40 protein-coding genes and 7 pseudogenes (1 of these 47 cut by a window edge) are annotated in these 52,243 nt (G+C 54.4%); 24 read left to right on the plus strand and 23 right to left on the minus strand.

The genetic code is table 11. The features are described 5' to 3' along the window. Positions 1-915, plus strand: a pseudogene (locus tag ACODNH_RS02120) (hypothetical protein) (it extends 77 nt beyond the left edge of the window). Between the two features lie 26 nt (positions 916-941). Here ACODNH_RS02120 and ACODNH_RS02125 read toward each other — a convergent pair. Both ACODNH_RS02125 and ACODNH_RS02130 read right to left on the minus strand, forming a co-directional pair. Continuing rightward, on the minus strand, positions 942-1,088 hold the full coding sequence (locus tag ACODNH_RS02125) for a hypothetical protein (RefSeq protein ID WP_434530076.1): 147 nt from the start codon (positions 1,086-1,088) through the stop codon (positions 942-944). 121 nt (positions 1,089-1,209) lie between these two features. After that, positions 1,210-2,516: pseudogene (locus tag ACODNH_RS02130) on the minus strand (tyrosine-type recombinase/integrase). Positions 2,517-2,832: 316 nt separating this feature from the next. On the opposite strand from ACODNH_RS02130, the gene ACODNH_RS02135 reads away from it, so the two are divergent. From ACODNH_RS02135 to ACODNH_RS02150, 4 genes are all read left to right on the plus strand, one after another. Next, positions 2,833-4,572: a transposase gene (locus tag ACODNH_RS02135; protein WP_434530228.1), complete on the plus strand. Its 1,740-nt coding sequence runs from the start codon at positions 2,833-2,835 to the stop codon at positions 4,570-4,572. 302 nt (positions 4,573-4,874) lie between these two features. Continuing rightward, on the plus strand, positions 4,875-5,255 hold the full coding sequence (locus ACODNH_RS02140) for a hypothetical protein (protein WP_434530077.1): 381 nt from the start codon (positions 4,875-4,877) through the stop codon (positions 5,253-5,255). Between the two features lie 88 nt (positions 5,256-5,343). Beyond that, positions 5,344-6,441, plus strand: a complete 1,098-nt coding sequence (locus ACODNH_RS02145; RefSeq protein ID WP_434530078.1) for a hypothetical protein — start codon at positions 5,344-5,346, stop codon at positions 6,439-6,441. 4 nt (positions 6,442-6,445) lie between these two features. Next, complete coding sequence (locus ACODNH_RS02150) at positions 6,446-7,231, plus strand: transposase (RefSeq protein ID WP_434530079.1); 786 nt, start codon at positions 6,446-6,448, stop codon at positions 7,229-7,231. A gap of 390 nt (positions 7,232-7,621) precedes the next feature. Here ACODNH_RS02150 and ACODNH_RS02155 read toward each other — a convergent pair. Together ACODNH_RS02155 and ACODNH_RS02160 are read right to left on the minus strand one after the other, a co-directional pair. Beyond that, positions 7,622-8,093, minus strand: a pseudogene (locus tag ACODNH_RS02155) (transposase); the annotation flags it as partial. 919 nt (positions 8,094-9,012) lie between these two features. Then, on the minus strand, positions 9,013-9,624 hold the full coding sequence (locus ACODNH_RS02160; RefSeq protein WP_434530080.1) for a hypothetical protein: 612 nt from the start codon (positions 9,622-9,624) through the stop codon (positions 9,013-9,015). A gap of 651 nt (positions 9,625-10,275) precedes the next feature. Between ACODNH_RS02160 and ACODNH_RS02165 the strand changes: the two genes are divergently transcribed. From ACODNH_RS02165 to ACODNH_RS02180, 4 genes and pseudogenes are all read left to right on the plus strand, one after another. Continuing rightward, on the plus strand, positions 10,276-10,761 hold the full coding sequence (locus tag ACODNH_RS02165) for a hypothetical protein (RefSeq protein WP_434530081.1): 486 nt from the start codon (positions 10,276-10,278) through the stop codon (positions 10,759-10,761). Between the two features lie 170 nt (positions 10,762-10,931). Next, positions 10,932-12,318, plus strand: a pseudogene (gene tnpC / locus ACODNH_RS02170) (IS66 family transposase). A gap of 234 nt (positions 12,319-12,552) precedes the next feature. Further along, the gene (locus tag ACODNH_RS02175; protein WP_434530082.1) at positions 12,553-13,266 is read left to right on the plus strand and encodes a hypothetical protein; all 714 of its coding nucleotides are present in this window, start codon (positions 12,553-12,555) and stop codon (positions 13,264-13,266) included. A gap of 36 nt (positions 13,267-13,302) precedes the next feature. After that, complete coding sequence (locus tag ACODNH_RS02180) at positions 13,303-13,767, plus strand: hypothetical protein (protein WP_434530083.1); 465 nt, start codon at positions 13,303-13,305, stop codon at positions 13,765-13,767. A 470-nt stretch (positions 13,768-14,237) separates the two neighbouring features. Here ACODNH_RS02180 and ACODNH_RS02185 read toward each other — a convergent pair whose 3' ends face one another. Beyond that, positions 14,238-15,914, minus strand: coding sequence for a transposase (locus ACODNH_RS02185; protein ID WP_434530084.1), 1,677 nt, complete (start codon positions 15,912-15,914; stop codon positions 14,238-14,240). A gap of 119 nt (positions 15,915-16,033) precedes the next feature. On the opposite strand from ACODNH_RS02185, the gene ACODNH_RS02190 reads away from it, so the two are divergent. Then, the gene (locus ACODNH_RS02190; RefSeq protein WP_050036596.1) at positions 16,034-16,222 is read left to right on the plus strand and encodes a hypothetical protein; all 189 of its coding nucleotides are present in this window, start codon (positions 16,034-16,036) and stop codon (positions 16,220-16,222) included. 229 nt (positions 16,223-16,451) lie between these two features. Beyond that, the gene (locus ACODNH_RS02195; RefSeq protein ID WP_434530085.1) at positions 16,452-17,336 is read left to right on the plus strand and encodes an IS1595 family transposase; all 885 of its coding nucleotides are present in this window, start codon (positions 16,452-16,454) and stop codon (positions 17,334-17,336) included. A gap of 364 nt (positions 17,337-17,700) precedes the next feature. Here ACODNH_RS02195 and ACODNH_RS02200 read toward each other — a convergent pair whose 3' ends face one another. The 7 genes from ACODNH_RS02200 to ACODNH_RS02230 all read right to left on the minus strand — a co-directional run bounded on the left by ACODNH_RS02200 (position 17,701) and on the right by ACODNH_RS02230 (position 23,980). Further along, positions 17,701-18,015, minus strand: coding sequence for a hypothetical protein (locus ACODNH_RS02200; protein WP_434530086.1), 315 nt, complete (start codon positions 18,013-18,015; stop codon positions 17,701-17,703). 453 nt (positions 18,016-18,468) lie between these two features. Continuing rightward, a complete protein-coding gene (locus tag ACODNH_RS02205; protein ID WP_310897095.1) occupies positions 18,469-18,822 on the minus strand; it encodes a type II toxin-antitoxin system PemK/MazF family toxin in 354 nt (117 codons plus the stop codon). Then, positions 18,819-19,190 (minus strand): MarR family transcriptional regulator, encoded by a 372-nt coding sequence (locus ACODNH_RS02210; protein WP_434530087.1) that lies wholly within the window; start codon positions 19,188-19,190, stop codon positions 18,819-18,821. Before ACODNH_RS02210 ends, ACODNH_RS02205 begins: the two co-directional genes overlap by 4 nt. A 208-nt stretch (positions 19,191-19,398) precedes the next feature. Continuing rightward, a complete protein-coding gene (locus ACODNH_RS02215; RefSeq protein WP_434530088.1) occupies positions 19,399-20,079 on the minus strand; it encodes an IS6 family transposase in 681 nt (226 codons plus the stop codon). Positions 20,080-20,267: 188 nt separating this feature from the next. Then, positions 20,268-21,029, minus strand: a complete 762-nt coding sequence (locus tag ACODNH_RS02220; RefSeq protein WP_434530089.1) for an MBL fold metallo-hydrolase — start codon at positions 21,027-21,029, stop codon at positions 20,268-20,270. A gap of 78 nt (positions 21,030-21,107) precedes the next feature. Continuing rightward, a complete protein-coding gene (locus ACODNH_RS02225) occupies positions 21,108-21,875 on the minus strand; it encodes a helix-turn-helix domain-containing protein (RefSeq protein ID WP_434530090.1) in 768 nt (255 codons plus the stop codon). Between the two features lie 89 nt (positions 21,876-21,964). After that, positions 21,965-23,980, minus strand: coding sequence for a copper-translocating P-type ATPase (locus ACODNH_RS02230; RefSeq protein ID WP_434530229.1), 2,016 nt, complete (start codon positions 23,978-23,980; stop codon positions 21,965-21,967). A gap of 458 nt (positions 23,981-24,438) precedes the next feature. On the opposite strand from ACODNH_RS02230, the gene ACODNH_RS02235 reads away from it, so the two are divergent. Further along, the gene (locus ACODNH_RS02235) at positions 24,439-25,038 is read left to right on the plus strand and encodes a winged helix-turn-helix transcriptional regulator (RefSeq protein WP_434530091.1); all 600 of its coding nucleotides are present in this window, start codon (positions 24,439-24,441) and stop codon (positions 25,036-25,038) included. Positions 25,039-25,135: 97 nt separating this feature from the next. Then, on the plus strand, positions 25,136-25,588 hold the full coding sequence (locus ACODNH_RS02240) for a cupin domain-containing protein (RefSeq protein WP_434530092.1): 453 nt from the start codon (positions 25,136-25,138) through the stop codon (positions 25,586-25,588). Between the two features lie 134 nt (positions 25,589-25,722). Here ACODNH_RS02240 and ACODNH_RS02245 read toward each other — a convergent pair whose 3' ends face one another. Beyond that, a complete protein-coding gene (locus ACODNH_RS02245) occupies positions 25,723-26,526 on the minus strand; it encodes an MFS transporter (RefSeq protein ID WP_434530230.1) in 804 nt (267 codons plus the stop codon). Further along, positions 26,415-27,269: an MFS transporter gene (locus ACODNH_RS02250; RefSeq protein ID WP_434530093.1), complete on the minus strand. Its 855-nt coding sequence runs from the start codon at positions 27,267-27,269 to the stop codon at positions 26,415-26,417. The genes ACODNH_RS02245 and ACODNH_RS02250 overlap by 112 nt, the downstream gene beginning before the upstream one ends. A gap of 442 nt (positions 27,270-27,711) precedes the next feature. On the opposite strand from ACODNH_RS02250, the gene ACODNH_RS02255 reads away from it, so the two are divergent. From ACODNH_RS02255 to ACODNH_RS02265, 3 genes are all read left to right on the plus strand, one after another. After that, positions 27,712-30,318, plus strand: a complete 2,607-nt coding sequence (locus ACODNH_RS02255; protein ID WP_434530094.1) for a heavy metal translocating P-type ATPase — start codon at positions 27,712-27,714, stop codon at positions 30,316-30,318. A 258-nt stretch (positions 30,319-30,576) separates the two neighbouring features. After that, positions 30,577-31,962: an IS66 family transposase gene (gene tnpC / locus ACODNH_RS02260; RefSeq protein WP_434530227.1), complete on the plus strand. Its 1,386-nt coding sequence runs from the start codon at positions 30,577-30,579 to the stop codon at positions 31,960-31,962. Positions 31,963-32,136: 174 nt separating this feature from the next. Further along, complete coding sequence (locus ACODNH_RS02265; RefSeq protein ID WP_434530095.1) at positions 32,137-33,141, plus strand: Cdc6/Cdc18 family protein; 1,005 nt, start codon at positions 32,137-32,139, stop codon at positions 33,139-33,141. A 444-nt stretch (positions 33,142-33,585) separates the two neighbouring features. On the opposite strand, the gene ACODNH_RS02270 is transcribed toward ACODNH_RS02265, so the two are convergent. The 3 genes from ACODNH_RS02270 to ACODNH_RS02280 form a co-directional block, all read right to left on the minus strand. Continuing rightward, positions 33,586-35,259, minus strand: a complete 1,674-nt coding sequence (locus ACODNH_RS02270) for a transposase (RefSeq protein WP_434530096.1) — start codon at positions 35,257-35,259, stop codon at positions 33,586-33,588. A 1,034-nt stretch (positions 35,260-36,293) separates the two neighbouring features. Beyond that, complete coding sequence (locus ACODNH_RS02275) at positions 36,294-37,301, minus strand: ABC transporter substrate-binding protein (RefSeq protein ID WP_434530097.1); 1,008 nt, start codon at positions 37,299-37,301, stop codon at positions 36,294-36,296. 384 nt (positions 37,302-37,685) lie between these two features. Next, a complete protein-coding gene (locus ACODNH_RS02280; RefSeq protein WP_434530098.1) occupies positions 37,686-38,198 on the minus strand; it encodes a hypothetical protein in 513 nt (170 codons plus the stop codon). 127 nt (positions 38,199-38,325) lie between these two features. On the opposite strand from ACODNH_RS02280, the gene ACODNH_RS02285 reads away from it, so the two are divergent. Beyond that, on the plus strand, positions 38,326-38,703 hold the full coding sequence (locus ACODNH_RS02285) for a hypothetical protein (protein WP_434530099.1): 378 nt from the start codon (positions 38,326-38,328) through the stop codon (positions 38,701-38,703). Positions 38,704-39,240: 537 nt separating this feature from the next. Beyond that, positions 39,241-40,218: an IS1595 family transposase gene (locus tag ACODNH_RS02290; protein WP_434530100.1), complete on the plus strand. Its 978-nt coding sequence runs from the start codon at positions 39,241-39,243 to the stop codon at positions 40,216-40,218. An 18-nt stretch (positions 40,219-40,236) separates the two neighbouring features. Here ACODNH_RS02290 and ACODNH_RS02295 read toward each other — a convergent pair whose 3' ends face one another. Next, on the minus strand, positions 40,237-40,497 hold the full coding sequence (locus ACODNH_RS02295; protein ID WP_434530101.1) for a hypothetical protein: 261 nt from the start codon (positions 40,495-40,497) through the stop codon (positions 40,237-40,239). A gap of 150 nt (positions 40,498-40,647) precedes the next feature. Between ACODNH_RS02295 and ACODNH_RS02300 the strand changes: the two genes are divergently transcribed. Next, complete coding sequence (locus tag ACODNH_RS02300) at positions 40,648-41,988, plus strand: hypothetical protein (RefSeq protein ID WP_434530102.1); 1,341 nt, start codon at positions 40,648-40,650, stop codon at positions 41,986-41,988. Between the two features lie 2,134 nt (positions 41,989-44,122). Here the strand turns inward: ACODNH_RS02300 and ACODNH_RS02305 are convergent. Continuing rightward, entirely contained in the window at positions 44,123-44,569 is a 447-nt protein-coding gene (locus tag ACODNH_RS02305) for a hypothetical protein (RefSeq protein WP_434530103.1), read from the minus strand. 237 nt (positions 44,570-44,806) lie between these two features. Between ACODNH_RS02305 and ACODNH_RS02310 the strand changes: the two are divergent. Next, positions 44,807-45,374: pseudogene (locus ACODNH_RS02310) on the plus strand (DUF7342 family protein). Beyond that, positions 45,367-45,804: a hypothetical protein gene (locus ACODNH_RS02315; RefSeq protein ID WP_434530104.1), complete on the plus strand. Its 438-nt coding sequence runs from the start codon at positions 45,367-45,369 to the stop codon at positions 45,802-45,804. Before ACODNH_RS02310 ends, ACODNH_RS02315 begins: the two are co-directional and overlap by 8 nt. Positions 45,805-46,203: 399 nt before the next feature. Here the strand turns inward: ACODNH_RS02315 and ACODNH_RS02320 are convergent. Together ACODNH_RS02320 and ACODNH_RS02325 are read right to left on the minus strand one after the other, a co-directional pair. Beyond that, positions 46,204-47,879 (minus strand): annotated as a pseudogene (locus ACODNH_RS02320) (transposase). Positions 47,880-47,896: 17 nt separating this feature from the next. After that, entirely contained in the window at positions 47,897-49,621 is a 1,725-nt protein-coding gene (locus tag ACODNH_RS02325) for an adenine deaminase C-terminal domain-containing protein (protein ID WP_080508378.1), read from the minus strand. A 220-nt stretch (positions 49,622-49,841) separates the two neighbouring features. Here ACODNH_RS02325 and ACODNH_RS02330 point away from each other — a divergent pair, with 220 nt between their 5' ends. From ACODNH_RS02330 to ACODNH_RS02340, 3 genes are read left to right on the plus strand one after another with little or no spacing between them, the layout of a single operon-like run. Continuing rightward, positions 49,842-50,096, plus strand: a complete 255-nt coding sequence (locus ACODNH_RS02330; protein WP_434530105.1) for a hypothetical protein — start codon at positions 49,842-49,844, stop codon at positions 50,094-50,096. After that, entirely contained in the window at positions 50,039-50,533 is a 495-nt protein-coding gene (locus ACODNH_RS02335; protein WP_434530106.1) for a hypothetical protein, read from the plus strand. The genes ACODNH_RS02330 and ACODNH_RS02335 overlap by 58 nt, the downstream gene beginning before the upstream one ends. Next, positions 50,482-50,598, plus strand: coding sequence for a hypothetical protein (locus tag ACODNH_RS02340; protein WP_434530231.1), 117 nt, complete (start codon positions 50,482-50,484; stop codon positions 50,596-50,598). The genes ACODNH_RS02335 and ACODNH_RS02340 overlap by 52 nt, the downstream gene beginning before the upstream one ends. Positions 50,599-50,772: 174 nt before the next feature. On the opposite strand, the gene ACODNH_RS02345 is transcribed toward ACODNH_RS02340, so the two are convergent. Together ACODNH_RS02345 and ACODNH_RS02350 are read right to left on the minus strand one after the other, a co-directional pair. Continuing rightward, on the minus strand, positions 50,773-51,150 hold the full coding sequence (locus ACODNH_RS02345; protein WP_434530107.1) for a hypothetical protein: 378 nt from the start codon (positions 51,148-51,150) through the stop codon (positions 50,773-50,775). Positions 51,151-51,158: 8 nt separating this feature from the next. After that, a pseudogene (locus ACODNH_RS02350) lies at positions 51,159-52,032 on the minus strand (ParA family protein). Between the last annotated feature and the right edge of the window lie 211 nt (positions 52,033-52,243).

A 52,243-nucleotide genomic window follows, 5' to 3' on the forward strand; every position in this document is an offset into this window, starting at 1 on the left:
ACTGTCACGCAAAGCCTTCGGCATCGAGGATGTGCAGGAATACCGAGTGCTGATTCAGTACCGAGACGACAACGAGACGATTCCGCTTCAAAAAGACCAATTTGAGACGCTATACGAACGCGTGAGCGAATCCCGGGAAAGTTCGATATTGACCGCCTGCCGCCGGATGCTGAGCCCTATGCAACTGTATTATCCCTTCATCCACGCTTCGAGGTGGACGATCGGGCAGGGACACTGACCGAAAGCGAACAGTCTACGGGGTCTCCACTGGTGGAAGCTCGAAGTGGTAGTGAGGAACCTGATACGACAGAGCGTGAGGAACCAGATTTAGACGTATATGCAGATGCATTACTGCTGATCGACGGACTTGAGCGCCATGATGTCGGTTCGCTGGAAGCTGTCGAAACGCCCGCGCTGGTGAATATCTACACCCTGCTCTCGGACGTCCAGCGCAATGCAAACGACCTCAGGAAAGACGTTCGCAGTGTCTTGCTTGACCGCCTGCATCACGACCAGCCGGTTTCTGGGCAGTTTGGGTCCGTTCAGCGGACCACGCGTCGGAACCGGTCGCTCAAAGATGCCGAACTGGTGTTGAACGCCTTCAAATCCGCCGGCATCGAACGCGAACGGTTGACGACGGTTGATTCCAGCAAGGTTGATGAAGCACTCGAGGTGACAGAACTGTCCGAGTCCGACGTGTACGACATTGAACCGAGCGAATACGTTCGTAAGGCCGACGTCGACGAACAAGAGAAAGAGACGCGCCTGCAAGGACTGAAAGATCAACTTGAGGCGACCGAGGGCGACGAAGCTGACGAACTCCGCACCGAAATTGAAGAACTGGAAGACCGGATCGCCGAACTGACCGAATTTCGGTCCGGGCGGACATTCCACGAGTCGTCGGCCGGTGGGTAACGTAACTACCGCCTGCAACGGTTATATCAATCGTCGTCTTCGAGTGTCTCCGACGCGTCCTCTAGCGCTTCCAGAGCGTTTTCAAGCTCCTTAGGCACGGTGGAGTCGTCCACTTCCTGCTTGGCAAGTCGGGTCTGTTTAATCGCTTCTTTCACTCTATTTGTCACTTCCATGTATTATTGATCAGCCAACAATCGAAAATATCTGAGGGTCGCCTGCAGTTTGAGCCCACCTTGTGAGACACACCCATAGATGAGAATCAGCCCATGCAGTGCAATCTACGCAAGGATTCCATCAATCGCGCCAATCGCTATCGAACGCCGTACTTAATTTCTCCCGCATGAACTCCCGCCGGAGTTCGCGCTTTCGCTCGTCGGTCAGATAATCCTCAAAGACCACCTTCGCGCTGGCACTCCCCTGTTCGTCGGCGATATCTTGGACGTGGGCCAGCAGATCCTCAGTGGTTCGCGAGTAGGCGTCGTACCAGAACCGCCGACCCATGTGTGGCTTCCGGGCGACCCCGTCGATCTCCTCGGGAATGCCGGCCGTATCTGCGAGGTCGTGGAACCAGCCGGCGATCGTCGTGCCGTCGACGTGACCGGTTTTCGAGCGCTCCGAGGGGAACAGATAGCCATTGACCCGAGAAAGATGCCGCCGGGCGATATCTTCGCCGAACACGATGGCGACGGTGCCCGGCCCGTTCTTTCGCTCGTCGAACTGGATGTAGGGGTCCTCGGCGTCGAGATGGAGCTGGTCCTGGTGCAGCGCCGCTACCTCGCCGGCCCGCAGGCCCCACCCGGCGAGTGCGACGACGAGCATCCGGTCGCGGCTGGTGATTGCCACGTCGAACATCGCCCGGACGTGCTCGGGCTCGAGAGCGACCGGGTCAGTGTCCGAGGAACGAGTCCACGAGAACCAATCCTCTGCGCCGTTGGTGGGATTGACCGTCGCCACACGCCGTTCCACGAGCCAGCCATACCACATGCGGATCGCATCGTGCACACGTGCGATAGTGGACTCAGCGTACTCATTCGACATGTACGCGAACGTCTCCCGGCAGCGGTCGACGGCTTCCGTTTCGGTGATGTCGCTGTCGCCGTGACGGGCGAGAGGAGATCGTCGGTGCCGTGGCGTTCTCGGTAGGACCGAGCGTAGCGAGCAAGTCGATATCGGATGGTGTCGCGGGTGCTGTCCGTCCAGTCGTCCGCGGCAGACTGCTTGGCGTCGAGATACTCCTGAAAGGACTCCCGTGTTTCGTCGTGTTCGATATCCCAGTCGTACCCACTGGACTCGGTGTCGTACTCGAGTGTGTTCTCCCAGAACGTGGCGAACGTCGTGTCGTGGTACTCTTTCAGCGCGTACGTGAGCCCGCGGAAGCCGTTGTTCGAGAGCCACTCGTAGGATGGGCGGTCAGTCTCGGGGTCGAAGTCGTCGCGACGGAGCGCCGGAACGACCACGGCTTCGTAGGCGTCGGCGAGCTGGGCCTCGGTGAGTAGCGTCCAGGGCACGTCGTCGGCGGAGTGCCACGGCTTCGTCCGCTCAATCCCGGGGGAACCCTCGTGCTTTCCGGGTTCTGAATCTGAATCAGCCGATTTCGGCATACTGAGGTAAACACATTGAATCCTGATAATTCTGTTGCCACAGCAGACGCGTGCCAGACTTATGGCTCTACGGTGATTTGGCAAAAATTGTCATAAAGTGTTTATCGCTATATAGAATCCGAATACTGATGTCCCACGTTTTCGGGATCTCAAATTCTACCAACCACTAGACTGCTGACAATTCCTTTGCGTGGCGGTATCGATTGCTGAGACAGCTATGAGTTCAACAGAGATCTGAACCAGTCGATTTGGCGACCAATGTGACGATTTGAAACCTCTCGGTGACGGGCTCAGAACTACAATGACTTCTGAGCAGATGTCGGCAGGTGACGACGACGCCCCCGCGCTCGCGGGGGCGATCGTCTATCACGCTGGGGAAGTCTGTGAAACCGTGGATCATCTCTGGCGTGTCCTCGGAGAGGTTTCGATTCCAGTTGACGGGCTTACCGACCACCGCCAGCAACACAAGGTCGCAAACGGCACTGAACCGATGGCTCGGGTGTATCTCTACCAGGAGATCTACGACCTCGCCCAGAGCGAGGTCGCAGATCGCCTCGAAGATCGCCCATCACTCCTGAAGACGCTTGATTTGGACAAGGCACCGAGCCAGCAATCACTCTCGTACGCGTGGACGCAGTTCAGCCAACAGACCAAACGGACGCTCAACGCGGCAGCTACAGGTATCGCACAAGAAGCCGTCGACCGCGGCGTCATCTTGGAAGCACGAGTACCAATCATCCCAGATGAAGACGATATCGAAGAAGACGGTAATGAACCAACCGTAACACGCGAACACATTCGAAAGCAGGGGAACAAGATCGTCGAGCTCGCCCGAAGGCACGCCTTCGGCGAGTTCGACTCCAACAGGGCCGATAACAGAGTCTACGAGGACGAACAGATCCTCGATCTGTTCGCCTCGGCATGTCTCACCCAAGGAAGTGCCCACTCCGAGGGTGAAGCTGGCTGGTTTCTCGACGAGAACGATGCCTGTGACGACTCGACGTTCCTCCGAGTAATCAAGCAGTTCGCAATGCCGGCTGATCAGGAAGTCTCTGTCCCACTCCAAAAGCAACAGATCGAGGATATCGTCGCGTTCACCGAGGTATTTCGCGAATATCTCATGGACGCGTTCGACACCGCGACCGAGAATATTCTTCAGACGATTCGGTATGAAGATCCATTCGACGACCGCCACGTCGTGGCGGCCGTCGATTTCACGCACGTCCCCTACCACGTCTGGCCGTGGATCGATAAGGACGAACAGATCCCGAAGTCGACGTACCCGCCGATGGTAAGCGGGTACGTCGACGACGGTGAATTGAAGCACGGCTACACGTTCGCGACGATCACAATCGTCGGGAACGATGTTCCGATCATTTTGGGGATTGAAGGCGTCAAGGAACACTCAGACTGGGAGCCAACTGAGACGCCCGCTGACTCGAAAGCAGACGTCGTTACGCGTCTGCTTTCGAGAGCCCAGCAGTACGTCGATCTGGACGAAGTGCTACTGGATCGTGGCTTCTACGCCAGAAACGTCCGTGCAGAGATTAACAGTCGTGGACTGTTGTACACGATGCCAGTGGGGAAATACGAGTCAGATTACAAGGCAATCAAGCGCATCAAGAGCAAAGATGGGGTAGACGCCGCTGTCAACCACGACGTCCCCGTCGGGATAGACGGGGACGTCGACCATACCGCAGAATATCTGTACGTTCCAGCCACCAGTGACGACGCTGACGGTGAGTATGCCGTGTTCGTAACTAACCGCGATCACGTCGATCCCGACGAGATCGCTCACGTGACGAACAGCTACAGCCGTCGCTGGGATATCGAAAACCAGTACAAGTCGGTGCAGTCTTACCTTCCAAAGACCTCCTCAACAGACTACCGAGTGCGGTTGTTCAACTTCACGTTCGCGGCGTTATTGTACAACCTCTGGCGACTCACCGACTTTCTGGTGAAGATCGGCATGGAGCGAGAAATCAGGTCGCCGCCAGTCGTGACCGCCAGGACGTTCGTCCGGGCGGTCGGTCACTCCCTTCGAAAAGCCGGGTGAGAAGGCGTACTGTTTCTGTTGCTTGCCTGCGGCAAGCCGCAGGCTTCGCAGTCTGAGCACGATATCGGCCATTCCCTCGCCCCCCGCTGTCACTCCTCGCCAGCCAGCAACCGATGCATAGCATCTCCGCAAGGACATCTCAAACTCCGTCTGATTCGACCGCTATTCGTTTGTAGACGCTCTATATCCCGAAAACGTGGATGTCAGGCACGTCAAGAATAATCGCTTGGATTATTTGACAGAGAGTGAGTGTCCTGACCTTGTTACGAAGTTCTTATAATTAATGTCAACATATGTAATATATGAACCGACGAGCCCTTCTCTCAACGATTGCGTGCGGAACATCAATTCTTCTCGCTGGATGTGGTTCTCAGGCTCCCGAAAACGAAGTAGAAATCACTGTCCGAAACGATAGCCAGAAAGTCATCTCGATGGACATCTTCTTCACACAGGGTGACTCTGAGACTGTCTTTTCAGCCCACTACTCTCTGGATGCAGAGAAGGCTAATGAGGCAAAGAGTTTCACCGGCTCTGCCGACCGAGCATACGTTATCGTAAATGAATCGCAGGCTAAAGTGATAGACTTCGTTAATAAACCGTGTTCTGGGACGAATACCGTCCCCTTTGGAGTTGCATATAGTGAAACCGAGGGTATTCAGGTAGGAACCGCCTGTTCTGAATAGCATGCCGCATAAAGAGCTATCTGCACACGATTACACGGTTCTTCAAGATACATACAGTTATATACTGTATTTCTCGTGCTAACGGGTAGTGTCAGTTGCTCAACCTACTGAATCACCGTTTGACCACGACAGGTACTTCACGTTCACTGTCAACGAGGAGACCTACAACGGGAGTATCCACTTCCTCACCAAGTACGACAGAAAGCCCGATTTCGTTGAGGTACTACGAAACAGTTTCTTCCGAGACAAGACCTACGGTGACAACCGTGCCGACTGGCATCGGAATACTACGTCGTTTTACGCGTGGGTGAAGGCGCATATGCTCCGACTCGCGTGGGACTGCCGCGAAGAGTTCCTCTGCTACTTTCTCCGCTCGTTTCCCAATATCTGCCGTGATTTCGGATTTCCAGTCACGCACGACCGCGACACGAGCGGAGCGCCCAGTCAGTCCCGGCTCTGGGAGATGTGGAACAAGGAATTCACCGACGTACAGCGCGAATTCGTCCGAACGGCCACCGAAGAAGCCCTCGAATTCGCCCGCGAGCAAGGCATCCCCGCACCCGACCCCGTGTTCCGACCAGAGGAACGTGACATCACCTCGAAACGTAGCGAACAGCGGCTCGTTGCAGAGAAGACCAAAGAGGTCTGGCAACAGGCCAAACCGTTCGTCACGGACACGTTCTACCTGAAGCGGGCCGAGAACACCGTGGTTCACGAGAACGCGTTCTGGGAACAGCACGCCTACATGGGAATGCGAGAGAATATGTACGCCCAGAGCGGCCAGCACTCGTTCTACATCGACTCTCAGCGCGACCGCACACCGAGTGCATCGAACCACCGCTACCAGATAGGAAAACTCACTATCGAGGAGATGCGCTCGATGCTTCACGAGACTACACGGATGCTCATCGCCCGCGCTCGGCACAACTCCGAACTCGTCGGCAAACTCTGGGCCGCTATTGACATTACCAAGGGCAACCCGTGGACGGGCAAAATCGAGCGAGATGAGGATGACAACATCGCAGAGGATTGGATTCTCGGCTACAAGGACGGTGAAGTGTACTATCAGTGGGCGACAATCCAGATTATCGGCTACGACATCCCGCTTGTGCTGGACGCCATCCCGGTCAAACGGGGGATGAAGCGAGCCGACATCGTGGACAGCCTGCTGAGAGAACGCACTTGACCTCGTGGACGACATCGAACTCGTGATGATGGACAGGGAGTTCGATAGCGAGGGCGTGAAAGACTCCTGCGACAAGCATGGTGTCTATTACCTGAACGGCGCACGGAAGTACGAGTCAGAGAAGGCGACGTGTACGCGGCTCCGTCGTTCCGGGGAGATGGCTAACATCGAAGAAGAATCAGTCTCAAGCGGCCCGACTCGCAAGCGGATATATCTCCCGTCCAGTGCTGACGATGATTTCGACGCAGAGAACGAGCATGAGGGGGATGAAACCGAGGAGAGACCAGACATCCGCAAGGAGATGCGTGAAGACCTCTCTGAACTCGGTATTGAACTGAATGAGGAGGATGCCTCGCACGGGTTCAGTGCCCTCACGGAGGAACTGCGAGAAGAGGAGGAGAACGAGCCGACTGTCGGGAGCGAAGAGGATGCACAGGCGTACGCGTTGTTCGAGACGAACCATCCCAACGTGACGCTGAACGAGGGCGATAACAAGATAGAGCGCATCCATATGGTCGAGCGGATGGTTCGCCGCTATCGCCACCGTTGGGGCATCGAGAACGGCTACAAGCAAATCAAGACGTTCCGCGTCCGCACGACGAGCAAACGCCACACGTATCGGTTCTTCAACTTCGTATTCGCGTGCGTGCTGTACAACGTCTGGCGGCTCGTGGACTTGCTGGTGAAACTCGCCATCGAAGGTGAGAATTCGACGTATGCGCCGCGTGTGGATGCGAACCAGTTCTTGACAGTGGCGAAAGAATACTACGGTCTCGACCCGCCGGACTAACGTTATCGGGCGGTTAGGTGTCCACTGACACCTGAGCGGCGGCGCTATCCTGCGTTCATTATTTTCGGCTGATTGGTGTCTGTTTCTGAATCATCGACCTTAGCGCCTTCTCACGATGTTTTCGTACGGTGGGTGTCTGCCGCAAGGAACGTCGGTTCAACCGATTATTTGGTCATATACCTGCCTTCTAGCCGCCCCTGGAAGTTGAGACTACAGCGGGTTTAGCGGGACTGTAATGCATGGTTTCGGCTGTTTCAGTGATCGGGAACTGGCTCAGATTGCTCTCCAAACGGCTATTCCTATGAAATTTCAACGACATGCGCGAATTTCGGCGACTTCCGAGAGCGTTGCCACTTAGACGCCGCGCTAACACGGGTAGAGCCCCCCACACTATCCGATTCCCGTTTCCTTCTTCAGCAGCGTGAGCGTATTGTCGGCCGTCACAATGGGTGAGTGTTCGTACTCACCCGTCAACTCGACTTGGACGAGCAAATCGACCGCTCGCCAAATCGAGTACAAAAGACACGCGAAATGCGAAGTAGAAGAACCGGAGGCCAAAGTCCTTCGAGGTCGTGGCGGCCATGAATCGCTTGATCGATTTATAGCCGCTTTCAATCTCCCAGCGATACCCATACTCGGTAAGATAGGCGCTGCTGGTGTTTGTCATGAATACCGAGTATTGCCGGTGGTCGTCGTGCTCAGAGTCTTCTTGCCGACGGTAGATCAGCGTCGTCTCGTGCCACTCGTTCTTCCCAAGATGGAGCTTGCGGTCGGTCTCGTATCGGTCTTGACCCCGCTGTAGCAATTGCTTGGCTTGGGCTTTCTCGCTGGTTTGCATCCGCTTCGGGACGACGTACGACAGCTAACTAACGGTGAATGTTCAGTACCCTACGTTTGCATAGCGCTTGTTCCGCATGACTGTTCTACAAGTTTGACTCTTTCTTGGGCACTGTCACTGGCAGTCTGCGTCGGTGTTTCAAGGGCATAAACCGAAACTGTCTGGAGCTCATCCTCATGATTACGGTTCCAACGTTCACAGAGATACCTTGCAAAACTCGGTCGGAGATCCTCATCATGACGCATATTACTCATATACTTGCGCTCTCGTGCTGACGAATAAGTTGCTGCAATGTTATTAGGGTGCTCCCATTGAATCTCTGAGCGGTGGAATGCATCAACCTGATTGGTAGATTCTGTTTTACTAGGAAGCTACGTACCAACGATCTTCTGTTGGAGGATAGGGAGCAAACATTGTCCACCGTGAGTCTGAGTACGCTCCCGAAAGGGTTTCATCGGCTTGTGCTGGAACTGGAGCGAAACCTAATGCTATCGCATTGAAAAGAATGACACCAACGAGTAGCACGGCTGGTATTATCTGTATCAACCGAACTGGCGACCATTCAACACCAAAGAAGGAGTTTTCAGATGATCCGAGCAGGAGTTTTCCAGACAAAAAAGTCTGAAATGGGATCACCGCCAACTTGAGCCGGTTCAACAGTGGGTTGCGATCAAATGTGTTCCATACGTCGCTGGGTAGGAAGGGAATCAAGGCGATTATAGACACTTAGTGGAAGATTCCCAAATGCATCGTTAGCAGCATCCCGAAATGCATGGCCCCGAAAGCTCCAACAAGAATAATCCGCAATCGTCCAGTCAAAAGAATGAGCAACGGTGAGGCCACAAGAAGTCCGATCCATAGCCAATTAGCTATCTCGAGAATAACCGGCAGTTCCTGAAGGTGCGGGCCAAGCAATACGATGAATTGGTCGAGTGCAAAAATGCTAAGTAACAGCATCACCCGCCATCCAGCGCTCTCCTCGAAGTTTCAATACTGCATTGACTCCATACACCAGTAGAACCTGAATTAGCAGCGCTGCGCTTGCTGCCGTAACGATTTGTTCTCGTGGTGCTCCTCGACGATGTGCATCGATTGACCATCGCTCACCAAGCGGAAGGAACACTGACCAAAACAGTAGATGCTGCAACAGTGCATCCCCACCAGACAGCACGTATGGGTTCCGGGCGTGAAGAGACAGTAGTAGAATGAGAGAAATACCGGTTGCTATCCGGGTCTTATAGCCGATTGTCACTGCAAGTGCGAATGTGAGCGCGATCAAAAACAAAAAAATCTGAAACCACATCTCGCCAGAAAGAGTGTGAAGAGAAACACGTGCAACCATAGGGGATTGTTCTGCTAGCAGAGAGACTGGAAGAACACCATCTTCTGTGTAGAACATCCGGAGGTTGCGTGTTCGTAAAAGGAGATCTACAATGAGAACCAACCCGAGGCTGATCCGGAATGCGGCAAGGGTTCTTGCATCAATACCTAGACGCTGCCTCAGGATAGATTGCATGCTTGAGCTATCGATATTTGTGAATTGTGCATCACTCATTTGGAGTGTTATAGTGTTGCAAGTTAATGCACCAATAGATATCTTGTGGTTCTGTCAGGTACTATATCTATAGATATTTAGGACGATCACATCAAGGAAGCGTTACCCGTAGAAATCGGGTGGCTGGACAAAATATATAATTGATTGCCAATCCCTATAGAATACTTTTCGGGATGCTCCTGCTTGTGTATCGGGATACCATTAACTCAGGCTATACAAAGAACGTGAATCGGTCAGTACAGACGAGATAGATTCTCTAGGATGCTTTTCAGTTATTCACACTCTATCGGTTCAAACACTTGTTCGTACGTAAGAAATTCGTGAGCCGTATGCAGTGAGACGGCCAGTCTCAACTACTGTTCGTATTTGGGAGTTGAAACTACGGTGGGTTTAGCGGGGACTCTAATGCGTGATTTCGGCAGGTTCAGTGAACACGAATCGGCACAAACCGGTCTCCAAACACCCAATCTTGATGCTCTGACTGTTCGACATACCCGGCATCTGAGGGTATCGACTCTGTTACCTTTGGTGGTTTCATCGATAACTTGTACCGCAGGGGACCCTCAGATCCAAATAGTCAGTGTGATATCAAATTTATCTTATTTGACTAGTTTTATATGTTTTCACCCATACACATTTACATGTCGCCCCATGGAAGATAATCAGGATAATGTTGCCCTCCAGTCGGCAACACAGGTTACGAGACGGACTGCTATCAAATCCTCAGTCGGAATGCTCGGTTTGAGCGCCATTGGACTCGGTTCCGCGGCTGAAGATCAGGATTCCTCCCAGTCCAGAACAACTGTCGGAGAAGCTGTATTCGGTGAGGTCGGTTTCACTCTCAAAAAACCGGAGATCGACAAAGCGGGTCATCAAGATCCACTACCAAGATACGGTTACGATCAAGAATCACAGGAATTGGTGTTCAGGTCCCTTACCGACGAAACTCGTGAACTGATCCAGTCAAACTCAGCAGTCGTTAGAGCGAACTCTTACGAGACGCTCCCCCACACCGTCAATTCTGGCCGCTCCAGAAAAACTGTCCCCCTGAAGACGAACGAACAACTCACTACAACTGCAATGGGCTTCTTGAATTGTACGTGTTTAGCCCCGATGAACTTCGCCACTATCTCGTAACAGGCGACCAATCGGGGGCATATGTACCCTCAGCAAGGGCTAATTGGATTTCTCCAGGGATGGTCTCCGCTCGGAGACCATCCCGGTGACCCTGCTGAGGTAACGCTGAGGTGGTCATAGTGGATTGGGATGACCTCAGTAAAGACGAACTTCTCTCACGGTTTCTCCAGATGGAAGAGCGAATTGACGAGCTGGAGGAGAAGCTTGAGCAAAAGGACGAACGGATCGAAGAGCAGCAAGAGCGAATCGAAGAACTCGAAACACGGCTTCGCAAATACGAGAATCCACATACACCGCCTAGTAAGCGACGGTCGGGGACTGACGAGTCCCCGACCTCGCAAGATGACGAAGGCGACGATGTCAGAACTGATGGCGGCACTCCTGGACGGAAGGACGGTCACGACCCAGAGTGGCGCTCTACAGCTGATCCAGACGAAGAAGTTGAGGTCACCTGTGACTGTTGTCCAGAGTGTGGCCAACACTTCGACGAGTCGGTGGGCGTCAGCCCCCGACTCGTCGAGGAGATACCGGACCCGCAGCCACCAGAAGTCACGCAGTACAACCGCCACTGCTACCAGTGCGACTCCTGTGGGACTGAGACAGTCGCTACACACCCCGACTGCCCCGATGAGGGGCAGTTCGGGGTGAACGTTATCGCCCAATCAGCACTGTCGAGGTACGACTACCGCCTCCCCTATCGGAAGATTGCAGACCGTTTCGAGCAGCTGCATGAACTGGAGTTGTCAGGCGCGGCCGCGTGGCACGCGACCGAGCGCGCTGCGCGCGCCGGTCGCTGTGAATACGAGCAGATCCGCCGTCAGATCCAGCAGGCTGACGTTGTCCACATCGACGAAACAGGCGTCAAACGGGATGGTGAGCAAGCATGGATCTGGACGTTCACCACCGAGAACCATACGCTCTACGCGGTTAGAGAAAGTCGTGGAAGCGACGTTCCCGCGGAAGTCCTCGGCGAGGACTTCGCGGGAACAGTTATCTGTGATGGGTGGACGGCCTATCCAGCTTTCAGCGACAATCTCCAACGGTGTTGGGCACATATTCTGCGAGAGGCTGAAGATGCCGCTGAAAAGCAGCCAGAAGGCAAACCGATTTACGACTCTCTCAAGCAGTTGTACGTCGCTCTCCAGACGCGACTGGAGAGCGACTTGACTCTTCGTGAGCGAGCAGAACTCCAGCGTGTTGCACGAAGAGAGCTTGAGTCGCTGATTGAGCGGTCGGTTCCCGACGGACCAGTGGCAACACTTATCAGAAAAATCGAAGGGGGCCTCGACCACTGGCTCACCTTCGTCGGTGAGCCAGCGGTCTCTCCGACGAACAATGCCGCCGAAAACGCGCTCCGTGAACCGGTGGTTCTCCGGAAACTTATCGGAACACTCCGCAATGACCGCGGGATGTTCGTTCATGAGACGGTGCTGTCCCTGCTGGCGACGTGGCGCCAGCAGGGACGCAATCCCTATGACGAACTCAAGCGAGTTCTCCCGAAACAACGAGATGATCTCACGAGATCAGGCTGTGCCGGCCGTTGAGTCATCGGGGTAAACACGTACCTTGAATTCAGAAGTCCAATTCCCTGCTGTCCGGGTAAGGGATTTGTCTGAGAATCGCATCGAACTCGGACATAAAGATAGAGCGTGTGGTTGCTGCTCCAACGGAGACTGTCGGGCTTGACATCGAGACAAAGGGTCGCGGCCAGAATCCAGACAACATCGAACTGCGGTACGTTGCACGGAACTATGGACAAGTAAGTGTGGCAGAAATTAAGGAGGAAGATCAATGACTGTCGATTTCAAGATTTGGAAAGTAGAGGAGGGTGTCAGCGACGGATTTGTCGATGGGGCCATCGACGCAATCGGGGACCTGGACACCCAGATCGACACCAATCTCGCAGCAGAGGCTATGAATCCGAGTATTCCGTTCCAGTCTGTTGGAACTGATTACGGCGACTTCATCGAGACAGACCTCGTTCCCCACGTAGTTGACAACTATGGCTGTCCGTCCGATGAAGAGTGTCACATTGTAATTACTCAATCATTGGCTCTTGGTGCGGGCGGGACTCTAGGGACGGTCAAGGGCTCAGGTAATCCATTCACAACACATCCAGACTGTAACAGCTCCGAGGCTGCCGCTGCTGGGGTCAATACGCATTCCAAAACCGCCGGGGTTAGTGCCTACCCATCTGGGGATGATACGTTCGAGGTCACTGTCATGCACAATGCCATTCATGCGCTCTTGGGGGACAATATTGATACACCGTCAGACGGCTGTTCCCAAGGCCATTCTAAGGATCACTCTCTTGGCAGAATTACTCCAGAGCAGAACGTATCACCGGCTCAAATCTGGTACACGGCTGGTCTCGAAACAGGAAACATAGCACCATGTGACAACTGCGTGCACAATGCGGGTGTAGGTGCCGACGGTGCCACAAAAGATATAAGCTCGTGTACAACAAATCAAATCGCCAACTCAGCTGATAATTTAGGATACTAAGAGACACTCCATAATTGTCTCAGGAGTTCTATTAGAATGGGTACACCAGCAGGGTTTCGATTCAGTGGCCGCGCTCTCATTATATTTGCAGTCGTATCGTTAATCATATCGGGTCTACTCATTGGTGGAGTGGATAGGTCGAGCGATGTCCGCGTTGTAGCAGCCAATGAATCGCAGGTATCTCCCGATGACGAGGTAGTCATGTACAATAACCTCTCAGAAGGGGGCCAGGACGTGTTCCACCAAGGACTCCGTACTAATGGATATACCAGAGTGCATCAATTACCACCAGATTTCAACTATCCAGATGACGAGATGGACTATACCTATGTCGAGAAAAACGGGACGATATACAGTGTAGGCACTGGGTTCAGTAATTACATGGCAGTTCTTCTCGCGGATGCAGTCGGCATCGTGGTCGGACTCGCGGGGATCATCCTATTGCTGGGCGGGGTGTACCGCCGCAGGAACAGGGATGCCGATGCGACAGAGGATAAATAATCGGTGGTGTCTTTTTGAGGTCTATTTTCAATCTGCCCGTAGATCGCATTCAAAACCGCCAATCGGACTCCAGTTGGTGAGCAGTTACCCATCATATTCTGGCCACTCAGCGTTGATTGTTGTACGGTTCGTCGAAGACAATGCGGGAATTCGATTCTACCAGCCAAGCGAACTCTTCAATATAATCAACAAGCCGATCGACCAACTCTGAAGTACTGAGCAGACAGGAGCTTGAGTCGTATGCATTGAGACGACCGGTCTCAACTTCTGTACATGTATTGAAGTTGAGACTACAGCGGATTTAGCGGGGCTGTAATGCGTGGATTTGGACGGGTAAGTGATTCGAGGACATCTTCAGATTAGCTCTCAACCACTCGATCATGTTGTACTGGTGATAATAATGCCAGATTCCGAAGATTTTCGATAGTGTAGCCACTCGGACTCCGCATTCACCCGGATTGAGTCCCTCTCTACCCGATTCCAGTTTCTTTCTTCAACAGCGTCAGCGTATTGTCAGCGGTGACAATTGGTGCGTGCTCGTACCCACCAGTCAATTCGACCTGCACGAGCAAATCGACGGCTCGCCAGATCGAGTATAGTAAACACGCAAACGCGAAGTAGAAGAACCGCAACCCGAAATCCTTGGATGTTGTAGCAGCCATGAAGCGTTTGATCGACTTGTAGCCGCTTTCGATCTCCCAGCGATACCCGTACTCGGTGAGATAGGCGCTGCTGGTGTTCGTCATGAACACCGAGTACTGCCGGTGATCATCGTGTTCTGAATCCTCCTTCCGCCGGTAGATCAGTGTCGTTTCGTGCCACTCATTCTTCCCGAGATGGAGTTTCCTACCAGTCTCGTATCGGTCCTGACCCCGCTGGAGCAGTCGCTTTGCTTGGGCTCTCTCGCTGGTCTGCATTCGCTTGGGCACGACATACGAAAGCCCTCGTTGGCTGAGAATATCCAGAATATGCTGACTGTCGAACTCACGACCCATCAACACGGTATCGACGTGAACGGCGTTTTGAGCTGAATCCAGCAGATCCTTCACTATCGCTTTCCGTGATTCACCTCTTCGCACAGGACGGGCATCGAGGACAATCGGAACCGCATTGCCGACCAGTTGAACAGTGGCCCACTGATAAGCGTACTTATCGGTCTGCTCTTTCGTCCCGATAATTTCGTCTTCGTGCCCGGTTCTGTCACCTGTAAACGGGTCCGCCTCAGTGATATCGATAGCGACGATCCCTGCTCGGAAGAACTCCTCCGTCTCCGCTGCTTCCTCCAACAATCGATTCACAGCCTTCCGGTACATCTCTCGAATTTGCCCGATAGAGAGGTCACGAATCTGATCGCGATGGACATGACCCAATGGTGTTTGATCTCGAGTTGATTCACACACGAAACTACGAGCACCTTCATTGGCAGCCAACCGCTCTCGAAGTCCGAGATGCGTTTGTAAGTCCCAATATGCGTTCTCGTGGATTTCACAACCATCACCACGATCTAACGAGAAGGCTGGGAAGACAATACGGCTGACGTGGTCTGTAATCGATACTGCTTCGCCGAGGACGGCTTGAGTACTTGGGTCTGATTCGTTCGCTTCGTCATTTTGTGAAGGAAAGCTACGTTCTGGCTCGCGCGGAACAGCAACACCCGCGTTCTGGGCTTTGATCAGAATTGTCCGCGCAGCTGCCTCAACTGTCTCACGAAGCTCTGTAGTGAATCGTTCGTGCCAGCTTCGCCACAGTGTTGACTGGTCTGGGATCGTCTCTAATTCTAGTTGCTCACGGAGCTCAGGATAGTGGGTGAGGTACGTGAGAAGTGCCGTTTCGTGGGTCCAGCCGTGAAGTTCTTTGAGCAGAAACAGTCGGAACAGTTGAGCCATCTCGTACTGGGTGGCTCCAGAATACTGGTCATGTGGCCCAAACTCGACATACGCTACTGGGTAGTGAGACACGAACTCGTCGACGGAGTGGTGGTCCTCATGGTCGAACCATGTGGAGGCAACGGTCCAGATATCTTCTTCGAGACCGGGGAGAGAACTCTGGTCGTAAAGTGGCGTTGAACGATATGCTGGCCACTCAGCGTATGATTGCTGGGCGATTCGCCGAAAGACAGTGTGTCGTGAATCACAACTCGCAACCACTACGAGATGCTGGCCACGGCAGGCTCAAGAATCCGTTTACTGCTCAGTACAGGGAAGGTACGTAAACTCACTTTTTGGAAGTCCACAAGACAGATATTGCCTTGACCGGAAGTTCAGTTATGCCCCGTGACACCCTCGTTTCGTGGAAAACATTTGCTCTATTCCTCCTCTTTCCGCCTCTTGCCATCATCGCTATTGTATTGTTCCCTCTGACGCTACTCGTCCTATTCTGGCTCTATAACAGGGGAAAGACCCAAGCAGTACGTGAGAGAACCACCTCCGAGCCGGGGTCATCTGTTGATAACTAAGCACCTCACTGAGCAGTTGTTCACTCGCAAGACAGGGGGGAGAAAGCTGTGTATCAAATCCGTCTCCTGGAACCCCGAGTAGTTGTAACGGTACAATCAGCCCCACTACTATTTTGATTTAGGTCCGAAAATACCAATCGCTCTTGGGTAGGAGATTGTTGGTCAGGTTCCAGCTGTAGCTAGAAGTCGTAGTGGGCAAGGGTGGCGCGTTCGCGCCACCCGACGAAGCATGATTCCACTCAAGACGTTCGTCTCGGAGCGTCGGGCCGCGAATCTGCTGGCACAGATTCGCTGGCGCGACGGCGTCTATTGCCCGCGCTGCCGTGCCGAATCACAGATTCGGTACGGCAGCTATCGGGTGTTTCAGCGGTACCTGTGTAAGAATTGCGACCGCACGTTCAACGATCAGACAGGCACGGTGTTTGAACACTCGGCAGTCGCTCTTCGGAAGTGGTTTTTCGCCGTCTACACCTACATCCGTTTCAACACCAGCCTTAGGCAGTTAGACGTAGAAATAGACGTTTCCTACAAGTCGGTCTATCGGCGCGTCCAGCGCTTCCTGCGAGCGCTGGACGCGCCTCAACTACAACTCGAAGGCCCGGTTGAAATTGATGAACTGTACGTCAAAGCCGGGCTCAAAGGCCGCGAGCGCGATGGCCCATCGCGCTCGCGTGGGCTGTCCACGCGTGGACGTGGTACGTACGCCGAGGACAAGCCGCCGGTGTTCATTCTCGCTGACCGCGGAAGCGGCGACCGCTACGTGCTGCCAGCGAAAGCCGCAGACGAGTCGACGATTCGACTCCTGCTGGCCGACCGCAAAGAGGAGTCGCTGACTGTCTATACTGACGGCTTTCGAGCGTACGAACCGCTTGACGAGGACGACGCATTCGACCGCGAATACGTCGTCCACAGTGACGGCGAATACGCCGATGGAGCGGTTCACGTCAATACCTGCGAGAGCCACGGATCGCTGGCGCGATCCTGGCTCTCGCCCCACCGAGGCATCTCCAAGGACAAGTTGACACCGTATCTCAGAGCCTTCCAACTTCGTCGTCGTGTCTATCGAAAACCAGGCAAAGAAGCTCTCAAAACCATCCTCAAAACAGCGCTCTAACTCACCAACAATCTACGTCACAAGAGCGATACCAATAGTGGCTGGCATATTTGTAGAGAATCATACGCTGGCCATTCAGCGTATGACTGCTGTGCGATCCGTCGAAAGACATTGCATTGAGAGTCACAACTCGTAACCACTACGAGAGATCGGCCACGACACGCCCAAAAATTCGTCTAACTGGTGATAGAGAAAACATATACAGCACCCAATGGGGCTAAGCAGTATGAGTGACAGTAGCCGCTGCAGTGATTATAACTCGTAGGCTGTAAAAGCTCTAATGTTGATCAGAATTGGTCGTGAACGAAACCTGCGGCCAAATTGAAACCAGACCGTCAAAAAGACGCTCTACCGATAATCAGCTCTATGTAGCGTCAGATTCCCTGCTTATCAGTCGATACACTCCGCTCAGTAACAGGATGACCCCCGCGACCCCAGCCACGATACTAAGTGGCTCCACGAGGGCACACACCCTGCATGGATTTGATCCAGTGCCTATAGTGTATATAGCCCTGTTTTTTTCGACGTAGGTATAGTCCATTGTATCATCTGGATAGTCGAAATCTGGCGGTGACTGATTCACTGTGGCAATCCCATCAGCACGGAGTGCTTGGTCGAACACGTCTTGGCCCGCTGCTGAAAGGTTATTGTAACTGACTACCTCGTCATCCGGAGACACTTGCGATTCATTCGTCTCTGTGGTGTAAGCCCTAGTCGTCGGCTCCGAGGGAGCACCAATGAGTAAACCAGAGATGATAAGCAATGCTACTGCACATATAATTAGCGCCCAACCGCTGAATCGGTTTTTTGATTTCGTTCCCATTTTATAGAATCACTGAAATAGACAAGGAGTCTTTTTTAGTATCTTAATTCCGTTTCTGCGATTCATCTATCTATTTGTCATTTAGTGGTGGTAAATATCTTGTTCTTTACAATATTCGCAGATCGGTGGGAATATTTTTGGGTACTATAGGACAACAATAAGTTGGAATAAAACCACTCCAAGGTGACACGATATAACTCAATTTTCGGCTCTCCCTGTACGCATCTGCTTTCTGGTTGTTACATGCGCATATGCAATGAGTTGCTCTACAGAAAGTCCCTCTGAAGCAAAGATTGCTGGAAGAACTGGCTACCGTAGTTCCTCGGCAAGAGCTGCAACCGCTTCGTCAACGAGATTGGTTTCTAGACGGCCCTGCCAGAAATCAATGTCCTCGTGGTCGATTGATTGCACTCCCCACGGAACGATTCGACTTTCGGCTGGTGTTCCACCGCGAAGCCAGCTTTCCTCGGGAATGTCGATGAGCCCGTCCATCCAGGATTTCGTTGTGAGCGTCACTGCGATATACTGCTCGCCATGAAACGGACGCCCCTCGTGGTTTGAGAGAATCAGCCACGGTCGGGCGTCTTCATCGCCTTTGAACGGGTCATCGCCGTAGACGACATCTCCCCGGTGGAAAATCGGCGAAGCTTCCTCCTCGGTCACTGTTCGTTCTCCTCGCTCGGATGTGGCTCGCTGGGAGAGTGTTCGCGCCACGATTCCTTCTCCTCTTCACCGAGCTGCTCGTTGAACAGGGCAGTCGCTCGCTCGTAGCCACTATACCCGTCGAGTCGATCAGTGTCGTCGGTTACTGCCCAGTACGTCGCCTTGTGTTCAACGAGACTGCGGTCCTTCAACCGTGAAAGGGCGGTGCTGACTGCGCCCTCGTCGATACCGATTTGCGAGGCGATTTCACTCGCCTTGAACGCACGGTCCCCGTGGGCAGCGAGAAACCCGAGGACTTGGTCTGGAACAGAGAGTTCCTCGAGTTCGTCCTCGCTCGTGTTCTCGAATGTTTCTCGATCAATAGACATCGTTGATTGAATCTATGACACTCACCGTAAAGAGTGTTAGGACTGAAATCTATGAAAATATTGAAAATGATGATACTGTGTGAGTCACCAGTAGTGATGACGTTCAACCACGAAGCGATTCGAAGACGTATGCATTGAGAGCACCAGTCTCAACTACTGCGGATAGATTGGAAGTCAGAGGTTGGCAGTTTGTCTGTGGTGGCACTGTCTAGTTCTGGACGACCTCAGCTGGCGTCTTTCCGTCGAGTGATTGGTTTGGCCGTTCGTGGTTGTAGTGGTGTCTGAAGCGTCGTAACCACTGTTTCGCGCTGGATTGACTGCCCCTCCAGAAGGAGTGAAAGCGGTCGATTCGCATGGTCACAGTCTGGAACCACTTTTCGATGTGGTTCCGGATTCGGTAGTCGAGCCGACCGCTCAAATCGTGACGTGAGAGGGCAGTCAGATAGCCGCCAGCATCAACGAGAAACACTGTATCGGTAACATCGTGCTTCTGAGTGAGTCGATGCAGAAAAGCCGCCGCGGGGTCAGTCCCGCGGCGGCTGAACACGTCAACTTCGAGAAGCAGTTTTGATTCGGTGTCGACAGCGGCGTACAACCACTTCTTTTCGCCGTCAACCTCGATTTGTTTCTCGTCCACTGCGACCCGCGACGGCTCCGCCGTCGGCGGGTCGCTCTGGGCCTCAGACAATGTATGAACCCAGTTCCAGACCGCCCCGTGAGAGCGATCGACACCCAGCAGGTCTAAGATAGCGACCGTCTCCCTGATCGACAGCCCCGCAGTATGGAGACGCACCCCGAATCGCCGGACGGGTGTCGGGGTTCGCTCATTCTCCCAAACGTCTTGACTGTCCGTTTCCAACGTTTCGCTGAGCAGGTCTGCGAGTGTCATGAACACCTCTCGCTACGGCCTGCTCACTTCTCAATCCCTCAACTAGACAGTGCCTCTGTGGTCAAATCAACAGCTCGCTTATGTATTTGGTGAGAGAAAGAGAAGGCTTGATTCTGCAATCTCTGCAGAGAACAACGACCTGAGAACCGTTTAGATTGAGTGCCGTTTGAGGGCGATTTGAACTTCGGTTACAGGGAGACCTGCTCCCCATCCTCGGGCACAACCACGTCCCCGGTCTCTGCTCGTAATTCCTCCCGCGAGAGCAGACAGTGATTGATCGCTTCCATATGAACGACCGCAACCGTCGCGTCAGTGGCCTCACGGACAGCGTTGATGTCCTCGATGCCCATCGTGATGGGTTCACCCTGATCGAACTGTGCTTCGCCGCCGTTGAGGACGACCATATCAGGGTCGAATCGGTCCAGCGTCTCTTCCACCGGTTCGTACCAGATCGTATCGCCGGCAATGTACAGAGTCTCGTCACCTTCGAAGACGAACCCGGAAACCGGGCCCATTCCCTCGGCTAATTCGCCGTGTCCGTGCTGGCCCGGCGTTCGGTGAATCGTAATACCTTCGAAGGTGGCCTCGTCATCAACAGGTCGCACGTCGGTGAACCCTTCGTCAGTGAATGCCTCTGCCTCTTCGGGTTGACAAAAGAGCGGGACGTCTGCCTCAAGTTCCTCTTTCGCTGCCTCGTCCCAGTGGTCGGGATGACGATGAGTGACGACGACGGCATCGTAGTCGAGATCGACATCCGGCAGCGGAACGAGCGGATTCCGTTTCTGGTTCTCGGTTGTGAGGAACTCGGGAACTGCCGGGTTATCTGTTACCGTCGGCATCTCTCCTTGCGGTGTGAACATCGGATCGACGAGGAATGTCGTCTCATCGATGGTGGCAAGGACGGTAGCGTTTCGTACGAGTTGGACACTGATGTCGGAGTCGCTTGTCATACACGAGGACTTGGAGAGACGGAGGGTTACGAATTACTTCGAAATATTCCAAGTAGTCATCCCGAGTGCGTTGTACACCTACTGAATGAACTCGATGTCCGCGGGGTCAAGCGCCGCGTCAATATCGACGGTCATTGAATCAGCTGCGAACTGTTCTGCGAGCCACGCTTCAGCGCGGTTCAATCGATACTGGAACGTCGAACTTGGGATGCTGACTTCGTCTGCGATCTCGGTGACCGTAGCCTGTCGCGGTTCCTCGTAGTAGCCGTGGTTTAGTGCGGCTTCGAGCGCTGACTGCTGTTCGGGTGTGAGGTCGGTCTGTACCCGACTATCTTCAAGAAGACACGGTGGCTCTCCGAGTCGTTCAACGATGAGAGACAACTCCTCGCGGAGATTATCCCGGATTTCGTCGTGCATCGCTCCAATAGAATCCTCGATGAGTAAATGCCAGCGGGATTGGTCGCCTCGGCGTTCGGACCGCATAATCAATCCCTCACCGACGTGCTTTGCAGCGACGAGGGGAATCGACCGCGGGCCGTCGCCTTCCCTGAGGAGTGAGTAGATCTTCCGCGATTCAGGGTTCGACGAAAGGGTCTCGTACTGCCACTCAGTGACAGGCACGCCGCACATCCCGGTCCTGTTCGAATCACTGTCAATCCGCTCCAGACGGTCATCGTACTCGTTGAGGACGGAAGCTGGACCGACGACTTTGTCGATTCCCCACACCGCCTCGGTCGTCGCGTGCACCTCCATCGACCGGGCGTGCAGGTCCGGATTGTCGATGAAGAGATCCATCAACTCATCGGTACCCCTCTCATACTCAACGGTGAAAATGACCTCTCGCATGATACTGTAGATTCGTGTTCGCCGCGTATAACCGCTGGGAACCGCCCCCATCGATGGCAACGCGGGGTGGAGAGGACACTCGCGGAAAATCAATCAGCCGGTCGGGAGTCGGCCGGCGACGACACCTCGGGGAGGCTCGGGATTTCGAGGTCAGCTCGTCGAAGGAACTGCGCATTAATGGCAACGATGACCGTGCTCAGAGACATTAGTAGCGCCCCGACGGCCGGAGACAGCAGAATTCCCCACGGGGCGAGCACGCCAGCCGCCAGCGGGATGGCGAAGACGTTGTAGCCAGCCGCCCAGACGAGGTTCTCTCGCATCTTTTTGTAGCTCGCTCGGCTTAGCTTGACGAGTCGGACCACGTCCATCGGATTGTTCTGGACCAGAATGATGTCTGCCGACTGGACCGCAACGTCCGTCCCGCTCCCGATAGCGATGCCGATGTCCGCTCGGGTGAGTGCCGGTGCGTCGTTGACTCCGTCGCCGACCATCCCGACGAGTTTGCCTTGGTGCTGTAGTTCAGTCACCTTCTTGTCCTTGTCTTCGGGGAGGACCTCCGCGAACACGGTATCGATGCCGAGGTCCTCGGCGACCGCGTGGGCCACGTCCGCAGAGTCACCCGTGAGCATCGCCACTTCGACATTGAGGTCGTGGAGTGCTTCGACGACCCTATAGCTCTCCTCGCGGACGACGTCGGCCATTGCGAACGCCGCGACGAGGGTCCCGTCGCGGACGAGGTAGACGACGGTCTGGGCGTTCGCGCCAGCCTCGTCCGCGAACGTTTGGAGGTCTGACGGGACATCGCTATCGAGCTGTTCGAGGAGGTTCGGTCCGCCGACGTGGATGGTTTCGCCCTCAACCGTCGCCCGCACACCACGTCCTTTGAGCGCCTCGAAGTCCGTTGCGTGCGGTGCGGTGACCCCCCTCTCGCCAGCTGCCTTCCGGACAGCTTTGGCGATCATGTGTTCGGAATCACCCTCGACCCCGGCGGCCAGCGCGAGCGCTTCATCCTCGCTGAGGGCGTCAGTAGTCTCGATACCGACGACACCATGTTCACCCTTCGTGAGCGTCCCCGTTTTATCGAACACGATTGTATCGAGATCTCGCGCCTGCTCCATAGCGATCCGGTCGCGGATGAGCATCCCGTTCCGTGCGGCCATCGAGGTGTTAATGGCGACGACGAGCGGAATTGCCAGTCCGAGCGCGTGCGGACATGCGATAACGAGAACGGTGACGACCCGTTCAATGACTGTGGCGTCGAATTGGACCGCGAGCGTCCATGCGACAGCGGTCACGACGGCTGCACCCAGAGCGACGTAGAACAGCCACCCTGCTGCCCGGTCAGCGAGCATCTGTGTCTTCGACTTACTCTGCTGGGCGTCCTCGACGAGCCGCATAATGCCTGCCAACGTCGTCTCATCGCCAGTCGCGTCAATCCGGACGCGGAGACTGCCGTCGCCGTTCACAGTCCCACCGATGACCTCGTCGCCCGGTTCTTTCGAGACGGGCTTGGATTCGCCGGTGATCATCGCCTCATTCACATCGGAGTCGCCCTCTGCGACCACACCGTCCGCTGGGACGCTCGCACCAGGACGGACGAGCACGAGATCACCTTCTTCAAGTTGGTTCACAGGGACCTCCTCGGTGTCATCAGAGTCCGTAATTCGCTCGGCCGTATCGGGCATCAGCTTCGCCAGTTCATCGAGTGCGCTGGAGGCTCGCCGGACCGACCGCATCTCGATCCAATGGCCCAACAGCATGATGTCGATAAGCGTCACGAGTTCCCAGAAGAACGCTGACTGAGTCGGGAACACGACGCTCACAAGACTGTAGACGAAGGCAACGGTGATCGCCATGGAAATGAGTGTCATCATCCCGGGTGAACGGTCTCGCAACTCGGGGACGGCCATCTGCAGGAAGGGAATCCCACCGTAGGCAAACACGATCACCGCGAAGACAGGATTAATCCACTCGCTGCCGGGGAACGCTGGAACCGAGAACCCGAGCCACTCTTGGAGGGTCTCGCTGTAGAGGAGGACTGGTATCGAAAGGAGCGTTGAGACGAAGAACCGCCGCCGAAACATCTGCTCGTGGCCTTCGTGCATCCCACCGTGGTCGCCGTGACCGTTATCCTCACCGTGGTCTCCATGCTCGACGTGTGCTCCCGCATGCCCACCCTCAGAAGTGATTTCATGGCCGGCGTGAGCAGTACCCGACACCTGTGCCTCGTCTTCCACCAGCTCCTGCTCCACGTGGGGTTGCTCGTGATCTATGTTCTGGCGAGTTGAACGGCCATCAGATCGGTCCCGTTCCGGCCCTGAAGGAGTCTCATTCCCGCCTCTGTTCTCGTCTTGATTATGTTCGTCGTGATTTGTCATTTGGTGTCCCCGTATGGTGGTGCAGTTTCATTTGAAACCTGGCCAGCGGTCCCAGCTCCCTTAACCTAACCACATATACGGGGTCCATATTTATGCTATCTTTGCCTAGCAGAAATAGGTAAACAGGCTCTTGGAGTTTCCGAATTAAGGAAAACAGGTATTTAGATGCGCGATCTAATTAGCGCATGCGCACCTTAGACGAGACAGACTTCAAAATCCTTCGGCTCCTCACCGAAGATGCACGTCGGCCCTACCGTGAAATCGCTGACGCCGTCGATCTCAGTTCACCGTCGGTGTCTGACCGTGTTAGTCGTCTCCAAGACATGGGGATAATCCGCCGGTTCACACTCGATCTCGACCGCTCAAAACTCCGTGGCGGTGTTCCCGTTCTCGTGGAACTCGCAGTCCAACCCGATATGGTCGAAGACATCCGGGATACCCTCGCACTGGCAGATGGCGTTGAGCACGTGTTCACGGCCTCTGATCCGCGCGTATTCTTCCAGTCGCGCCTCCCGAACGCAGATGTTCGGACGTTCCTGACGGAGACGTTCGATACTGCGGAGTGGGAGGCGATTACTGATTACGAGGTTGTCGTTCTCACGAGTGCTGACTGGACGCCCCAGGTCAGTGGAACCGACCTTGCAGTCACCTGTGCCCAGTGCGGCAACGATGTAACCGAGGACGGTGAGACCCTCGAACTTGACGGCAGTCTGCACTATCTCTGTTGCCCCTCCTGTCTTGAACAGTTCAAATCACGGTATGACCAGTTCAGTGCGAACGCCTGATTGAGTCACTTCCCGCCCTCTTTGAGGGCGCTCCTTACAACCTCGTCCAGGGTTACGAGACGAAAGCGATAACCGACCGGTCAAGAGTAGCAGAGGTATGCAGAAGGTTACGCTCGATGACTTGGAGAACAATCCGATGAACGCCGACGTGACGAAACACGCGACGGAACCGCTGAACCTCAGCAATCTGGCACTGAACTACTTTGAACTCGAACCGGATGACGAGCTTTCCGGCGGGTTGCACACACATACGAACCAGGAAGAGGTGTTTTACGTCGTCGAAGGCACAGCAACGTTCTATACGAAAGACGACGAAATCACCGTTGAGGGCGGCGAAATAATCAGATTCGCGGCGGGCGAGTACCAGTCGGGGAAAAATAAAAGCGGGCAGCGGGTTCGCGCGATTGCACTCGGCGCTCCACAGGAGGCTGGTGAGACTCGCGTTGCCGTTCCGTGTCAAGAATGTGGCGCGGACTATCACGTCGCCGAGGTTGGTGACGACGGTGTCTCGCTTTCGTGTCCGGACTGCGGAAACGACCCCGAACAGTAGGATACGTCGCAGAGGCGAGAGCAAGCGCCCTGACTCCTTTACCTATGATCAGAATTTCGGCTCAATTTTTGCCGTCAGGTGTGGTAATTGTTCTACGACACGCTTAGTGGGCAGTCACGAAGTCTCCCGTGAGATCAGTCGAGGGATTGGGTCGCTTCTCCTCCTGTCTCGTTCTTCACAGGGACTTCTTCACTAAGTTCGGCATTCGGGAGCGTGAGCGCGACCACGAACCCGACTACCATAATCACTGCTGCTGCTAGGAAGACCGCGCTGAAGCTGTTCGAAAGCGCGGTTGTCACGACCTGAGCGGCCTCCGGAGACAAACTGTTAAGCATCGACGGGGTGATCTCTTCGCCGCCTTCGATGAAGTGCTGTGCAGTTGATTCATCGAGAGTAGTCCCTATGAGTCGGGTCGAGAGTTGATTTCCGAGGACGGCACCGAGTATTGCGACGCCGACCCCCTCCCCGAGCGTACGGCTGAACATAACCGACGACGTCACGACGCCCAGATCTTCTCTCTCAACGGCGTTCTGGACGCCCACTTCGAGTGTGGGCATCGTCAACCCGAGGCCACTCCCAGTCACGAACATAAACACGCTCGCCCAGAGGAGGCTGGTGTTGACACCCATCGTACTGAGGAGGTAGTAGCCTCCAGCGGCAAGGGCCGCACCCACGACCGTGAATGGCTTGTAATAGCCGAGCCGGCTCATTAACTGCCCGGTGACAGCGGACAGGACGATGAACCCGCCGATGAGTGGGACGAGGAGGAGACCGGCGTTCGTCCCGGAAACGTCGAGGACGGTCTGGAGGAAGATTGGAAGGTAGGTCAGCCCACCAAGCAGTCCGATGCCGACAACAGCAAAGCCGATGAAATCAATTCCCGCAATCGTCCGGTCCCCAAGGAGGGAGACCGGGAAGATTGGCTCGTCAATGCGGATCTCTTGGTAGACGAAGAGGCCAGTACTGGCGAGCAGAACTCCCCGAGGGCGAGCGTCTGACCGGAATCCCATGCAAAGCGAGAGCCACCCCAGGTCGTGATGAGTAATAGGGTGCCTGTGGCGACAGTCAACAGGAGTGCACCAAGATAGTCGATGGTGTGGTCTTCGCTGGGAATAGGGAGGTCGAGATGAGTCTGGACCACTCCGAGGGCAATGAGTCCGATGGGGATGTTGATGAAGAAAATCCAGCGCCACGTGAAGTGTTCGGTAAGGTACCCACCGAGAATCGGACCGCCCATCGTGGCGAGGCCGAAGAGCACCATTACGTAACTGATGTACTTCCCGCGCTCACGGGGGGTGAAGAGGTCACCGACAATGATGGTTGCCATCGAGAGGAGCCCGCCGCCACCGATTCCCTGGATTGCACGGAAGATCGTAATCTGTGCCATGCCACTCAGATACTGATCGAGTATCGGGATTTGCCCGGCGAAGCCGCTCAGGACGCTCCCGATGAGGAACGTGACGATGGCGAAACTGTAGACAGGCCCCCGACCGTAGATGTCCGAGAGCCGCCCATAGAGTGCGATTGTGACGGTCACCGTAATGAGATAGCCCGTAACGAGCCAGGAGTAGCTCCCTACACCACTGAGATCCCCGACAATCGTTGGAAGTGCGGGAGAAATGATGGACTGGTCCATTGCCGCCATGAGCATTCCGGCTATCACGCCTAGGAAGATGATCATACGCTGGCGGTTCGTCCCACTAAAGGAGGCCTCACCGTCGTTGCGGGGTTGCTCATTCATAACTGTTCACCTTGTGCGTACCGACGAGCGTCACGCTCGGTAGCTCCGAGCGAGCTCGGGTTGATTGCCTTCGCATCACATCTACCTATACGTACCACTATTTAACGCGGTTTTTGCTTACCAGAACTAGGCAAATAGCAGGACTAACCTTTTATCCAAAGGATAAGGGTGGGAGTCGGCTATACAACCTAAAGATGCTGATTTCGATGCAGACTACATTTTCACCGTGTAGAGACGTTTGTATCGCAAGCCATTCGACGCTTGTAGACACCGGGTTTATGGATGATACCCATACCATCCTTGTATTCGAAGGCCGTCGTCCCAGCATCCCTAATTCCTGAAAGGGAAACTCCACTGAATAAGAAGCCCGTATGTATAGGTGATGAGTCAGCGAAAAAGCCACATCGATATTCAGGGGATGAGTTGCGCGAACTGTTCGCAAACGATCTCCGACGCCGTCAGCTCGCTCGACGGTGTCTCGGAGGCGAATATCAACTTCGCCACCGATGAGGGATCGGTAGCGTATGACCCCGAGGCGGTCTCACTCGGTGAGATATACGACGCGATTGAGGACGCGGGCTACACTCCAGTGACCGACTCGGTCACGATTGCGATCACCGATATGTCGTGTGCGAACTGCTCGGAGACGATACAGGACGCACTCGAACGGACTCCAGGCGTCGTTGACGCCGACGTCAACTTTGCCACCGACGAGGCACAGATCACGTACAACCCGGCAGAGGCGACTCTCGGGAACTTCTACGACACCATCGAAGACGCTGGCTACTCGCCTGTCCGAGAGGATACTGAAACCGACGATGACTCAGGCGGCGATGCCCGAGAAGCGGCCCGCCAGGAAGAGATCAGTCGGCAACTCAGGTTGACGATCTTTGGTGCCGCGCTGTCCCTGCCACTGCTGGTGTTCATGGTAAACCACCTGCTGGAGCTTGGGCTCGTCGGCGACGAGCTCTTCGGCCTTCCGTCCGGATGGATCGCGTTCGCGCTGGCGACGCCCGTCCAGTTGGTGCTCGGCCGTCCGTTCTACAAGAACTCCTACAAGGCACTCGTGAAGAACGGCCGCGCCAACATGGACGTGCTCATCGCGCTGGGCTCAACGACCGCGTATGTCTACTCCGTGGCAGTATTGCTTGGGGTGATCGCTGGCGGGCTGTACTTCGACACGGCGGCGTTCATCCTCGTGTTCATCACGCTCGGCAACTACCTTGAAGCCCGGTCGAAGGGCCAGGCCGGCGAGGCGCTCCGGAAGCTCCTGGAGATGGAGGCAGACACTGCCACCATCATTGACGAGGATGGAAACGAGGAGGGAGTTCCGCTGGAAGATGTCAGGGTTGGCGACCGGATGAAGGTCCGCCCCGGCGAACAAATCCCGACTGACGGCGTTGTTGTTGACGGCCAGTCGGCAGTTGATGAGTCGATGGTGACCGGCGAATCCGTCCCCGTCGAGAAGTCGGAAGGCGACGAGGTGGTCGGTTCGACCATCAACGAGAACGGTGTCCTCATCGTCGAAGCGACGAAGGTCGGGAAGGATACGGCGCTCCAACAGATCGTTCAAACTGTGAAGGAAGCGCAGTCGCGCCAGCCCGACATCCAGAACCTCGCCGACCGCATCTCCGCGTACTTCGTCCCTGCAGTTATCGGCAACGCTGTCTTCTGGGGTGTCGTCTGGTACCTGTTCCCCGAAGTCCTCGCGGGCTTCATGGAGTGGCTCCCGCTCTGGGGTCTGGTCGCGGGCGGCCCCGCAGTCGCCGCTGGGGGCGTTTCGGTCTTCGAGTTCGCAGTCATCGTGTTTGCCTCGTCCGTGCTGATCGCCTGTCCCTGTGCGCTCGGGTTGGCGACGCCCGCGGCCACTATGGTCGGAACGACCATTGGCGCACAGAACGGTGTCCTATTCAAGGGCGGTGACGTCCTTGAACGGGCGAAGGACGTCGACACAGTCGTCTTCGATAAAACGGGAACGCTCACGAAAGGTGAGATGGAGCTGACTGACGTCGTCGTCTTCGACGGCGACGGCCAGCCCGTCGCGGACGGTGGGAATCCCGCTACTGATAGCGGGCAACTCACTGTACGTGAGCGACTCAGCGAGGACGACGTGCTTCGGCTCGCAGCCACCGCCGAGAGTGGGAGCGAGCACCCGCTCGCCCGTGCGATTGTCAATGGAGCCGAAGCCCGCGGCATCGACGTGACTAATCCCGACGACTTCGAGAACGTCCCTGGCCACGGTATCAGAGCGACCGTGGGTGATAGCGAGGTGCTGGTCGGTAATCGGAAGCTGCTCCGTGACAACGGGATTGATCCCGCGCCCGCTCAGAAGACTATGGAACGCCTTGAGAAAGAAGGGAAGACGGCAATGCTGGTTGCCTACGAGGGCGACCTCGTCGGAGTGGTCGCTGACGCTGACACGATCAAGGAAAGTGCGAAGGATGCCGTGAGCCAACTCCAGGAGCGTGGCGTCGATGTGATGATGATTACGGGTGACAACGAGCGGACGGCACGCGCCGTCGCCGAGCAGGTCGGTATCGACCCCGAGAATGTTCGTGCGGAGGTTCTTCCCAAGGACAAGTCCGACGCCGTGGAATCCATCCAGGAAGATGGTCGGAAGGCGATGATGGTGGGTGACGGCGTGAACGATGCGCCCGCGCTCGCGGTGGCGTATGTCGGCACGGCAATCGGCTCGGGTACGGATGTCGCTATTGAGGCCGCCGACGTGACGCTGATGCGTGACGATCCGCTTGACGTCGTGAAGACGATTCGCATCTCGGACGCGACGCTTGTGAAAATCAAGCAGAACCTCGTATGGGCGTTGGGGTACAACACGGCCATGATTCCGCTGGCCTCACTCGGGCTGCTCCAGCCCGTGCTTGCCGCGGGTGCGATGGCGTTCTCAAGCGTGTCGGTGCTGTCGAACAGCCTGCTGTTCCGCCGGTACACGCCAGATCACGACTACAAGCTGCTCGGCCGCCTCCGCTGAACATCGTCCCTCCCAACGGTGTTCAACACTCCTTGGAAAACTTATTAGTACGTGTTTAGCCCCGATGAACTTCGCCACTATCTCGTAACAGGCGACCAATCGGGGGCATATGTACCCTCAGCAAGGGCTAATTGGATTTCTCCAGGGATGGTCTCCGCTCGGAGACCATCCCGGTGACCCTGCTGAGGTAACGCTGAGGTGGTCATAGTGGATTGGGATGACCTCAGTAAAGACGAACTTCTCTCACGGTTTCTCCAGATGGAAGAGCGAATTGACGAGCTGGAGGAGAAGCTTGAGCAAAAGGACGAACGGATCGAAGAGCAGCAAGAGCGAATCGAAGAACTCGAAACACGGCTTCGCAAATACGAGAATCCACATACACCGCCTAGTAAGCGACGGTCGGGGACTGACGAGTCCCCGACCTCGCAAGATGACGAAGGCGACGATGTCAGAACTGATGGCGGCACTCCTGGACGGAAGGACGGTCACGACCCAGAGTGGCGCTCTACAGCTGATCCAGACGAAGAAGTTGAGGTCACCTGTGACTGTTGTCCAGAGTGTGGCCAACACTTCGACGAGTCGGTGGGCGTCAGCCCCCGACTCGTCGAGGAGATACCGGACCCGCAGCCACCAGAAGTCACGCAGTACAACCGCCACTGCTACCAGTGCGACTCCTGTGGGACTGAGACAGTCGCTACACACCCCGACTGCCCCGATGAGGGGCAGTTCGGGGTGAACGTTATCGCCCAATCAGCACTGTCGAGGTACGACTACCGCCTCCCCTATCGGAAGATTGCAGACCGTTTCGAGCAGCTGCATGAACTGGAGTTGTCAGGCGCGGCCGCGTGGCACGCGACCGAGCGCGCTGCGCGCGCCGGTCGCTGTGAATACGAGCAGATCCGCCGTCAGATCCAGCAGGCTGACGTTGTCCACATCGACGAAACAGGCGTCAAACGGGATGGTGAGCAAGCATGGATCTGGACGTTCACCACCGAGAACCATACGCTCTACGCGGTTAGAGAAAGTCGTGGAAGCGACGTTCCCGCGGAAGTCCTCGGCGAGGACTTCGCGGGAACAGTTATCTGTGATGGGTGGACGGCCTATCCAGCTTTCAGCGACAATCTCCAACGGTGTTGGGCACATATTCTGCGAGAGGCTGAAGATGCCGCTGAAAAGCAGCCAGAAGGCAAACCGATTTACGACTCTCTCAAGCAGTTGTACGTCGCTCTCCAGACGCGACTGGAGAGCGACTTGACTCTTCGTGAGCGAGCAGAACTCCAGCGTGTTGCACGAAGAGAGCTTGAGTCGCTGATTGAGCGGTCGGTTCCCGACGGACCAGTGGCAACACTTATCAGAAAAATCGAAGGGGGCCTCGACCACTGGCTCACCTTCGTCGGTGAGCCAGCGGTCTCTCCGACGAACAATGCCGCCGAAAACGCGCTCCGTGAACCGGTGGTTCTCCGGAAACTTATCGGAACACTCCGCAATGACCGCGGGATGTTCGTTCATGAGACGGTGCTGTCCCTGCTGGCGACGTGGCGCCAGCAGGGACGCAATCCCTATGACGAACTCAAGCGAGTCTCCCGAAACAACGAGATGATCTCACGAGATCAGGCTGTGCCGGCCGTTGAGTCATCGGGGTAAACACGTACACTTATTATAATTGTCTGGAAGGTTGCCACAGGTACTCATTCTCAGAAGATGCTGGTAGGCCGGCAGGACCGAGTTTATTCCACCAGTGCCATGGCGGGTTTCGGAAGATTCGGAAGTTACACACTTCCATTTATTACCCCGGCAGTCTGTGTCGACGCCGAATCAATGATCACCGACGCACGCGTCCTACAACCAGAATTCATTCCCAAGGAGGTACAACACCGGGATGCCGAAGTCAACTACCTGTCCAGTGTCCTCAACCCCATCACGGAAGAGCAACGAACTGATCCGGCACTTCTCCACGGCCCATCTGGTGCGGGGAAAACCTGTATCGCACAGTTTCTGGTCGAACAACTCCGTGAGGTAGTTGTTGACCTCAACTACCAGTACGTGAACTGCTGGGAGGATCACAGCCGATACAAAACCCTGTACAGACTACTGGATGGCATCGGTTCCACCGTTGATGTACACCGCCAGTCCACTCCGAAAGATGTGCTGCTTGAACGTCTCAAGGAAAGCGACGAAACACCGTATGTCGTCATTCTGGACGAAGTAGACCAGTTAGAAGACAAGTCACTGCTGTACGATCTATACCGAATCCCCCACCTCACGATGATTCTTATCTCCAACGATGAGAACGGACTCTTTGGACCGATAGATGACCGGCTGAATAGCCGCCTCACCGACTGTGAACGTATCCACTTCCGCTCATACCACGAGTCAGAGCTCGTTTCGATTCTCGGTGATCGTATCCGATGGGGGATTACTGACGGTGTCATCGACACTTCGTGTGTGGAGTTAATCGCGGCAAATTCAGGCGGAGATGCACGTATTGCAATTGGTATTCTTCGCCGCGCTACGCGGAAAGCAAAGGATGCACCTGTTGACGAGATTACGGCCGACATCATTCAGGAAGAGACTCCGGAAGCGAAATCGGAAATCAGACAGCGAACCGTAGATCGCCTCACTCCTGACCAGAAGCTCTTGTACAACATCATCACCGAAAATGCCGAAATCACCCCACAGCAACTCTACAACGCGTATTGTTGCCGGGCAGACGACCCGAAGACCAAACGGATGGTTCGGAACTACCTGTCCAAGCTGGAACACTACAACCTCATCACCGCAGAAGGAAACACAAAGGCCCGAATTTACCGGACGCGAGCATGATTTCACTCGCTGACGACGGATGCGATGAATGATTCGGAAACAACACGCAGCTCCCTATTATCCTGTGTATTCTCACACCGCTTGTGATGAGCGACCCACCGAGAGATAAGTTTCCTGGGCCGGAGGTTCCACCATCGAATTCTAAATCCGACGACTGGAGCATCCTGCGTGACCGAATCACGAACCAGGTATTCAATGAGTGGTACAGCGAACAGCAATTTCAGAAAAACATTCTCGAAGGGAAGGCGTACTTGGGAAGTTGAGACTGCACCGGGTTTAGCAGGGCTATAATGCGTGGATTCAGCCGGTTCAGTGAACGGGTATTGACTTAAATTGCTCTCCAAACGCCCGATCTTGTTGCACTGCTACTCATGTTCGCGAATTTCGACGACTTCCGACAGCGTTGCCACTCAAACGCCGCGCTATCACGGATTGAGAACCTCACTATCCGATTCCTGTCTCCTTTTTCAGCAGCGTCAACGTATTATCTGCCGTCACCATCGGAGAGTGCTCGTACTCACCGGTCAATTCGACCTGCACGAGTAAATCGACCGCACGCCAAATCGAGTACAGCAGACACGCGAATGCGAAGTAGAAGAACCGCAACCCGAAATTCTTCGATGTCGTGGCAGCCATGAAACGTTTGATCGATTTGTAGCCACTCTCGATTTCCCACCGGTAGCCATACTCGGTGAGGAAGCCACTGCCGCGGTTCGACATGAACACCGAGTACTGCCTGTGATCATCGTGTTCAGAGTCCTCCTTCTGTCGGTAGATCAGTGTCGTTTCGTGCCACTCATTCTTACCGAGATGTAGTTTCCTATCAGTCTCGTATCGGTCTTGACCCCGCTGGAGCAACCGTTTGGCCTGTGCTTTCTCGCTGGTTTGCATCCGCTTCGGCACGACGTACGACAGCCCGCGCTGGCTGAGCATCTCCAGAACGTGCTGACTGTCAAACTCGCGGTCCATCAGCACGTTATCGACGTGAACGAGGTCCTCGGCAGAGTCGAGTAGATCCTCGACAATCTCCTTGCGAGTCTCGCCTTTCCGAACCGGCCGTGCGTCTAACACAATTGGGACGGCGTTGCCGACCAACTGGACCGTCGCCCACTGATAGGCGTACTCATCGGTCTTCTCCTTTGTCCCGATAATTTCGTCTTCGTGCCCGGTCCTGTCGCCTGTGAACGGGTCCGCTTCAGTAATATCGATAGCGATGATCCCTGCTCGGAAAAACTCCTCCGTCTCCGCTGCTTCCTCCAACAGTCGAGTCACAGCCTGCCGGTACATCTCCCGAATCTGCTCAACAGAGAGGTCACGAATCTGATCGCGATGGGCGTGGCCCAATGGCGTCCGATCCCGGTTCGATTCATAGACGAAACTGCGGGCTCCTTCGTTAGCAGCCAGCCCATCACGAAGCCCGAGATGCGTTTGTAAGTCCCAGTAGGCGTTCTCATGGATCTCACAGCCGTCGTCCCTATTCAGTGAGAAGGCTGGGAAGACGACACGGCTGACGTGGTCTGTAACCGATGCTGCTTCGTCAAGGACAGCTTGGTCACTAGTGTCTGATTCTTCCTGGTCACGCTGAAATGGAAGGCGTCGTTCTGGTTCACGCGGAACAGCAACGCCCGCGTTCTGGGCTTTGATCAGAATTGTCCGCGCAGTTGCCTCAACTGTCTCACGAAGCTCTGTAGTGAATCGTTCGTGCCAGCTTCGCCACAGTGTTGACTGGTCTGGGATCGTCTCTAATTCTAGTTGCTCACGGAGCTCAGGATGGTGGGTGAGGTACGTGAGGAGTGCCGTCTCGTGGGTCCAACCGCGAAGTTCTTTGAGTAGGAACAATCGGAACAGTAGGGCCATCTCGTACTGGGTGGCTCCCGAATACCGGTCGTGTGGTCCAAACTCGACGTACGCTACTGGATAATGCGACACGAACTCGTCGACGGAATGGTGTGCCTGGTGGTCGAACCATGTGGACGCAACGGTCCAGATGTCTTCTTCTAGGCCGGCGAGAGAACTCCGGTCATAGAGTGGCGTCGAACCATATGCTGGCCACTCAGCGTATGACTGCTGTGCGATTCGTCGAAAGACAGTGCGTTGTGAATCACAACTCGCAACCACTACGAAATGCTGGCCACGGCAGGCTCAAGAATTCGTTTACTGCTCAGTACAGAGGAATAATTTATCTCACATCCAATTGTTGTGTCTGTCATGAAGTCTTGGTCCTCGGCTTTGGTCGGTATCGGAATCGGTGCCATACTTGGCTATGTCTTTGGTATACGGCGCGGAGATCTGTGGATTGGGGGTAGTATTGCAGTTACATCGTCAATTGCAGGGTACGGTTATCTTGCGTATCCCCAGTATCGAACCAGATGGTCTGGTCCCCACTCGAAATTCTGGTACACTCTCGTCGGTGTGTTGGCACCCACGCTGATGCTTCTTACGCCAAACAGTCCTCTCCTCTCCGATGATCTGTCGATAGTGGTTTTCCTGGGTTGTCTCTGGCTCGGCGGCGTTAATGCTGGCGTGGCACTTGTACACGAGTCCTCAGGCAATACCGATAACGAAGCATCATCGACTCTGCAATCGTCTCCCAGTGATTGACGCTCAATAAACAGACCTACTGCGCAGTTTATTCGATAACTCTATACTGAAATGAAGCCACATTCAGAATAACGACTTCTTAGACAAGTCGTCGTCCGGTCAGTACAATTGTATGAGTGATCCAATGGTCCACATCGCTGAACCAGCAATTATGAGATAGCTCTTCCAATCGTACTCATTCACAATGGGATTAGTTTTGTGACGGAAGAATCCAAATAAACTGGCAATGAGTATAATTATTGCAGCAAAAGCCTGTACAGTCGTGGCAACGTTAATCTGTAGCTCCGTACCAACAAATAGGCCAGCTAACTCTGAAATCGCAACGGCGAAGAGACAAATTGCGACCGTTTTGGAGGGGTGCATCAATTCACACTAACTCTGTGCTGATGAAATACCTAACTCATATTTCTCTATCTGCATCCAGATTGAACACTCACTGAACGGGTCCTTTTCGCTGAGAGGATGAGTATGCGCCGACAGGAATCCAGTAGCTTACTTGAGGTCGTGTCTGTGAGTTGGGACCTCGTGTTGAGTGGAGTTATCGGTCATTGTCAGAAATCTCCGTTGATGATGTCTGCGACTCGTCGATGGTCGAACAGCCAGTTACTCTCCTCGCTCAGAGTTTCGTAACCATCCCACTCACCGAAGACCTCAGGATAGAACTGTTTGGCGGCCATCTCCGTCTGGAAGAGGTTGATAACCGGTCCCTGATAGGCCGTCCCACCGGGATACATCCGGTCGTTCTGAACAGCCGTCAGCTGGCTCCCTAAGTCACTGTTGCGAAGGACCTCTCGTTTTTCTTCGACCGTTTCTTCCGTCACGTGGGAGGCGGCGAAGTGGAAGACGAGGATGTCTGGATCGATGTCAAGGAGGAGTTCGTAATCAGCATTGTTCGTGTTCGATGAATCCAGATCCGCGAACGCGTCGTTAATACCTAGGTCCTGGTACTGCTTTTTGCCGTTGCCCGCGTTTATCTGGTACAGCGAGAACACTCCCGCCTCGAAGTCGTCGTTGACCGACATGAGACCGATTTCGGGACGTTCCTCTTGCGGGGGAAGCTGGGATTGGATTTCGCTGATGAACTCGTCGTGGACCGCCTTGAGAGCTTCGTAGCGCTCCTGTTCTTGGAAGACCTGTGCAATCTTTTCGAACGCCTCGTACAAGGAGTAGTACTCGTAGTCGTGCCAGTCGAAGTTCCGCCGGCGAATCCAGTTGCCGATGACAGGCCCGATGTTTGTCTCAATCTCTGCAACTCGGTCGGAGCCCCAACTATCGTCGAGTCGCTGGAGGAAGTTTGGGTCCATCAGATGGACGTCGGCATCGATTTCGTAGAACGCCTCCAGCGAAATTCCATCGGACCAAATCTGTTGCACACCATCCAGGGTGATGTCGATGTCCGGGAGGGCGTCGTAGAACTGGAGGGGCCAGTTGTCCGTGAAGATGGCGGCTTCCATCCCGTCAAGCTGTCCGAGAGCGATTGCCATGTCGCCGTAGGTGCTAAAGTACGACATCCACGTCTCGGGTAGACTATCGAACGCTACATCGCCAGCAGGTTCCATCGAAACGGAATACGATTCCGGTGTATCAGTTTTCTCTGAGGTCTCTTCCTGAGCAGTGTTATCGCCACCACTAACACAACCTGCGACCAGTCCACCACCCAGAACTGCCCCACCGTACTTCACGTAATCACGCCGTGTCGGTTCACCTTGACTTCTACTATTGCCTGACATATTATTTAGGGCAGCCTAAATAAATATAATAGCTTCGATTTAGGTGAGCCAAAAAATTAGGCTCTGTAGTTTCGCTAGACAGCAGTCGATTTGGGCTATTTTGGCTAGTATATTCCCACCGATTTCACGTGAGCTTTAGCCTTGTCCGGCAGTTCTTCCACCCGGATTTCGAGAAAACTAAGAGACAGCGGTCGATTCGGGGTATATATCCATTCACCAACCGTTCTGGAGCGATTTCTCGACAATTGTAGCGCCGCCTAGCGAAACTACAGAGCCAAAACTTCCATCACCCACACCTACTCTGGTCAAAGTCGATAAAGAGACCTTTGACAGCGTTTTCTCTATCTTGATTCCGACCAGTTCTCGGGTAGAACTTCCGCTACAGTCAGGATAGTAGTGGTAATGATTGAAAACCTCATACTCCGACTCAAGAAGATGAGCTCGAATCAGATATTTATCACTCACCACAACGTCTTCCAACAGTTCCACAGATGGATCATCCCCACGTGCAGGGAGATCGTAAACCTTGCTGTGGACAATCCCCTCAGTATACTGCTCAGCATCTGCTTTCAAAATCTGGAGAGATAGCGTATGGGGGTTGTCGTCGTAATTGAGAAGTTCCACGGTGAGATCTTCCGAGAAACTGTTAATACTTGAACAGCCGGCTAACGAGGCGACTCCGATACCGACTCCGGTTTGGAGGGCTTCCCTGCGGGAGAACTTCATTTGCGTTTTCGTGTTCTCTTATCGATAATATGCTTTCGGGAATTACAATCTTTGTATTATCTGTACTGACCCGATCACTTGGCAAGTACAGACAAGATATTTACTGATGACGGGGCACTCGCAAGTGATGAAGCGACGATCACTGCTGTCGCTCTCGGTCTTACTGATTCCATTTGCTGGCTGTTCCACAGAGACTGATCCGGATGTTGCAGAAGACATTTTCGTCGTACTCGATAATGAGAGTCCGGAACAAGCCACAGTGGCGGTATCAGTCGTAACAGGCGACTCAAGCGTGTTTGAAGGCGAAACAGCGGTCAATCCCAGTAACAGGAAAAATGTGTATCCAGGTATCACAGACACTGGCGACTATACGCTCACAATTTCCCTCGGTGATGGACGTGAACAGGAGTATCCATTCAATATCGAAGAATACGATCTCCGGATGGGATCGAACATCATCGTCTCGATAAACGAGACTGAGATTGAATTCAGTATCCAAGAGTGACTAGCGGCCCATCTTTTGTCTGTTTGACATGCCAATCAATCTGCAACCCTACTTAGTAGTCATTTCATTCCGAATCGGACAGAGAGAATCCCCCTCGATGTGGTGGGTAGCTACGGTCAGTACAGGGTATCCAGCTATCGCCTATCGTTATTGAACCGTTTGATGAATTCATCAAGAGAGAATGAGAGAGTTCCGCCGCTGTGGTAGTACTGTAGAGCGAGTACCGTGCCAACGAATGAGCCTGCAACAAGAATTCCAAAAGCGACGAGTATCCAGACGAGCAGATAGCTAAGTGCTACCATACATAGAGATAAAACTATCTTGTGATAGTCTTTTGCACCGCTAACTACGCATATACACTGAGCCGGTATTTCTGGTGAGATCGTGAGCAACAAACGACGGTCAGAAAGCAGATTGGGAGTTGGCTAACCAACAAACAAGCAGTATTGCCTACGTTTGTTGGTTAAGACTCTGCGCTCTTATGCAAAGCTGCGGAAAGACCGTATAGTTACACTGAGCCGACGCTAATTTGGCGGTATGGCTTCTGCTCAGCCAGCGTTCGGCGGGATGTTTCGGCAGCTGATTGAGCTGGGCGTCGTCGAAGTCAATACCGAGCCGCTCGATGCCCGCATCGAGCGGCGACTCAAGGAATTTTGGGAGAATACATCCTGTCCACGGTGCGGTCACCAGAGCATCGTCACGTGGGAAGGAATCGACCGAATCTGGTGCCGTGACTGCAATTTTAAGCCGGTTTTCACCTACGGCACACCATTCCACGAGAAGCACCTCTCCTGCGGGGAGGTGCTTCTCGCGTTCACCCTATACGCGGACACATTGCTCAGTATCAACCAGATCGCGCCGTTCCTCGGCCGGGCCTACAAAACCGTTTACACGGCGATTCGAGAGGTGGAAGCCGCGGTTCAGCGCGGCTTCCCCGTGGTTTGGAGCCTCCTCGACCAGACCATCGATGGACCGACGCAAGTCGATGAGTCTGGTGAGGTCTGTTCGGGCTACAAAGGCCAAGAGCCGCCGCGGAACAGCCGTTCTCGCGGCGGTTCGTCCCAGACAGGGCGCTCACGCTGGCGGGGTCGTCACGGTGATCAGCTGACGCTCGTCGCGGCGTGCCGCGACTCGCTTCGCGTGATTCGCGGCCAACTCGGGATCGACTACAGCGGCGACCTTGAACCAGTGATACAGGAGGCTGAAGACCTCTCCCAGGCGCTGGGAGAGGTCTGGACCGACGGACTCCAGGCATACCGACAAATGGAGCGTGACCACCGAACGGTCGTGCATAAAGAGAGGTATGTATCGCCAGAGGGCGTCCATATTAATCAAGCTGAGTGCCTGTTCTCGCTCGTCCAGCCGTGGCTGCGGAAGTTTCGCGGCCTGTCCAAGCAGGGCTTGGAACAGGCCGCTCACACCTTCGGCATCGTTCGCTCACTCAACCTAGCTGGTGAATCTACCGAGTCAATCGTTGATTGTCTCGTTATTGGGGCTTTCCGCAATTCTACATAAGAGCGAGACTCTGTTGTTCTACACTGTCGCCGCCACGTGCTGATATTCAGCTTGCGACGGCGTCGGCTGCAACGTCAACCCGACCAGCGCTAACTCTCGCAACACTTCGGGCGGAATCCCCTCAGTATCCCGAAGCACAGTGTCGAGCGTCCAAGTGTCATATTGATTCGCCCTCGGCACGGGGACGTTGACGGCAACGGTCAGAACCGTCTCCCAAAGCGCTCTGGCAGCACGTCGAACACGCCACCGCCCCTCCGAGGATAACTTACGCCTCAACACCTCATACAAGATTACCTGCTGATGGGTGTCGCCGCCCGGCCAGTGTTATATACGTATATACTATGTTCATATCTGACTGTATCCAGAATTTGATTGGAGAGTAGAAGGAAACTCTAGAGCTTTATTGAGAGGTAGTCGACACGTAGCTATGTGCAAGCTGGTAAAATTATAATAGGTGTCTTGTTAATCACTTTTGCAGTCGAACCATACATTCCACTGTCTTCTGGAGTTCAGTCTCAGACTAACATACCTCCGGAGAACTGCGACTCTTCCCCACTTCCACGACCAATTCCAGATAACAGTTCAAAACCAGTTGTTGGAACAGTCCATCATTCACAATCCAACGAATCAGTTGTTCATGTCAACTATACAGTGAGAGAAAACAGGGAGAATCCTCTCACAATCGAAATACGCTCCGGCTCCGCTCTCATCGCTTCAAATGGGCTCAACCAGACTGGGCCCAATGAACTCTCAACTGAACTCAACCAGGGTGATACGTTCTCTATTCAGTATGGAATCTCTGATCTCGACCAATTCGCTAATGTATCTTATACGAGTGGAGAGAACTGGATTATTGCACCGACACCGAAACACAGTGGCCCAGGAGTAGGATTGACACCCGCAAGATCAGGATTCATCGGGCTCCATGCGCTGTATCTGGGGAATTACACTACTCACTCCAAACAGGCGGGCTGTCAGACAATTACGATTATTCTCCCCGCGGCTGCAGAGATTAACCCAGAGCCCCGCTTAGAGATGCTTACAGGGGCAGCACGGTCAATTAATTCTGGAAAGACATACGCGGATGTCTATGTATTTCCATCACCAGAATCGCTGGGACAGAGAGATGGTTTTGTTCCCAAGCATGAGAATGAGATTATTATCAGTGCAGACACACCAACTGATTCCCCGAAGAACATTTGGATTCATGAATACGTTCACACTCGACAAATTAGGTACGATGGAGATGACTTTATTTGGTTCAATGAAGCGAGCGCAACCTATTATGCAGCCCGTCTCACCCTGGAACAGGGATTGATATCTCCCGTAGAGTATGATGCCCAGCTAGCCAGTTTTGCGACTTATTCCCCAGAACGAAACTTGTCTTCCGCACGGAGTGACCGGGTTGCCTATCGATGGGGTGCTGTAGTATTAGCACGGCTTGACACCGCACTTGTTGACGAAGGCTCAACGCTGATGGTGCTGTTCAATGACTGGAATAGCTACGGTGGACCAAGTTTCAGTGACGCAATGACGGATTTAGAAAATGAGGGCGTTGAGCAGCAGAGGCTCAACAATACTCGGGATACTGTACTCAAAAATTCCGCTCCAGAACCACATCCCGCGCAGACCAGTCAGCTACAGTGGCTTCCAAACTTCGTCTTGAGTCAATATTTGAAGGAGAGAGGCTTGATTACCGGCATTCTTGTTTGCTTGGGAACATATCTGCTGGCATCTGGACTTACAGAGAGATATAGAGATCAGGATTAGCTTCGCTTGGCTGCTCGTAATGATATAACCAGTATAGGGAAGTACGTAAGCACACTTTTGTGAAATCCACAAGACAGATACTTCATTGACTTGAAACTCAGATATGCCACGTGACACTATCGTTTCATGGAAAACATTTGCTCTATTCCTTCTCTTTCCGCCTCTTGCCATCATCGCTATTGTATTGTTCCCTCTGACGCTACTCGTCCTATTCTGGCTCTATAACAGGGGAAAGACCCAAGCATTACGTGAAAGAACCCCTTCTGAGCCGCGGTCATCTGTTGATAACTAAGCACACCCACTGAACGGCTGTTTCACTCCAAATCCGCTAAAGAGAATCCGCCTCGCTGTGGTGAGTAACTTCGGTCAGTACAGTCCACTTAGTGACCACTGTACCACGCAGAAAAACGCGGAACGACCCATCTCCCGTCAGTACTGCATTAGATAAATAATTCTTTGACCAATCGGTTGATACTACTGACTATGGGTCACAAAGTTCTCTATGGAAAAGGGCCTGTTCTATGGGTTTCTTGTGATTGGTCTTTTGCTAGTTGGTGCGACAGGTGTTTTACTCGGAACAGATCTTGTATCAGATGAACCGGAATATCGTGAAGCACCATCACCACCATCCGAAATAAACGAATCGTCTGCTCTTAGATACGCTGAAACCCTTGAACAGACACGGTTACACAACCGACTTCTGAATGAGACGTCACCTGATCGAATCGAAATTAGTTGTAATAGCCGTTCTGTAGCCGGCTCATCGAGTAGCCAGTATGCGTTTGTTCGATGTAGCTCTACGACATATGATGACGATTCGGTTTCCGATAGCAATCCCTACACTGTGATGTACCGAATCCATACAGCGGGAGCAACTCGTGTAGAACGGACGGGTAGGCGAGCCAGTCCAATACAGGACAACGCGACATCGCCACAAAGTTTCCAGTCAGTTCCCCTCTCGATTTATAATTTCGATAAGAATGAGATCCGAATCAATACCACGGCCACGGTATTGAATTCATCTACTGCTGTCCCACAAAGCGATTATAGAGTCTCGGTACAGCCTGAGCATGGCGTAGTTCTCGATACGGTCTTTACAACGCCTGGAAAGTATCGAATTCACACACAGACTTCGGCGTTGACTGGAAATGAGACGTGGACTCTCGCTACCGACCGTCAGAGACTGGTGATTTTACTTGGACCGGATGGGCTGCGAATCGCAAAAACAAGACTCCCTTGAATACAACTGATATCTGTTCGGTTCGCACACCCACTGAACGGCTGTTTCACTTCAAATCCGCTACTAACAACCCGCCTAAATTTGGTGAGGGGCTACGGTCAGTACAGGATCTGTCCTTCTCACCAACAGCGATATTATATTCCAGTACAGATTTTACACTAATGCCAGAGTCACCAGTGATATTCCGTCTTAACCTCATTATTGTACTCCTGTTTAGTATCCTTCTGATACTTCTTTGGCCCCTGTTACCGACGATTTTCTTATATGTTATTGTAGCCCTGTTCTTCGTAACGGGAGCTGCGATACTCTGGGCCCTGACTTAATCTCATTGAGAAACACGCACATCTACTGCGTAGTTGTTTCACTCCAAATCCGCTAATGAGAATCCGCCTCGCTGTGGTGAGTAACTTCGGTCAGTACAGGGCACACACTTACCTCGACGAGTAATCACCTGTCTGAACTCAATCAGAAATCTCGCGCAAGATACGGAGGGAGAGGTGATCTTCTCGTAGGTATGTTAAACGGTTTGACCCCCACGTCGCTTGCCGAACAGGTATACGAAATAAATGAGTGCTACCGGAACAAAGTATAATCCTCCAAACATCCCACCATTAATGATTGTCCATAGCGAACCACCAGACAGTGCTCTTATTGCGATTCCGTAGACGACCAATATAGCAAAAAGGGCGCGTAATGTTTGCAACTCCGTTTGTTTAAGCGGAAAGATATCCATACACCGATCATTAATTTACAGCGGGATATACTTTCTCTCCATGCAATACGCAGACTTACTGAGCGGCTGTTTCACTCTAAATCCGCTAATGAGAACCCTTCTCGATGTGGTGAGAAGCTACGGTAAGTACAGGGAACGCACCTATCGCCCAGTACAGAAGGTTAGTCATTCAGTGCTGCCGTCCTTTCTCGTCTCTGAATCATCGATGATAGGTCGCGTCCTCCGGCGACAGATAACAAGACTCCGCCGAGAACAGTGAGATACCAACCGAGCGCCGGAACGAATGTGGAGTCAAATCCAACGAGTGACGCGTCGGATATATAAGACGCACAGAACAACACGACTCCTACACCCGTCAGAAGTGTAATTGCGGTTTGTAACCGTTTCCGCGAACCGGCTCTACTGAGGAGGACAAGCCCGACTAAACCGAGTAGGGCAAAGTCGAATGCCTCAAATCCCGCGTTCATTCCGGGGATGAGGATTGTCGGTATCTCAGCGTCCGGAGAGAGGTCTGGGTTGATTTTCAACCACGGGAGGTACGCCCCGACTGAAATAGTTGTCACACCTCCACCGACCAGAATCCTGTCGCGGAGCGATTGAGCAGTCATAGTTTCTCAAAAACAGAGATGACCAAATGCTTTGTGTATGCTCAAACTCAGCCTCGACAGATACGCAGACCTACTGAACGGCTGTTTCACTCCAAATCCGCTAATAATCTCTGTTTCCTGAATGCGGGGTTTCTTCTCGATAGGGGCAGGGAGTCGAATACTGAGTCAGAAATAATTCAGCATACAGTAGATATATATATCTGTCCAAGTGTTAGATTAGGTACGGAGGCGTCACGAATGGATATCACAGACATTCCCGACGATGCGTACGCTGGCGAGGAGTCACCGCCGGATATCGATGAGTTAGACTCGCCCGATTCGCTGCTCAAGAGTGGTCCGATCCGCGAGCGGCTCCTCGATATCGTCACCGGGCTTCGCACCCCTACGAAGGTTTCCGACATCGCCGATCTCGCTGACTGCGACACTGAGACTGCCCGCGACTACTTGGAGTGGTTCGACGGGATGGGATTGGTTCACCGTCACGACGGCCGCCCTGTCAGGTACGAGCGCAACGACGCGTACTTCCAGTGGCGACGTATCGACCGCATCCGCGACGAATACTCCGACCAAGAAATCGTTGAGGCGCTTTCAGACGCCATCGAACAGATTGAGGAGTACAGAGAACAGTTCGACGCAGACCATCCCGACGCCGTCTCTCGTCGAAACCAGCCGGGACATGGCAACTGAAGACGCGTGGGAAGCGCTCTCCAAGTGGAAAACGCTCGAACGCAGAGCTACCCTCCTTGACGCGGCGCGGCGTGATCACTCAACTTCTGGTAGTTCTCCCGGTCATATCGATGCCTGACAACCAGGACGGGCCGTCCAGTACCGGCCCGATCGATGCTGAAATTCTCGACCGGATTACTCCGCATCTCTCCAGAAACGCTCGCTTCGCCGATGTCCAAGCACGCCCTGAGTATGCACCGAACGCCGTGGTCACCGACTACGACCTCGGATACTTCCCAAGCGGGGTCACGCGAGCGTATCTTCGTATCCGATGGTTCGAAACCGATGACTTCAGCATCCACTACTCCGAGCAATACCGGACGGGGAACTCGTGGGAGTGCCGCTGGGACCGCCACCCCAATGACCACAACACCCGCGAGCACTTCCACCCACCCCCGGATGCGCCGACGCCAGGCGAGGACGAAGACTATCCAGATGAGTGGCAGGACGTGCTCGCCACCGTCCTTACTCGTCTTGACGAACGAATCGAGGCATTCTGGAGCGAATGACGAACCAGGGTGGAAACGAGGTGTGCGGTTCTACGGAACGCTGTCGGACCGAATACGATCCGGGTCAGGGAAACGGATTACTGGCGTCCTGGTGTATCGCCGCATCGATACCCCAAGTATTCGAGTTCTACTATACGAACCCTGACTGCCTAGTGGCATTCGGACCGTATGCATTGAGAGTGCCGGTCTCAACTACTGATAACCATTGGAAGTTGAGACTACACCGGGTTTAGCGGGCCTATGATGAGTGTTTTCAGCCGAATCAGTGAACAGAAGTTGCTTCAGATCACCCTTCGTTCGCTTCTTCCTGTCGTACTAACAACCAGATAGTCGTTTTCCTGAGATTCTCGATAGCGTTGCCACTCGGGAATCTGCGCTCACCCAGGAGTGAGGGCCCTGCTATCCGATCCCAGTTTCCTTCTTCAGCAGCGTCAATGTGTTATCAGCCGTCACGATCGGCGAATGCTCGTACTCACCTGTCAACTCGACCTGGACGAGCAAATCAACCGCTCGCCAAATCGAGTACAGGAGACACGCAAACGCGAAGTAGAAGAAGCGGAGTCCGAAATTTTTCGATGTCGTCGCGGCCATGAATCGCTTAATCGACCTGTACCCACTCTCGATTTCCCACCGGTAGCCGTACTCCGTGAGGTGCCCGCTCCCTCGGTTCGTCATGAACACCGAAAACTGACGGTGATCGTCGTGGTCTGAGTCCTCTTTTCGCCGATAGATCAGCGTCGTCTCGTGCCACTCATTCTTGCCGAGATGGAGTTTACGGTCCGTCTCGTACCGATCTTGATCGCGCTGGAGTAACCGCTTTGCCTGGGCCTTCTCGCTGGTCTGCATCCGCTTCGGAACGACGTACGTGAGCTCGCGTTGGCTGACCATCTCAGGACGTGTTGGCTGTCGAACTCCCGGTCCATCAGCACATTGTCGACGTTGACGAGTTCTTCAGCCGAGTCGAGCAGGTCTTCGACAATCTCCAAGCGACTCTCGCCTCTACGTACAGGACGAGCGTCCAGGACAATCGGGACCGCATTGCCGACTAACTGCACCGTCGCCCACTGATAGGCGTACTCATCGCTCTGCTCTTTGGTCCCGAGAATCTCGTCTTCATGGCCTGTGCGGTCGCCTGTGAACGGCTCGGCTTCGGTGATGTCGATGGCGACGATACCAGCTCGAAAGAACTCCTCCGTCTCCGCCGCCTCGCCCAATAATCGGCCGATAGCCTGTCGGTACATTTCCCGAATCTGTTCGATGGAGAGGTCTCGAAGGTGTTCACGATGAGCGTGGCCCAGTGGTGTTCGCTCTCTAGTCGATTCGTAGGTGAAGCTGCGAGCGCCCTCGTTGGCGGCTAAGTTTTCTCGGAGGCCCAGATACGTTTGTAGGTCCCAATATGCGTTCTCGTGTATCTCACAGCCCTCGTCACGGTCTAAGGAGAAGGCGGGAAAGACGACGCGACTGACGTGGTCAGTGAGCTTCTCCGCCTGCTCAAGGACAGTCAGATCGTCGGGTTTCGGTTCGTCAGAATCGTCGAGGCGGTGTCGAAGCTTTCGCTCCGGTTCACGGGGAACGTCGACGCCCTCGTTCTGGGCTTTAATCAGGACCGTTCGAGCAGCGGCCTCGACCGTCTCGCGAAGGTCAGCTGTGAAGCGTTTGTTCCAGCTGCGCCACAGCGTTGACTGGTCTGGCACCGTGTCCAATCCAAGTTCCTCGCAGAGGTTGGAGTGGGAATCGAGATACTCGACCAAGGGTGTTTCGTGGTCCCACCCGTGGAGTTCCTTCAGGACGAACACCCGAAAGAGAGTGTCCATCTGAAAGCGTGTCGCCCCTCCATAGCAGTCGTGAGCGTCGAACCGGAAGTAGGCAAGCGGGAGTGACCAGACGAACTCCACGACCGAGTTATGGCTCTCGGAGCCGAACCACATCTCCGAGACCGTCCGGACATCAGATTCTAATCCGGCAAGCGAGGTTCGATCGTACAGCGATGTCGAATCATACACCGGCCACTCGACAAAAGAACGTTGGGCGAGCCGTCGAAAGACCGTTCGGCGAGATACAGGCGTCGAAACCACTACGAGACACAGACGTACTATATTGTGAGCCCGACTGTCTCACGAGTCAGAACGTTCGCGTATCCCGAGACGGACATCCGAAGGGACGGCACCCCAGTAAACGATAGTGACTGGAGTGCGAGCATCGGATTACCGCCTGCCGCCCCGAGTTCATTGACGGCGGCTTCGATCTCGCCGAACGCCTCCGCAGTTTCGGTCACCTCTCGATCTGCACACCGTGCCCCAATCGGAGTCGGGAACGTCGCTCGAACCGAGTCCTGACCGACGACCGCCCAACCACCGTTCATTTCGGCAACTTGGTTGACCGCAGTTTGCATCGCGTCGTCGCTTGCGCCGACAGCGACCAGTCCCGGTGTTTGCCATGTGTGAGTGGTTGCAACGGCACCTTCCTCAAGGCCCAGCCCGGTGATGAACCCAGTAAACCCTGTTTCATCGTGTTCTGGCTGCCTGTCTAGGAGCGAAATCTTGAGTACGTCTCGTTCGGGTGCAGCAACGAGCTTTCCGTTCTCGACTCGTGGTTCAACTGTTGTTTCGCTCGATATCGGTCCGTGCTCGTGTTTGATCGCTCTCACGGTACCTTCCGTCGCTGCGGTTTCGGGAACGTGAAGTACGTCGTTCAGTTCGACGTTCACCGAGTTACAGAACGATTCTGGATACTCATGTGGTCGGGGCTCGACGCGTGGTTCTCCGTCACGAACAACGACATCACCACCGCTGACCACGGTATCGACCTCGACTGTTTCGAGGTCATCGAGAAGGACGATATCGGCGATATGGCCAGGAGTGAGCGAGCCGCGTCCGTCGAGACCAAAGTGACGAGCAGGATTGAGCGTCGCCATTCGGATTGCGTCTGCTGGGTCGACGCCCTCCTCGATAGCGCGGCGAATCACTGCGTCCATGTAGCCATCATCGACGATATCCTCAGGCCAGATCCAGTCAGTTGAGAGCGACAGTTCATGCGAGCCGATTTGTTGATAGGCGTCTGCCAGTATCCCGATGTCATCCCGGAACGATCCGTATCGCCCAACGGCGTGTATCCCGTTTTCCAGCCGTTCGATCAGCTGTTCGGTCGAAATGGCCTCGTGGTCGTTCGTGACGACCGATGCGAACGCCGTCAGTTCGTCACCCGAACACCCTGTCCCGTGCCCTCCAATCCGTTTGTTCTCCTGTTGAGCGCGTTCGTATAACGCCTCGGACGGCGAGTCACGTCCGACTATCTGAACCCAAGCGGTTTCTCCGACGCCGACGACTCGCTCGACTGTGAGCAGGTCGACGAGTTCGTCCGTGGCTGTCTCGTCAGCTCGTTGGGGGTCGAAGAGATCGAACAACTGCTGTGGCGGCACGGTCGCGAAGACCGCAACGGGTAGCTCGGCCGTCGCGTCGAGGAGGTGGCGGACACCAGCCGCGCCAAAGCTACTCCCGAACTCACTAGTTTCGGTAACGACGGCCGTGGTCCCCCCCGCGAGTGCATAGTGGTACGTCTGTTCGAACGGCTGGAAGGAATCAACGTGTACGTGGGCGTTGATGAATCCTGGCGTGACGACCTGCCCTGTGGCGTCGAGAACCGTCGTGTTTTCCCCGATGATCGGCGTCGCATCGGTGGGAAGCGCTGCGACTCGCTCGTTTTTGATGGCGACGTCACGTGCAGACAACTCGCCCGTCTCAGGAATCAGTACGTCTCCACCTGAGATGACGAGGTCGGCATTCGACTCTCCGAGTGCAACGGCTTGAAGCGGATTCATCTGCCTGGCCCTCCCGAAATTCGGTTTCTCGAGAGTTCGCTCACTATGGGTTTCAGCGTTCCACAGCGGTCGATCGTCCTATTGTTGGTGGTAGCGTCGTGCATATCAGAGAGGTTGTTCGGTTGGTAGTTAACGTTATAATTGCGTATACGCAACGACACCCGCAGTTTCATCTGTAGGCGTGCGAAAGCTGTTTGATTGTTCGACTATGAGATTGCATATGCGCGAGTACGTCTTGTCCGCTGAGTACGACCGTGGAGCCGATCCAGTGATGGATATTTTCATCGACAATCCGGATCTCATCGGTCGTGCGCTACGCGTCTCAGTATCCAACACGGGATTGTGGCGCGTCGACCGCTTTGTGGGTTCAAGCGAGACGTTGAATCGATTGGAAGCGGTCGTGACAGACACCACGATATGCAACGAGTGTCTCGGGAGCATCCAAACTGTAGCTACGAGACCGAGTACGAGGTGATCGAGGACGGTACCGAGAGTCTCCTTGTGTACGCGTACACCTCTGGCGGGCGGTACTGTCACTCCGTCCCGCACCTCGTCACCCGAACGATTGGCGAAGGACCACTGTTCGACGCACGACGGCGGAGAAACGTGTACGAGTGGCGCGTCCTTCTCCCCGGTGATGCTTCTGGTGGGGAGATTTTCGACCGTCTTCAAGATGGACTGCCGAGTGGCGTCAGCCTGTCGTTGAAACAAGCTGGAGCCCCTTCATTGTGGTCGACGGTTGATGTCTCGCAGACTGCTCTCTCCCCTGACCAGCGCCACGCGATTGAGACGGCTGTTGAGCTTGGATACTACGAAACGCCGCGGGGGTATCACTCGGCGCGGTCGCAGACGAACTCGGCATCCCAAAGTCGACGCTTCGATACCGTCTCCGCCATGCGGAGCAGTGGGTGATCGAACAGGTCTTCGGGGAGAGTCGGACACCCACAGAGCGTACCGACCGCATCCGCTCACAGTGAGACACACTCACACTGTCTACCGATCACAGTACTGGAGACAGTAGCAATTCCCCACTGCATCCGTTCCATGCATTGAGAGCACTAGTCTCAACTCCTCATAACCATCGCTTCTGGATGTCTGCCGGTGAAAAATTGCTCTAGGAGGGTAAGACACAGAAGGAAACAGCGACTTAGTTACTTCAGATGTTCGTAGCCCCAGTCTTCAAGGATGTCCGCGAGTTCAGATTCGTGGCGGCTACCGAGTTCGACGAGGGCTTCTCGAAGGTCGGTAACCGAAACGTCCTTCGAGCGCATATCTAACTCGTCCGCGACGGCGTCGAGGACTTCGGCTTCAAGGTCGGCATACTCGTCACGGAGGAACGCGACGTGTTCGTTATTTCGGTCTTCTTTCACAGTTTGGCGCCGGACGACGTACGGAATTTCGCTGGTGCTCATAGAGTCGGTTGTTGTGTCGGTCGGCTCCTTCGACGTGGATGCTTCGCTTATTCGCTCCTCAGTCTCTTCATCGCCACTGTCGTCGGCGAATGGATCGCTACCAGGACCCTCTTTCATTCCTCCCATTAGACAGTCACCTCATCAAGAGCTCCGGGTTCCGGCGGGTTGGGTGCCTCAATACCGGCCTGTGCTTCAAGATACCGCGCGAGACGATCGTACTGTGCGAGAGTTTCGAGTTCGTAGTCCCGGCGTCGGTCGCGATGCTCGCGAACATACGTAAACGCCGAGCACTGCTGTGCCCACGCCCCCTCCATTAGCGAGGTGCGGTCGCCAAAGGTCTCCGGAATCGAATACGGGATTTCATTGAGAATGCGCTGTTGGTCATTCGTTCCCTTTACACCAACTGGGACCGCTGCGAGGACGCCAATATCGATTTCGAGGGTATCCTCCAATCCAGCGACGAGTTGTTCGAGTCCTTCGACGGCGGCCTGACCTTTTGCGCTCGGTTCGACCGGGATAACGAGTGAACGTGTCGCGTTGATGGCGTTGTGTAGATGCGGGCCTTCGGTAGCTGGCGGATCGCAAATTAACACGTCGTACGTTTCCCGGACGTTCGCGTCTGCGAGGACGGATAACAGAGCGGCATGGATATTGAATGCATCACCGACAGCCGAGGCTTGCTCCTGTTCCCGGCGAAGCCAGTCCCCGAGATCGGCCAGTTGGTTGTGCTCTGGAATGATATGCACGCCATGCTCGGCCTCAACAATGAGGTCCTCGAAGTCACCTTTCGGCCGTCGGATCATATGCCGAGAGAGATGATCAACGTCGCCTGAGCGATTGTTGTCGACGCCGAACAGCCGGGAGAGGTTGCCCTCCTGTGGGTCGAGCGGAACCACGAGCGGTTTCAGACCTGCGCGAGCGTGCGCGACAGCGAGATTCGCAGCAGCTTGTCGTCTTCCCGACGCCCCCAGCCTCACTGTACGTGCTGTAAGACAGCATACCCTGCTGTTGAATGGCCTGCATTAAATAACCAATCGATTCAACTGAGTAGTTGAACCAATTGGTTGAATCGAACGATTGAACCCACAGATTGAACCGACCAATTGAACCGACCAATTGAACCAACTTATTCTGCCGGTTAAATGGACTAAATGATCGAAAATTATGCGTCTCTTGATGAGATTTGTGTCCTCTCAGTGGGTGGAGAGCA

Source organism: Haloarcula sp. NS06 (genome assembly GCF_051122755.1).
In the GTDB taxonomy this organism is placed as follows: Archaea; Halobacteriota; Halobacteria; order Halobacteriales; family Haloarculaceae; genus Haloarcula.

Bases quoted from the DNA above. Each gene is read 5' to 3' on its own strand.
- ACODNH_RS02195 (WP_434530085.1), top strand. From the start codon at position 16,452: ATGATTCCACTCAAGACGTTCGTCTCGGAGCGTCGGGCCGCGAATCTG.
- ACODNH_RS02330 (WP_434530105.1), top strand. From the start codon at position 49,842: ATGCGCGAGTACGTCTTGTCCGCTGAGTACGACCGTGGAGCCGATCCA.
- ACODNH_RS02230 (WP_434530229.1), bottom strand. From the start codon at position 23,980: ATGCACGAAGGCCACGAGCAGATGTTTCGGCGGCGGTTCTTCGTCTCA.
- ACODNH_RS02280 (WP_434530098.1), bottom strand. From the start codon at position 38,198: ATGAAGTTCTCCCGCAGGGAAGCCCTCCAAACCGGAGTCGGTATCGGA.
- ACODNH_RS02180 (WP_434530083.1), top strand. From the start codon at position 13,303: ATGGGTACACCAGCAGGGTTTCGATTCAGTGGCCGCGCTCTCATTATA.
- ACODNH_RS02265 (WP_434530095.1), top strand. From the start codon at position 32,137: ATGATCACCGACGCACGCGTCCTACAACCAGAATTCATTCCCAAGGAG.
- ACODNH_RS02220 (WP_434530089.1), bottom strand. From the start codon at position 21,029: ATGACAAGCGACTCCGACATCAGTGTCCAACTCGTACGAAACGCTACC.
- ACODNH_RS02290 (WP_434530100.1), top strand. From the start codon at position 39,241: ATGGCTTCTGCTCAGCCAGCGTTCGGCGGGATGTTTCGGCAGCTGATT.
- ACODNH_RS02250 (WP_434530093.1), bottom strand. From the start codon at position 27,269: ATGATCATCTTCCTAGGCGTGATAGCCGGAATGCTCATGGCGGCAATG.
- ACODNH_RS02255 (WP_434530094.1), top strand. From the start codon at position 27,712: ATGAGTCAGCGAAAAAGCCACATCGATATTCAGGGGATGAGTTGCGCG.
- ACODNH_RS02175 (WP_434530082.1), top strand. From the start codon at position 12,553: ATGACTGTCGATTTCAAGATTTGGAAAGTAGAGGAGGGTGTCAGCGAC.
- ACODNH_RS02335 (WP_434530106.1), top strand. From the start codon at position 50,039: ATGCAACGAGTGTCTCGGGAGCATCCAAACTGTAGCTACGAGACCGAG.
- ACODNH_RS02325 (WP_080508378.1), bottom strand. From the start codon at position 49,621: ATGAATCCGCTTCAAGCCGTTGCACTCGGAGAGTCGAATGCCGACCTC.
- ACODNH_RS02125 (WP_434530076.1), bottom strand. From the start codon at position 1,088: ATGGAAGTGACAAATAGAGTGAAAGAAGCGATTAAACAGACCCGACTT.
- ACODNH_RS02240 (WP_434530092.1), top strand. From the start codon at position 25,136: ATGCAGAAGGTTACGCTCGATGACTTGGAGAACAATCCGATGAACGCC.
- ACODNH_RS02160 (WP_434530080.1), bottom strand. From the start codon at position 9,624: ATGAGTGATGCACAATTCACAAATATCGATAGCTCAAGCATGCAATCT.
- tnpC (WP_434530227.1), top strand. From the start codon at position 30,577: ATGGAAGAGCGAATTGACGAGCTGGAGGAGAAGCTTGAGCAAAAGGAC.
- ACODNH_RS02285 (WP_434530099.1), top strand. From the start codon at position 38,326: ATGAAGCGACGATCACTGCTGTCGCTCTCGGTCTTACTGATTCCATTT.
- ACODNH_RS02190 (WP_050036596.1), top strand. From the start codon at position 16,034: ATGCCCCGTGACACCCTCGTTTCGTGGAAAACATTTGCTCTATTCCTC.
- ACODNH_RS02165 (WP_434530081.1), top strand. From the start codon at position 10,276: ATGGAAGATAATCAGGATAATGTTGCCCTCCAGTCGGCAACACAGGTT.
- ACODNH_RS02135 (WP_434530228.1), top strand. From the start codon at position 2,833: ATGTCGGCAGGTGACGACGACGCCCCCGCGCTCGCGGGGGCGATCGTC.
- ACODNH_RS02235 (WP_434530091.1), top strand. From the start codon at position 24,439: ATGCGCACCTTAGACGAGACAGACTTCAAAATCCTTCGGCTCCTCACC.
- ACODNH_RS02305 (WP_434530103.1), bottom strand. From the start codon at position 44,569: ATGACTGCTCAATCGCTCCGCGACAGGATTCTGGTCGGTGGAGGTGTG.
- ACODNH_RS02210 (WP_434530087.1), bottom strand. From the start codon at position 19,190: ATGTCTATTGATCGAGAAACATTCGAGAACACGAGCGAGGACGAACTC.
- ACODNH_RS02215 (WP_434530088.1), bottom strand. From the start codon at position 20,079: ATGACACTCGCAGACCTGCTCAGCGAAACGTTGGAAACGGACAGTCAA.
- ACODNH_RS02315 (WP_434530104.1), top strand. From the start codon at position 45,367: ATGCCTGACAACCAGGACGGGCCGTCCAGTACCGGCCCGATCGATGCT.
- ACODNH_RS02225 (WP_434530090.1), bottom strand. From the start codon at position 21,875: ATGCGAGAGGTCATTTTCACCGTTGAGTATGAGAGGGGTACCGATGAG.
- ACODNH_RS02345 (WP_434530107.1), bottom strand. From the start codon at position 51,150: ATGAAAGAGGGTCCTGGTAGCGATCCATTCGCCGACGACAGTGGCGAT.
- ACODNH_RS02140 (WP_434530077.1), top strand. From the start codon at position 4,875: ATGAACCGACGAGCCCTTCTCTCAACGATTGCGTGCGGAACATCAATT.
- ACODNH_RS02275 (WP_434530097.1), bottom strand. From the start codon at position 37,301: ATGGAACCTGCTGGCGATGTAGCGTTCGATAGTCTACCCGAGACGTGG.